Source organism: Dactylosporangium sp. NPDC049525 (assembly GCF_040676755.1).
Classification (GTDB): Bacteria; Actinomycetota; Actinomycetes; order Mycobacteriales; family Micromonosporaceae; genus Dactylosporangium.
On record NZ_JBFAPO010000061.1, the window covers coordinates 1 to 54,686 of the forward strand.

Sequence of the window (54,686 nt, forward strand, 5' to 3'; positions counted from 1 at the left end):
GCCTGCCCCCCCCGCCGCCCGTCCGATCGCCGGGCTAGCGCGCCGGGCCGGGCAAGCCTACGGTGCGGCTGCTGCGGGCCGCGCCGGCGCGCGAGCCGGGCTAGCGCACGAGCCGGGCAAGCGCTGGCGCTGGCGCTGGCGCTGTTCGACGATCCGGTCCTCTCGTTGTGGGGGATCGGATCGCTGCTTGCGCAGCTGGGTGCGCCGGTGCGTTGGTTACGTCCGGTTGGGTTCGCGTGCGTGGTTGGCATGCCCTGTCGAACAACCGGAAGGATCCTCGGGGCCAGGGCACCGAGAATCCTTCGGGTTGTAGGAAGACATCAGCCCGCGGAAACCCCAGCAACGCGCGGCGCGACCGGCCATCGCCCACGTCCGGGCCGAAGGCCGCGACAAGCGCGGAACGGCGGGACGGCTCAGTGGCGGTGGGACGTCAGCGGGCGAGTTGGTCTGCGAGGTCGTTCAGGTCGTGGATCGGCACGTCGCCGGACAGACCCCGCAGTGCCGCGACCCGCATCCCGGCGGCGTGGCCCGCGTTGATGCCGGGCTGGGAGTCCTCGACCACCAGGCAGTCCTTCGGGTCGACGCCGAGCAGCGCGGCGCCGGCCAGGTACGGCGCAGGGTCGGGCTTGCCGCGTGGCGTGTCCTCGACCGTGACGAGGTGGCGGATCGGCAGGCCGGCGGCGTGCAGGCGGACCGTGGCGAGGCGCCGGTCGGCGCTGGTGACGACGGCCCACGGCAGATCGATGGCGTCCAGAGTGTGCAGCAGCCGGGCGGCGCCGGGGAGGGCGGCGACGTCGTCGAGGTCGTCGTACTGCAGCTCGAGGTTGCGCTGGGCGGCCACAGCCACGGCAGCGTCGCTGAGGTCTGGGCGGACGGTGCGGATCGTCGTGGCGGCCGGGTTGCCGTGCAGGAGCGGGGCGAGGACCTCGACGGCGACGGTGTGCTCGGCGGCCCACCGGTGCCAGGCGCGCTCCACGGCGGCGTCGGAGTCGACGAGGGTGCCGTCCATGTCGAGCAGCACGGCCTTGACGGGGATCATGCCGGGTCCTCCTGGAACTGGGGTCGCCCGTAGCGGAGCTTCATGACCACGAGGGTGACCAGGGCCGCGCCGGTTGCCGCATTGGTGAGCACGATCGGCACGTCGCCTTGGGACGCGCCATACACGACCCAGAGGACGACGCCGGAGGCCAGGGCGAGCAGGTACACCCACGAGATGTCGCCGACGGATCTGGTCCGCCACGACCGGGCGAGTTGCGGCAGCCAGCATCCCGTGGTGAGAATCCCGGCCAGCACGCCGAGCACCGACATCGCGGCCTCCATTTTAAACTCGTCCGACGAGTATATTGTACAACGATGGACCATCGCGCGGAGACACTGCGGGTGCAGGGGGCGCTCGCGATGCTGCGGTGCGCGCACCGGTTCCCAGGGATCACGCGGGCCGAGGCGGCGGTGCGGCTCGGGCTGAGCAGCGGCTCGGCGGCGGGCATCATGGGGCGGCTGCGCGAGGCCCGGCTGCTCGCCGAGGCGCCGGCGCCGCAGACCGGTGGGCGCGGCCGGCCGACCGCTGCGCTGGTGCCCCACCCGGACGGACCGCTCGTCGCCGTGGTCGACATCAGCCACGCGACCTGGACGGTGACGACCGCGGCGATCGGTGGAGCGCTTGCCCCAGCGGCGGTCCACCGGCATCTCGGGTTGCCCGCCGATGCGGTGTTGCCGTCGGTACGTGACGCGCTCGCCGAACTGCACGGACCGCGGCTACGGGCGGTCGGGGTCGCGATCCCCGGCACCGTGCACGGCCACACGCTGGTCGAGGCAACGAACCTTGGCTGGCGCGGCGTGGACCTGCGCGGGCTGACGGACCTGCCGCTCGCGGTCGGCAACGACGCGTCCCTGGCCGGGGTGGCCGAGGCGCTGCGGGGCGCGGCCCGTGACGCGAGCGTGGCGCTGCACCTGACGGTCGAGGTCGGTGTCGGCGGGGTCCTCATCGTCGACGGCCGGCCGGTGCTCGGCGCGGCGGGTGCCGGCGGCGAGTTCGGGCACTTGCCGTTCGGCGACTCTGCCCGGCGCTGCCCGTGCGGCGCGTGGGGATGCTGGGACCTGGAGGTCGACGGCCGGGCGATGGCCCGGCACGCGGGGCGGCGCGCCCCGGCGGACCCGAGGGCGTACGCGGAACGCACCATCGCCGCGGCCCTGGCCGGTGACGCGGGCGCCGCCGCGGCGTGCCGGGCGACCGCGACGGCGCTCGGGCGGGGCATCGGCGCGCTGCTCAACGCCGTCGACCCGGCCGTGGTCACTCTCGGCGGTCTGGGCGCGGACCTGCTGTCGGTCGCCGGTGCGGCCCTGCACGCCGGGGTCCGCCGCGGCGCGATGGCGTGGCGCCGCGACGATCTGCCCCCGGTCCTGCCGGCGGCGCTCGGCTCCGCCGGCCCGGCGATCGGCGTCGCGGAGAGCGCGATGGCCCTCGTGCTGACCGAGCATGCCCTCACCATCTGAGCATGCCGCCGCCACCACCGCCGCAGCCCCCGCCCGCCACCGCCGCAGCCCCGCCCGCCGCAGCCCCGCCCGCTGCTGCCGCCGCACGCCGCACGCTGCCGCCGCCCGCCGCCGCAGCCGCCGTTGCCACGGCCACGGCCGCGGCCACGCAGCCACGACGCTCGGACCGGGCCGTAGCCTGAAGATCACGTCAACGGAACAGGGAGATGAGCGACCCTATGGGCACGTGGGACGTCGGGCCGTTCGGCAACGACGACGCCGCAGACTTCGCCTACGACCTCGACGAGGCGCCGATGCAGGCGCGCGTCGACATGATCGGCCGCGCGCTCGACCGCGTCATAGACGCAGCGGACGACTCCGGCCTGCCGGACGCCCCACGAGCCGTCGCCGCCGCAGCCCTGATCGCCGCGCAGTATCCCGGCGGCGAATCGGCCTCCACCCGCGGCCCGTCGACACCCATGCCGCAGTTCCCGGCCTATTTCCGGGAACTGGCGATCAACGCCCTGGACCGCGTGATCACCGCACCGGCGTGGCTCACCGAAGACTGGGACGCGAAGCCCGAAGGGCCCGCCTGGCGCCGGACCATCGCCGACCTGCGCAACGTCCTTGACCCGCCCCAGGAGGAAGCGCTCTTCGACATCTGACGGCCGGCTCCGACAGTCAGGGGTTGATCAGGGTCAGGGTGAGTGTGGACTGGTAGTTGCCCTTGGGGGACACGTCCGGCATGCGCAGTTCGAGGTCTGTGGTCAGGCGGACCGTGCCGAGCCCGCTGCCCGGCACGGCCATCGCGATGAGCCGCGGGACCGCGACGCCTTCGCTGCCCGGGTCGAGCAGGCGTGACGGGGCCTCGGCACCGAGGTTGACCGTGCCTTCGGCGTCGCCGGGATCGGTGTCGTACGCCGGGCGCCAGCCCAGGTTTGCGGCCGGCACCGTCGCCGCGCCGTTGGTGAAGTCGAACGCCTGCCCGGTCAGCGCCCACCCGGGCTGGGCGGGACGCGAGTCGGTCACCGCGACGCCGGTGAGGCGCCCGGTGAACACCCAGGCGTGCCGATGGCCGGTCGGATCCGTGCCCTGGACCGGGTGGCCGCCCGGCAGCGACGGGTCGATCTGCTGGAGCTGCACCCGGGTCCCGGCGGCCACGGTGAGCGTGAGGCCCCCGGCGTACGGCTGGCTGTCGTTCGCGGCGTCCAGCGGGACATAAGCGCCGTGATCGCAGGTGCAGGGCCGCACCTCGTATTCGCTCAGCGCGGACGTGGACTGCGCGCCGGACGGTGACGACGGGAGAAACACCGCCACGAACCGGTGCGGCCTGGCGGTGGCGGCCGCCGGCACGGTCAGCGTCGCGCTGCCGTCCAGCGCCAGGTGCGCCTCGCCGAGGTCGGTGGTGCCGTCGAAGAAGTGGACCGCGCCCGGCAAGGTGGGCAGATCGGTGGCCGTGAGTGTGACCGGCACCGTGTTGCCCGCGTCCGGCGCAACCACCGGGCCGGGTGGCGTGACCGCAAGCTTCATGGCCGGCCAGCCGGACACCGCCAGGACGGGCACGACCGCCGACCGCAGCTCCGGTAGTGACGTGCCGAGCAGGGAGAGCGTGGCCGTGTAGTAGTGGATGCCTTCGCCGGGGTTGGCGCGCCCGGTGTAGACGTTGGGCTCGACCAGTGTCCCGCCCTGCAGTCCCCGCGCACCGTCGAGGAAGTACACGCTCCCCTGCCGACCGATCAGGTTCGCGCGTGCGGTCAGGGTGACGTCGCTACCGGCGCCGACCACGTCCGGATCGGCGGTCAACGTGACCGCGGGCGGCGGTGCCACGGGCTCGTCGATGTGGATCTCGCCGCGCAGCGCGGACGGGCTGCCGTCGCAGTGCTGTTCGAAGCTTGCGTCCAGGCGCTGCAGATAGGCAAGGTTGGGTCCGAAGTAGCTGGCAGGCCCCAGCACGATGTCGCGGATGGTGAAGGTCCCGGTGACGGTGTTGCAGCCACGGTGCTCGCCGTCGATCTCCATGCCCGGCTGGTCCACTGTGCTGAGCGGGTACCGGGCCGCTCCGGTGAAGACGCCGCCGGGCCGCAGGGCAGGACCCGCCTGGGCCGCCGCGAGGGTGATCGACCAGAGAACGCCACCCTTGGTGATGGAGAGCTTGATCCACCGGCTGCTGTTGTCGGCTTCGACCCAGATGTCGTCGCCGGCCGCGGACGAGAACTGGTAGGACCTGCCCTGACCGATCCAGTCGCCCGGTTCGCTGGTCATCGTGACGGTCGTGCTGCCGGCGTCCTGCGCCTGAGCGGTGCCGCCGGGTGACAACGTGACGATCAGCGCCGCGGTCAGCACCGTCGCCGCCGTCCACCAGGATTGCGCCCGCAACGTCATCTCATCTCCTCGCCTGTGGCTCTCGCCGATCTTGGCACCGGGCGGTGGCCGCGACCGTCCCGAAAGGCGACGCGGGAGGCCACGCCCGGTGAACGGCAGCGGGAGGCCAGACGAACATCGGCGAGCGCCGCCGGGAGCGCTCGCGGGCGGTCAGGAGGGCATGCGTACGCCGCGCGGTCGGCGGACGCCCGCAGGGTGATGCCGTTGCCGGGGTCGACGGCCGGGTCCGCGCCGCGGGCCAGCAGCAGGTCCACGACCGCAGCCCGGCCCTGGGCAGCGCCGTGCCGGGGGCGTCTGCGGGCGTGATGTGCGCCCAGGTGCCGGCGACGACCTCGTCGCGGGTGAGCCGGCGGCGTGCGCCGTCGGTCGCGACGGTGTACAGCCCGCGGAATCGCCAACCCATCGGCGCACCCTGGCGACCCCGGGGTGAGGTCAGGGAGAAACCCTGACGCGGTCGCGAGCACTCGGGTGCTAACGTTACACATGTAAGAAAGTTCTTACACGTGAAGGAGCATCATGACAGCGAGTCCGCCCAACGGCGACGACCTGGTCGAGATGCTGGCAGCCCTCTCCAACCCGCTGCGACTGCGCATCGTCGCGAAGCTTGCCGGCGGCCGTGACTACGTGAGCCGACTCGCCCGGGAGATCGGCGTGAGCCGACCCCTGCTGCACATGCATCTCCAGCGTCTCGAGGCGGCCGGCCTGATCGTCGGCAGCCTGGAGCTCTCCGAGGACGGCAAGGCGATGAAGTACTACGAAGTCGCGGACTTCGACCTGCACCTGACCGCCACGACCCTGGCCGCGGCGGCCGAAACCCTCACCGACCCCGACAAGGGTCCTGCCCGAAAGGAGAGATCCTGATGTATCTGAGCGCGGAAGAGATCACCTGGCCGGAGATCACGGCCTTCCTCGGCCTCCTGCTGGCCGCACTGTTCCTGTTCGGATTCTCCATGGCGAGCTGGTTGGAGTACCGCAAGCTGAAGGTCGCCGGGCAGCAGCAGGAGGACCTGCGCCAGTTGGTCCACCGCTACGAGCAGCTGGCCGAGAACACGATGGACGCCCAGAAGCGTATCGCCACCGACGTCGCGGACATGCGGGCGCGGACCGCGGCGATCGAGACGATCCTGCGGACCGTCGAATGAGACGCGCGATCGCGGTCCTCGGGCTGTGGCTCGTCGCCGGCTTCCTGCTGCTGCCCCTGGCGGGCAAGCTCGGCGACGTCACCTCGACCGATACGGCGCTGGTGCTGCCGCGCAGCGCCGAGACGACCCGGGAGCTGCTGCGGGAGCGGGAGGCGTTCCCCGGCACGGGCACGCCGGTGGCGGTGGTCGTCTACGTCCGCGACGGCGGGATCACCGACGCCGACCGGTCCACTGTGGACGCCGACCGGGCCGCCTTCGCGGCGGTGGCGGTCGGCGACGTCGGACCGGTGACGGCGAGCAGGGACGGGCAGGCGCTGCTGCTGTCGTTCCCGGTCGCGGACAAGGCGGCCGTGAAGCAGGTGAAGGCGGCCGTCGCGGACTCGCCGGCCGGGCTGCGCACCGCGGTCACCGGTGAGGCCGGCGCCCTGGCGGACCTGGACGAGATCGGCGAGGGCGTGGACACCACGCTGTTCCTGGCCGCGGCCGGCATCGTGGCGGTGCTGCTGCTGCTCACGTACCGCAGCCCGGTGCTGTGGATCATCCCGCTGCTGTCGGCCGCGGCGGCCAGTCAGTTCACCTCCGCGATCGTCTACCTCATGGGTAAGCACCTGGACGTGACGGTGACCGCGGACCTCACGACAATGATGACGGTGCTGGTGTTCGGCGCGGGCACGGACTACGCGTTGCTGCTCATCGCCCGGTACCGGGAGGAGCTGCACCGCCACCGGGACCGCACGACGGCGATGGCGGTCGCGCTGCGCAGGTCCTTCCCGGCGATCCTCGCCTCGGCGGCGACCGTGACGATCGGCGTGCTGTGCCTGCTGGCCGCGCAGATGAACGACATGCGCAGCTTCGGTCCGATCGCCGCGACCGGCATCATCGTTTCCCTCGCGGTGATGACGACGCTGCTGCCGGCGATGCTGGTGCTGCTGGGCCGCTGGGTCTTCTGGCCGTTCGTGCCGCGCTTCGGCGCCGCCGTCGCGGTGCGCCGTGGGGGCTGGCACCGGGTCGCGGACCTTGTCGGCCGCCGCCCGCGGACATTGTGGACAGTCACCGCGGTCGTGCTGGTCCTGCTCGGCCTGGGCGTGTTCGGGCTGCGGCTGGGGCAGAACACGTCGCAGATGTACACCGGTGAGGTCGGCTCGGTCGTCGGCCAGCAGCTCGTCGAGCGGCACTACTCCGGCGGGGCCACGTCCCCGGCGGTGGTCGTCGCGGCGGCGTCCACTGTGGACGGTGTGGTGGCCGCGGCGAAGGGCGTCGCCGGGGTGGCAGACGCGACCGCGACGGCCCGCTCCGCGGACGGCCGCTGGGTGCGCATTGCCGCGACCCTCGCCGACCCGCCGGACTCCGGCGCGGCGATGGCGACGATCGACCGGCTGCGGGCCGCGGTGCACGCGGTGCCGGGCGCGGACGCCGTCGTCGGCGGGCAGACGGCGACGCTCGTGGACGTCGGGCGGGCCTCGGAGCGCGACAACGCGATCGTCATGCCGCTCATCCTGGCCGTGGTGTTCATTGTGCTGGTCCTGCTGCTGCGGGCGATCGTGGCGCCGCTGCTGCTGGCCGCGAGCGTGGCGGTGTCCTACGTGGCGGCGATGGGCCTGTCGGGCCTCATCTTCACCGCGATCGGGCACCCGCACATCATCCAGGGGATGCCGCTGTACGCCTGGCTGTTCCTGGTGACCCTCGGCGTGGACTACACCATCTTCCTGATGACCAGGGCGCGGGAAGAGGTGGCGACCCGCGGCAACCGCGACGGGATGCTCGCCGCCCTCACCACCACCGGCGGCGTCATCACCAGTGCGGGGCTGGTCCTGGCGGGGACGTTCGGGGTGCTGGTGGTGCTGCCGTTCGTCGCGGCGATCCAGATGGGCGTGATCGTCGCGGTCGGGGTGCTGCTGGACACGTTCGTGGTGCGCACGCTGCTGGTGCCGGCCCTGGCGATCGACGTGGGACCGCGGCTGTGGTGGCCGAGCCGTCCCGCCGCGCGGCCGGTCGCACCACCACCCGCGCGGGTGACGGCCGACCTGGCCGGCTGAGGGCCCTGGCCGGCGGCCCCGGCCCGCACCGAGAGGACCGCTATCCGGTACTACCGGGTAGCGGTACTCGGTGCTACCGTATAGCGGTACCCGGTGGTATGAGGTACCGGTGGCCGGAGAGGAGCCGCGATGGACGACCTGACGGAAATGCTGAAGGGCACGCTCGAAGGCTGCGTGCTCGAGATCATCGGCGGCGAGGAGACCTACGGGTATGCCATCACGCGCCGGCTGAACGAGCTCGGTTTCACCGACGTCATCGACGGGACGGTGTACACGATCCTGCTGCGGCTGGAGCGCAACGGGCTCGTCCAGGTGACGAAACGGCCGTCCGAGGTGGGGCCGCCGCGCAAGTTCTACGCGCTCAACGACGCCGGGCGTGAGGAACTCGCGACGTTCTGGGCGAAGTGGCAGTACGTCTCGTCACGCATTGACAGGCTCAAGGAGGGTGGGAGATGAGCTTCTGGGAGACCATCACGGGCAGCGACCTCACCAGGGAATGGAAGGCGTTCGAGGCCCGGGCGGAGGTGTTGCCGGCCGACTACCGGGCGGCATGGGAGCAGATCAAGGCCGGCCTCTTCCCCTATGCGGGCTTCACGGGCCGCAACCTGACGCCGATCGTCGACGCCGCCCTCGGGCTGCTCGAAGAGGCGTCGTCGGACGGGCAGGGCGTCGACGAGGTGCTCGGCGACGACATCCCGGGCTTCTGCACGGCGTTGGCCGGCGGAGAGGGGGCCCGGACCTATCGCGACCGGTGGCGCGAGCAGTTGAACCGGAACGTCGCAAGAAAACTGGGCCGGCTAGGAGGCTGACGTGGGCATCCAGGACATCATCGAGGGCAAGAAGCAGTGGCGGGCGCACGTGGCCCGGGTCAAGGCGCTCCCGCCGGACTACCAGATCGTCTACAAGGAGATGCAGAAGTACCTGTTCAAGGTCGGGCCGGTCGACCTGTTCGACGGGCGCCTGCTGTCCGGGATCGTCGACTTCTTCGAGGAAGGCGTCGCGGCCGGCAAGGGGGTTCTGGAGGTCGTCGGCACCGACGTCGCCGCCTTCTGCGACGACCTGGTCAAGGACTCGCCCACCTACGCGGACGCCGTTCAGGAGTCCATCAGCGGGAAACCCGGCACCGACGGGAAGTGACACCGGCCGTGTGGTAGGTTCGTACACATGTTCGAACAACTTCCGCGGGTGTAGGTCGTTGGTGCTTGGGAAGGGTGGTCCCGATGCCTCGCAAAGACCTCACCGACGTCCTCCGCATGCTGCTGCGACGCCCCGCCCGGGGCGACGGCTTCGCGGTGCGCCTCGACTGGCCCGGCTACGGGCCGGTGCTGGTGTGCCACGACCTGACCCAGTTCACACCCAGCCTGGAGCACGCTACCCGGCGGGTCGCCAGCACCGAGCGGTATTGGGCGAGGGGCCCGCTGCGGCCCCTCGCCGTCACCGTCGTGCCGATCGACTACGCCACCTACCGCGCACACCCGCGCGAGTGTGACTCGACGGCCTGCCCGACGACGGCCGCGCTGCTCGGCATGGGCCACGTGAAGCCGGGCATTATGCTCTCCGCTCATGACCGCGACGGTGGAGCTGGGGGAGATCACCTGCCCCTCGGGTGAGCTGGTGCTCATGGACGGCGGCTACCTGCGCCTGTGGTCCGGTGACCGGCCGCCGGAGCAGGAGGGCGAGGCGGACGTCCCGCCGGGCGTCGACTACGAGATCGTCGGCCCCGACGCCGACGCCGCCGCGCGGTCCTTCGACCGGCAGTGGGGCCGGACCGTCTATGACATCCCGCGGCGCTCCGCCGCCGAGTTCGTCGGCCTGTTCGACGAGCACTGCCGCGAGCACGGCCACGACGCCAGCCTGCGGCCGTTCGCCGGGCAGGTGCCGCACCGCGACCGGGCCCGCCGCGCGGCCGCCGCCGGTGACCCCGGCTTCATCGTCAGCGGCGTGCCGGTCGCGGTCGTCGGCGGCGTGCCGGCCGACCGGCCGCTGCGCGTCACCGCCGAGCCCGGCGACGACTACGGGTGGCGGCACATCCGCATCGAGGCCGGGCCCGGGCCGGTGGCGCACCGCCGCGAGCTCGCCAGCATCGGCGTCGACCACGCCCGGTTCGTGTTCGCCGACGCCGGCGCGCTCGACGAGTGGGTCCACGACCTGCCGATCGACGGCCTCGCCGACGTCGTGTTCTGGGGCCGCGACCAGGACGCGCTCGCGGACGAGCTCGGCGCGCCGCGGGCCGGGCAGGACGGCTTCGGCTGGCTCGACCTGCCGGTCGCCGACGCGTACCCGCGCGCCCTGGACCTGGAGCGCCGCCGCGACGACCCGGCGGGGCCGAAGTTCAACTTCGACTTCCGGCCCCACTCGCATCACTGGCAGGTGATGGCCGGCGTCCGCGCCGCCGAGCACGAGGCCGCCACCATCCCCGTCGGGGGCGCCGAGGTCATGTTCGCCATGACGTCTGTCGGCGACGGCTTCTTCCCCGTCCACGCGGAGCTCGACGCGGACGGCGCGCTCGTCGCGGTGCAGATCTCCATCGACGCGGAGTGAGCCCGGTCCGCTGACGCACCGGCCACCAAGACGGCCACCGGCCGCAGCTGTCCGCCTGATCAACCGCATCGATGCGCCGCCGCCGCGCCCACCGGGCGCGATACGCTCGCCGTCACGGCTCGTGATCATCTGATTTCCGTGCGTGCCGGTGGACCGAGTGAGGACGCCAGATGCGCACCCGTCGAACCGTGCTGCTCGACCTCGCCGCGAGCGCATTCGCCCTCACCCGCGCCCAGCCTGCCGGCGCCGCCACCGAGGAAGCCGAGGCGGCCGGGGCGGTAGCGGCGATCAGGGTCGTCCGGGCAACACCCGGCCCGCCGGAACGACCGGAGATCACCGTGCCGGCCGGCTACGAGCTGCTCGCCGGCGCGCAGTACCAGGTAACCAGCCGCGCCGAGTTCACCGCGTTCGTGCAAGGCCCCGCGAGCGGCGGCGTCACAGTGCACGTCCGCTGGCCCGGCCAGCCGATCCGGTCCGTGATCGCCGGTGACCGCCGGCTGCCGATGACCGACCTGGCCGGCGACGGGACCGCGGTCGCGGTCGACCTGCCGGTCGTAGGAGCCTCCGCGGCCGCGGACTCACCGACGATCCAGCTGTGGAGCGAACTGTCCGGCGTGGACAGCGGGATCCTCTGGCTCGTCGCCCACAACGACCCGGACCGCGCGGCCGGTGTCTGGCAGGGGCGGGCCTGGCCGGCCGGCGAGGTGCGCGCGGTGGTGTCCTACGTCGCGGCCTGCGACGCCATCCTGCGCGACTGCGGCGCCGCCGCCGAGGCACGCCGGCGCGGGCACTTCTTCGCCCTGGAAGGATTCGAGACGAACAACCCGCTGCATCAGGACAACCCGCCGCACTGGCACATGTCCTACTACCCGGGCGCGACGACCCGGGCCGTGCCGGCCACGGTGCCGCACTTCTGGGTCGACGCGCGGGGCCGCACGTTCTACAACGGCCAGGACGTCACCGGGCAGGGCCGGTCCAGGTACTCCGCGGACCGGCCCGCCCCGATCTTCGACGGCGCCGGCGGCCGCGTCCTCACCACCGTCATCCGCGCCGACGGCGGGCTCGACGTGATCCCGCCGTACGGCCCGGCGTACAGCATCACGTCGGTCACCGGTGACTACACCGGCCCGGTCGAGATCCTCCGCGGCGGTGTCCGCTGGCGCACCGTGGTCACCGAGGACCTCGTCCGGGACGGCATCCTGCGCATCGACGTCAGCGGCATCGACCAGGACCCGGCCCGGGAGCGGGTCGAGTACGAGTACGACGCGCTGACCGGGTCGGTGCTGCAGCGCCGCCCGTTCTGAGGACGACGGCGCGGCACCGACCCGGTCAGGGGTTCAGCAGTGCCAGATCAACGGGCGCCGGTTGCCGTCGGTCGCGGTGGCGCCGGTGATGGTGCGGCCGTCGTCGCTGATCGAGTACGCCACGGCACCCGGCCCGTTCGGGGGCAGCAGCACGCCGGGCGGCAGCGGCAGCTGCTCCACGGTGCGCTGCGGCGTGACCCTGGTCGGCTGGTTGTAGTCGCCGCCCGTGGTGATCGCCCAGCCGCCGGGGGTGCCGTCGGTGACGTCGTACGGGACGCCGACGAGCACGGTCACCTGGTCGAGGCCGAGGTCCCAGCGGATCGCGACGACCCGGTTCTCGCCGGTGACGGCCGCCATCCCGAACACGATCGCGCCGCGCAGCGCCGTCACCGTCGCGTACTCGTGGCCCGGGGGCGTCGGCAGCAGCGCCGGCGTCCCGTCGGGGGACCAGCGCGTCGGCGCGCCACGCACGTTGCCGACCACGTGGCCGTCGTCGGTCAGCCCGACCGCCTGCGAGCCACCGGTGTTCGGCTCGCCGTACCCGGCGGGCATGGCCAGCGCGCGCACGGTGCCGGGCCGGTCGGCCGGCCAGATGACCGGGACGGTGTCGTCGTTGGCCTCGCCCATCGCGGCGCCGACCACGTCGCCGCGGGCGTTCACCGCGGTCGGGAACGAGTAGTCGTAGCCGGCGAGCTTCGCCAGCATCGTCTTCGTGCCGTTGTGGTACGTCCACGCCAGGCCGTGGCTGGCCTGGTCGACCTCGTCGTAGCCGACGATGACCCCGGCGTTGTTGACCGCCACCACCTGCCCGGTCGCGCCCGGGTAGGGCACCGTCCGGCCGTTGTCGAAGCGGACCGCGGTGCCGCCGACGGTGCCGACGATCACCCGTCCCGCCGGGTCGACGGCGGGGATCCCGGCCGGGCCGGTCACCTCGAGCTGGTCGACGGTGCAGTCGGCGTAGGACGCGTCCGTCGGCGGCCCGGCCTGGACCCCGCGGCCGCCGCCGCCCGTCGGGGCGACGCCGAGCGCATAGGTGGTGCCGGCCGCGACGACCAGGGCGGCCGCCGCGGCGCCCGCCACGATCGTGCCGCGGCGAGCCTGCCGCCGGCCGGTCGCAATGGCCAGCCCGATGTCGGCGGTCGTCGGTGGCACGTCGACGGCCAGCATCAGGTCCCTGAGGTAGTCGTCCTCATCCATGTGAACGCATTCCAATCGTCTTCGGGTAATCCAGGAGCGCGGCCCGCAGCACGGCGAGCCCCCTGGAGGACTGGCTTTTGACGGTGCCGACGGAGCAGCCGAGGGTCTCGGCGACCTCGTCGACCGGCCGGTCGAGCAGGAACCGCAGCACCAGCACGGCGCGCTGCCGCGGCGGCAGCGTCCGCAGCGCCGCGACCAGGACACCCCGGTCGTCGACGGTGCCGTACGGCTCGTCGCCGCCGGCCAGGCCGTCCTCGGCGTGCGGCAGCAGCCGCACCAGGGACCAGAGCCGCCGCCGCTCGTCGATGTAGGTGCGCACGAGCATCCGGTGCACGTACGCGTCGACGTTGTCGGCGCGGCTCGCCTTCTTCCAGCTCCGGTACAACTTCGTGATGGTGACCTGCACGACGTCGTCGGCACGGTCCTTGTCACCGCCGCACAGCAGGTACGCGGCGCGATGGAGCGCTGTCAGCCGCGCCGACACGTACGTCGTGTAGTCGGCTTCGCTGTCACTGCGCATCCGGGCTCCTCCCTGTCGCCTTCCACCCATCCGACGGGGGCGGGACCGGCGCAGGTTGAGAAGGAGTTTTCAGCCCTCGCGCAGCGCGTCCTCGACGCCGGTCTCGTGCTGGCCGAGGTAGACCGGGTCACGGCCGGACGCCACGTCGTACACGACCTTGACGCAGGCGGGGTATTCGCGCCTGGCGTTGCTGCGCCACGGGCCCTTGAACCGGCTGACGCTGTCGTCGCCGACGCCCGCCGCCTCCAGGCCGATGTGGCGGCAGAGCATGACGGCGCGGGCGATGTGGTAGGACTGCGTCACCACGGTCACCTGGGTGACGCCGAAGACCCGCTTCGCGCGGGCGCATGAGTCGTAGGTGTCGAAGCCGGCGTAGTCGCGCACGATCTTGCGCTCCGGCACGCCGTGCGCCATGAGCCAGGCCCGCATCGCGGTCGGCTCGTCGTATTCGTGGTGCATGTTGTCGCCGGAGACCAGCAGCACCTTCACCTTGCCCGTTTCGAGGAGCCGGCGGGCCAGGTCGAGGCGGGCCTCCAGGAACGGCGAGGGCGTGCCGTCCGCGTACACCTGCGCGCCGAGAACCAGCGCGACCGGCGCCGCCGGCACGGTCTGCTCGGTGAAGAGGTGACCGTCGGCGCCGGAGCGCACCCAGATCACGCTGCCCTTGATCAGCAGGAGCACCGCGAGCACCCCGGCGGCGGCGAGCAGCGCCAGGCGGCGCACCAGCCGCAACCATCGGCGTCGCCGCGGCGGGGCGGGCGCTGCGGCGGGTTCGGCGTCGCCGTCGGCTCCGCCGGCGGTGGCCGCTGAGATGGGCGCCGCGACGGGCTCCTCGTCAGGCATTCCATCAGCCTGACAGGGGGCGTCAACCCCGGCTCACGAGTACGGCCCATAGGACGTCACGACGTCCCACATCGACAGGGTGACGGCGCCGGCGACCAGCACGGACGCCAGCCGCGACGCGACGGGTGAGGCGGCCGCCACCCGGGCCGCCAGCCAGCCCGCGACGATCAGCAGCGCCGGCATCGCGTGGAACATCAGCCGGTCCGCGATGATGCCGATGCCCCACGTGAACGCGACCGCCGCCGCGATCGTCAGGCCCGCCGCGACCAGCGTCGCCCGCTGCTCGGCGGTGAGCGTGCCCAGCCGGACCCGCAGCAGTACCGCGAGCGCCGCCAACGCCACGATGATCAGCAGGCTCACGGTGCCGGCGACGAACACCGCCCGCAGCGTCGTGACCGTCATGTCCCGCGACTGCGCCCACAGGTCGTTGCCGCCGGGCTTGACCGCTTTCGCCAGCCAGATGAACTCGTCGTACTGCGCCGTCTCCAGGTTGTAGTAGTCGCCGGTGACCAGCCTGCACACCGCGATCCACGCCAGCTGCGGTGCGGCGAACGCGGCCAGGAACGCCCCGGCGGGCAGCAGCCCGAGCCGCCCACGCGCCAGCAGGATCGGTACCACCGCCGCCACCGTGATCAGAAAACTGCCGTAGACCAGTGAAGCGGCGCCGAGCATGACCCCGAACGCCGCCAGCCTCGGCCACGCCGGCCGGTGCAGCAGCAGCCACCGCCCCGCGACCACGGTCAGCACCGGCACCAGGAACGCGAACGTCTGCTGGTGCGGCGTCCACGTGAACGCCTTCGTGACCTCGTTGACGGCGACGAGCCCGCACAGCGCGACGGTCGCCGCGCGTGGCGTGCCGAGACCCGCGAGCAGCCAGGCGAGCAGCGCGACCGCGGTGACCGTGACCGCCAGGTTGATGGCCACCAGCGGCAGGTACGCCCGGTCCGCCTGCCGATACACCCGGTCCAGGCGCAGCGCATGCGTCACCGGCCCGACGGTCGCGGTGGCGGCCGCCGACAGCAGCACGTAACCGGGCCGCGCCTGCCGGCTGCTGTGGTAGTTCAGCACCCGCCCCGGGTCGTGCGCGAGGCGCAGGAACTCGTTGGAGTCGCAGTTCACCGGGTATGCCATGACGCTGTTGACCCGGACCCGCACGGCGCAGAACGGGTGCTCGACCCACGGGCCGAGCAGCACCAGGTGCGCCCCGACCAGGGTGCCGGCGACGCTGCCGAGCAGCAGCCACCGGCGCCCGATCCGCCGCGGCGCTGAGCGGGGAACCCTTGTCGGCGGGTGGCGCCGCTCGAACAGGCACAGCCCGGCGAGCGGCACGGCGCCGAGCGCGGCGACGATCCACCACCGGCCGGCGTCGGTGAGCATGGGCCCCTGGTAGCAGCCGTGCTGGCCACGGGGGCAGCCGGCCAGCCCGGCGAGACCGGAGCCGATCCAGCCGGCCCAGCCGAGGCACCAACCGGCGAGCAGGATCGTCGATGTCCGCCGGTACCAGATGGTCCCGACCTGTTCGTCAGCCGCGTCCGGTGGGGGCGGCGGATCGGACGGCGCGATCGTGATGACCGGCCGGTCGCCGCTTGCCTGTTCGATCCCCCCGGACGCTTTCGCGTCACGATCGTTCAGCACCCGCGCACCCTACCGTCGTATACACCCTCCGCGATGCCCCGTTCACTCTCGCGATCGTCCACCAGTCGCCGCTGCCGATGGAAACGACGGGTGTCCGATGTGGACGAAGGCGTAGAACCGTTGTGGCAGAACCGTTCGGGGGCGGGGCGGCGGGTACGCTGTGCCGCATGGACGAGCCGAGGCCCGTGACGGCGGGCATGACGATCAGTGTCCGGACCCGGCGCGACGTCGTGGTCGTCGACCCGCAGCGGTTCGTGGCCGCGGCCCGGCAGGCGCTGCGCGACCTCGACCCCGACCTCACCGAGGCGGCGGCGGCCGTGGCCATCGCGGACGTGTATGACGCCGTGCACGCCCTGCTCGACCGCGACGGCCAGCTCGCCGCCGACGCGGCCGACCCGCGGGAGCCGCACGTCGGCCGCGGTGCGCCGCGCCCCGGCGCCCGCGTCACCGACCGGGCCGACGGCCTGTCGCCGGCCGGCCTCATCCAGCAGGTCGTGCTCGACGAGCCGATGCCGTTGCAGGACTACGGCTGTTTCCTGCCGGAGGACCCGTTCGCGGTGCGCCGCTAGCGGTGCGCCGTCAGTGGGTAAATCCGTTGTCGGTGCACGGCTTCGGTGCTGCACTGGGTGCCGGAGGTGGACGGTGCATCGTCATCAGCGGCCGGCGGGCGCCGGTCACGTCGGGGACCGCATGAAGCTGCACCGCAGGTCGGTGTGGTGCGACGGGCGCATGCTCACCGTCATCACTTTGCGGCCGGACACCGACTGCCGCTTCAGCACCAACTTCTACCACGAGACGTGGCACATCCTCGGCGACTGGCGCGGCGCGCGGCTGCTGGGCCGGCTGCTGTGGGGCCTGGCGTTCCAGCGCCGCCCCGGCACCCTGGTCCTCATCGACCTGCCGCACATCGACCCGAACCCGTTCGACGGGCGCCCCAGCGACCCGATCGTGCTCGTGCCGTCGGACCTCACCGCGCTGAGCGGCGGCACGGCCCGGGCGCTGCGGCGCCGGCTGCCGCTGCGGGCCGCGCCGGAGGGCACCGTGCGGTGGCAGACCCACGGCCTCGATCCGGTGATGGCGGGACGGGTTCCGTGGGACGAGCGGCCGCCGGGCCTGCCACGGCCGCTGCCGGCCATCCCGTCAGGGGCGCCGCGGCCACGCGTCGACCGGGTGGGCGGCCTGCTGATGTTCGCCGCCTCCGCGCCCGACCTGCGTGGTTACGCGCCGGGCGTGCACGAGCTGGGCCGGTATGCCTTCCGCGGCATGGACTACACCGAGCTGGAGTCCCCGGACGGCGAGGTGCAGGTCTTCAACGACTACCGGCACCGGGTGTCCGCCGCCTGGGCGGCCCGGCGGGAGCTGCGCGCCGAGGGCGTCACCGGGACCGGTCAGGCCTTCGACGAGCTGGTCTGGGACCGCGGGACGGACGTCCGCCGCCGGGCGTTGCGCCCGATCGCCCCGACCCCCGACCTGCCACCCGGCTGACCGGCACTCCGCACGGCCGGGTGGGCGGCCGCGCTGTGGCACGCCGCCGGCCGGGCTGCGGTCGGCGAGGTGCCAGACGCGGCGCCGGGTCGCGCAGGGTGCGGCGGGGGTGACCGCACCAGCTATGGTGATGCGGTGATCCTGGTCGCACACCGCGCGGGCAACGCGCTGGCGGACCTGCGGGCCGCCCTCGACGCCGGCGTCGACCTGGTCGAGGCCGATGTCCGGCTGTATCGCGGTGCCCTGGAGATGCGGCACGCCAAGGCGGTCGGCCGGCGGCTGCTCTGGGAGCCGTGGCGCGACTTCACCCGCCGCCGCGACGTGTCGGTGCCGCTGCTGGCCGACGTCCTCACCACGGCCGCCGGCGACTCGCGGCTGATGCTCGACCTCAAGGGACCGTTCCAGGGCGTCGCGCCACTGACCGCGGCGGCGCTGCGGGAGGCGGCGCCGGGCGTGCCGGTGACGGTGTGCTCCCGCGAGTGGGGCATGCTCGCCGCGTTCGAGGACCAGCCGCACATCCGCCGGGTCTACTCGGCCGGCAACCGCCGCCAGCTCGACCAGGTGCGGCAGCTGGTCCGCCGGCAGCGGGTGGACGGGCTGTCCATCCGCCTCAGCCTGCTCACCCCGGCCGTGGTCGCCGAGCTGCACGAGCACACCGGCCTGGTCATGGTGTGGTCGGTCGACACCGAGGCGGAGCTGGCGCAGGCCCGCGCGCTGGGTGTGTCCGGCATCATCAGCAAGAACCTCCCGCTGCTGCGCAGCGTGGCACCCGCGTAGCGGGATCCGGTACCGTGCCCTGACGGAGCGGATGTGGTCGACTCCGCGCCGTCCCAGACCCCGGTGGCGAACCTGTTCGAAGGTCCCGGGAGAAGACTGTGCACATCCGCAGGGGTCGGCTGCTCTATCTGTCCAGTTTCGACGTCACGAGCCTCGGCGTGGTCCGTCGGCGGGTCCTGCGGCACCTGCACCTGGCGGGGCTGTCCGGCTTCCGTGCGGACGGCTTCCTCCTTGCCGTCGCGGAGATCCTCGCCAACGCCGTCGAGCACGGCGGCGGCTCCGGCATGATCGAGCTCCGCCACGACGGCGACCGCCTGGACTGCGAGATCTGCGACGAGGGTCCGGGTCTGCGGCCCGGCGCTCACGGCACGCACCTCGCGGCCTCGACGGACGAGCGCGGCCGCGGCCTGCGGCTGGCGCACATGCTCTGCGACCAGGTGCTGCACCACCGGGTCGCGACCGGGACCCGCATCACACTGACGATCGCCATCACCCCGGCGGCGTGACGGAGACGAAGGCGCGGGCGTCCAGGACGTAGGCGAGACAGTCCTGAGCCGGGAGCCGGACCCATTCGCGCATCGGCCGGCCGGGGCGCGGGGAGCACGGCAGGCCGACGCCGGCGGCGATGAGCTCCCCGACCCGGGCGGCCGGCAGCTTCACGATCATGTCGTCGCCGGACGTGAACGCGTAGCACCGGCCGCCGGTCTTCAGGCCGGGGGACCGCAGCATCCGGCCCACCTCGTCGTCCGGGTGCAGACGGAGCACCGCGTCGAAGACCGGGTGCACGTCAGGTCAGCCTTCGCAGCTCGGCGAGGCGCTGCGAGCGGTGGCGGCGTTCCGAGTCGGTCGCGGCGCCGGCAAGCGACTCGGTCAGTGCCTGCACGGCCTCGGCGTAGCGGCCCTCCCGGGCGAGCAGGTCCGCGCGGACCGCGTGCCAGCGGGGGCTCGGCGGCAGGTCGGCGAGCAGCGCCAGGCCGGTCGCGGCGCCGCTCGCCTCCGCGGTGGCCACCGCCCGGGCCAGGCCGGCGGCCGGGCTCGGGGCGACGGACACGAGCAGGTCGTACAGCCGGACGATCTCCGGCCAGTCGGTGTCGTCATACGAAGCGGCACGGGCGTGCTCCGCGGCGATCGCGGCCTGCAGCTGGTACGCGTCGGCGCGCCGCTCGGAGGCCTCCAGGGACGCGTTGAGCAGCGCGATCCCGCGGTTGATCGCCGAAGAGTCCCAGCGGGTGCGGTCCTGGCAGTCGAGGGTGACGACCGCCCCCGAGGCGTCCAGGCGGGCGGGGCGGCGGGCCTCGGTGAGCAGCAGCAGCGCCAGCACAGCGGTGGGGGTGGGCTGGTCGGGCAGCAGGTCGTGCAGGAGCGAAGCGAGCCGGACCGCCTCGGCGCACGCGTCGACGTCGAACACCGCGGCACCGTCGACCGGGGCGTGGCCGGCGGTGTAGAGGCTGTGGATCACGCCGCAGACGGCGGGCAGCCGGTCGGGCAGTTCGTCGGCCGGCGGCACCCGGTACGGGATGTGCGCCGCGGCGATCTTCTGCCTGGCCCGGGTGAGGCGTTTCTCGGTGGCGGCCTCCGTGGTGAGCAGGACGCCGGCGATCTGCGCGGGGGACAGGCCGCACAGGGTGCGCAGGGCGAGGGCGACCTGGGTCGGCGGGGACAGCGTCGGGTGGCAGCAGGTGAAGATCAGGCGCAGCAGGTCGTCGTGGACGACGGCGTCGGTGGGCAGGTCGGACCGGGCCAGGTCGATCATCCGGGTGCCTTCCTCCTCCTTGCCGCGGCGGGCCCGTTCGCGGCGCAGGATGTCGATGGCCTTCCGGCGGGCCGTGACGGTGAGCCAGGCGCGCGGCTGCGGCGGTACCCCCGTCACCGGCCATGCGTCGAGGGCCGCGAGGACCGCCTCCTGGACGGCATCCTCGGCGATCTGCACGTCGCCGACGGTCCGGATCAGGGTCGCGAGGATCCGCGCGCCCTCCACCCGGACCGTCTGCGCGACCGTGTCGTGGGAACTGCTCACTTGACCGCGATCACCGGGCGCACCTCGACGGCGCCGCCCCACGCCGCCGGGATCTCCGCGGCGATCGTGACCGCCTCGTCCAGGTCGGCGGCCTCGATCAGGTAGTAGCCGGTCAGCGCCTCCTTGGTCTCGGCGTAGGGCCCGTCGGTCGTGACGATCTTCCCGCCGCGGGCGCCCTCGACGCGGACGACGGTGGCGGTGGCGGTCGGGTGCAGCACGGCGCTGGCCCGGAGGCTGCCGGCGTGATCGACCGCGAACCGCCGGTATTCGGCGAGCTCGGCGGCCTGCTCCGGGGCCCACCAGTCGACGTCGGCGGTGTAGGTCAGTGCGAGGTACTGCGGCATCGGAGGCGCTCCTTCCAGGGGACCAGGGTGGCCCCTCAACCATGGAACGAACGGCGGGGACCGGAAAAGGACATGTCAGCGCGGGCGGGTGAGGCCGAGGTCGTAGGCGAAGATGACGGCCTGGATCCGGTCGCGGGCGCCGACCTTCGCCAGGACCCGGCCGACGTGCGTCTTGACCGTCGACTCGGACAGCACCAGCCGCTCGGCGATCTCACCGTTGGTCCAGCCGTTGCCGATGGCGACGAGGATCTCGCGTTCCCGGTCGGTGAGGGTGGCCAGGCGCGGGTCGGTGACCGCGGCCGCGCCGCCGAGCTGGTGCGCGAACGTGTCGAGGAGCCGCCGGGTGAGGGCCGGTGCGATGACCGCGTCGCCGGCGGCGACCGCGCGGATACCGGCGAGAAGCTCCTCCGGGTGGGCATCCTTGAGCAGGAAGCCGCTGGCGCCGGCCCGCAGCGCCGCGTGCGCGTACTCGTCGAGGTCGAACGTGGTGAGCATGAGGATGCGGGACCGGCCGCCCGACTCGACGATCCGCCGGGTCGCCTCGATGCCGTCCATGCCGGGCATCCGCACGTCCATCAGGACCACGTCGGGGTGCAGGTCGGTGGTGCGGCGCACCGCCTCGGTGCCGTTGCCGGCCTCGCCGACCACCTCCGTGTCCGGGTTGCTCTCCAGCAGCATGCGGAAGCCGAGCCGTTGCAGCGGCTGGTCGTCCACGATGAGCACGGTGATCATGCCGGGTCGCTTTCGCTGAGGGACAGGTCGGCCTCGACGCTCCATCCTCCCCCTGGGGCGGGCCCGGCGGTGACGGTCCCGCCATACATGGCCGCGCGTTCCCGCATCCCGATCAGGCCGTGGCCGGGGACGCCGCGGCGGACGGCCAGGCCGTTGTCACGGACCGTGATCCGCAGCCGGTCGCCGTCGATGCGCAGCGCCAGGTGTACGTCGGTGCTCGGCCCGGCATGCTTGAGCGTGTTGGTGAGGGCCTCCTGCACGATCCGGTAGGCGGCCAGCTGGACCCCCGCGTCCAGCGCTTGGAGATCCCCGCTGCTCTGGTACTCCACCCGCGGCCCGGCGGCACGGACCCGCTGGCACAGCGGGTCGAGGTCGGCGATCCCGGGCTGCGGGCTCAGGTCCGGTTCGTCGGTCTGCTCGCGCAGCACGCCGAGCATGCGGCGCAGCTCCGCCAGGGACCGGCGGCCGGTGTCGCCGATGAGCTGGAGCGCCTCCTTGCTGCGTGCGGGCGCGGTGTCCGCGGCATACGCACCGCCGTCGGCGAGCGTGACGATGACCGACAGGCTGTGCCCGACGATGTCGTGCATCTCGCGGGCGACGCGGGTGCGTTCGGTGGCCGCGGCGAGCAGGCTGCGCTGGTCGCGTTCGATCTCCAGCTGCACGGCTCGGTCCCGCAGCGCGGCCAGCTGCGCGCGGCGCAGGCGCACCGCGAGGCCGAGAGCGACGGCGGCGGTGCCGAAGACGGCGAGACCGAACATGGCGTCCCAGACGCCGATCGTGCCCGACAGCCGCACCACGACCACCACGTACGCCGCGAGCAGGGCCGGCGCGGCCCGCGGCAGGTGCCGCAGCGATCCGTGCAGCACCAGGTTGTACAGCGCGACGAGCACGGCCACGTCGGCGCGGAACATGATCCCCGCCGCCCACTGCACGATGAAGACGGCGATCACGGCGTGGAACGCGACGAACGGTGCCCGGCGCCGCCAGTACAGCGGCAGCAGCAGCGCGGCCTGCAGCAGCAGCATCTCCGGCAGGGAGCGGTCGGTCCACGCGATCGGAGGGCCGTCGCCGTCCTGGTGCTCGCCGATGTCGGGGGCGCCGAACATCAGGAAGATCAGCAGCACCCCGCCGGCGTCCAGCACCCAGCGGTGCCGCGCGTCCCACTGCCGCAGGCGGTGGGTGAGGCGCAGCACCTGGGTGGCCCACGGGTGCCCGACGTCGGAAGTGCTCACTGGTTCATCCTCCTGGTCCGGCACCCGCGACAACCAGGGATCAGGCGTCGGCGCGCTTGAGCCGGTACGCGGCGCCGGCGAGGGCGAGGGCCGTCCAGCCGAGCAGGACCAGCAGCCCCGTGCCCGCCGACAGCGTCCCGCTCGCGTGGTGCAGGGCGAAGATCGACTCGCCGGCGTTGCTCGGCAGGTACGGGGTGATCTCCGTCCGCCACGCCTTCGGCAGCAGCGACATCAGCCCCGGCACCAGCAGGAACGTGCCGACCAGCGCGGAGATCCCGCCGGCGGAGGAGCGCAGCAGCGCGCCGAGCGCGACCCCGATGACACCCACCAGGCCGAGGTAGACCCCGACGCCGAACAGGCTCGCCACCACCCCGTCGGTGGAGAAGGTCATCGCCGCCGTGGTCCCGGACAGGATGCCGCTGCTGATGGCGAACGAGACGAACGCGCCGGTGACGCCGACGGCGAGGGCGACCGCGCCGTACACGCCGGCCTTCGCCCACAGCACCGGCAGCCGCTTCGGCACGGCCGCGAGGGTCGAGCGGATCATGCCGGTCGTGTACTCGCCGGACGTGGTGAGGACCCCGAGGACGCCGAGCGCGATCAGCGCGAACGGCACCCCGAACAGCGCGATGCTGTGCGTGGTCGCGTTGGCGAAGTCGTCGTCCATCGGACGGCCGGAGCCGATGCTGGACTTGAACTGCAGCGCGGCGATGGTGCCGAACGCGAGCAGGAGCAGCAGGCCGATGCCGAGGGTGATCCAGGACGAGCGCAGCGACCACAGCTTCGCCCATTCGGCGCGGGCGACCCGCGGCCCGGTGACCTTGAGTCCGGCGGGGAGCGGCGCGCGCACCGGCGCCGGCCGGGTTTCGGTGATCGTCATGCTGCCCTCGCAGAGGTGTGGTATTCGACGGCGTCCTTGGTCAGTTCCATGAAGGCCTCCTCGAGGGAGACCGCCTTGCCGGTGAGCTCGAACAGGGTGATCCCGTGCGCGGCGGCCCGGATCCCGACCTCGCGGGCCGGCAGCCCGGTCACCTGCAGCTGCTCCGACCCGGGCCGGCCGGTGATCCCGACACCCGGGCCGGCCAGGACCTGCCGGAGCCGGGCCGGGTCGGCGCTGCCGACGACGACGGTGTCCCCGCCGGCGTCGCGGACCAGGTCCTGCACCGTGGTGTCGGCGAGGACCCGGCCCCGGCCGACGACGATGAGGTGATCGGCGACGAGGGCCATCTCGCTCATCAGGTGCGAGGACAGGAAGACGGTGCGGCCCTCGGCGGCCAGACCGGTGAGCAGCTGCCGGATCCACAGCACGCCCTCGGGGTCCAGGCCGTTGACGGGCTCGTCGAGCATGATCGTCTGCGGGTCGCCGAGCAGCGCCGCCGCGATGCCGAGCCGCTGGCCCATGCCGAGGGAGAACGCGCCGGCCCGCTTGCGGGCCACCGACTGCAGGCCGGTCAGCTCGATGACCTCCGACACCCTGGCGCGGGGGATGCCGTGCGTGTGCGCCAGGACCATCAGGTGGTCGAACGCGGAGCGGCCCGGGTGGATCGAGCGGGCCTCCAGCAGCGCGCCGACCTCCCGCAGCGGCGCGGCGTGCCGGGCGTACCGGCGGCCGTTGACCGTCACCGAACCCGACGTCGGCGCGTCCAGCCCGACGATCATCCGCATCGTGGTGGACTTGCCCGCGCCGTTCGGCCCGAGGAAGCCCGTGACCGCGCCCGGGTGGACCGTGAAGTCCACACCGTCCACGGCCGTCTTGTCGCCGTACCGCTTCGTCAGCTGCCGTGCCTCGATCATCGTCGCCCCTCAGTGCCGCTGTCGGACCTTGCACCATGAACGCTAGGCATTCGGGCAGGGCGTTCCGTCGTACCGCGGTCCGATCTTCGGAGGCGGCGGGTGGTACCGCGGTACCAGAGCAGGACTGGCAGAAAGTTCTTACCTGACTCCCAGGAAGCGCGGTTAGGTTAGGGACATGCGCCCGAACGGGAGGCCCCCGGAGGCACCACGCGACCTGCAGGTCGACTTCGACGTCCAAGGCGACGTGCTCGCCAACGGAGACCCGCCCCGGCCGTCCCGGCAGTGGCCGAAGCTGCCGCAGGTCACCGCACCCCGGCGGGGCGTCCTGCTCGGCGTCGCGGTGGTGCTGGCGCTGGTGCTGACCGCGTTCATCGCCTTCCAGGCAGGCTCCGACGGCTCCGACGCCGCCAGCGCCCGGCCATCCGCGTCGCCGTCGCCGTCGAAGTCGGGACCGCCGACGATCGCGCAGATCTATGCGTCCGTGGCGCCGTCGGTCGTCACGATCCAGGCCCTCGACGGTGACAAGGTCGCCGCGACCGGCACCGGCGTCGTCGCCAGCGCCGAAGGGATCATCCTCACCGCCAACCATGTGGTCGCCGGCGCCGGCAGCATCCGGGTCGTGTTCGCCGACGGCACCCAGGCCGCGGCCAAGGTCGCCCAGGCCGACCCGGCGATGGACATCGCCGCGCTCGCCCCCGAGGCGCTGCCCGACGTGCTCGTGCCCGCCGTCATCGGCAACTCCGACCGCCTCGCCGTCGGCAACACCGTCGTCGCCGTCGGCAACCAGCTCGGGCTCACCAGCAGCGCCACCGCCGGCGTCATCTCCGGCCTGGACCGCACCGCGACGAACCCCGACGGCACCAAGCTCACCGGCCTCATCCAGTTCGACGCCGCGGTCAACCCCGGCAGCTCCGGCGGCCCGCTCGTCAACGCCAAGGGCGAGACGATCGCGATCGTCGTGGCACTGGCCAACCCGACATCCGCCGGCACGTTCGTCGGCGTCGGCTTCGCCGTCCCGATCGGCGCCGCCCTCGGCGCGGGCGGCGGCGACCAGGCACCACAGCAGTGAACACCCGCTCGCAGACGTAAGGACGATACGTGGACACATCATCCGAAAACGGCATCACCGGCGCCGTCGAGCAGGTCCTGTACGAGGTCAAGAAGACCATCGTCGGGCAGGACGCGCTGCTGGAGCGGCTCATGGTCGCGTTGCTGTCCCGCGGGCACATCCTCGTCGAGGGCGTCCCCGGCCTGGCCAAGACCCTCGCGGTGAAGGCCCTCGCGGCGGCGATCGGCGGGCAGTTCCACCGGGTCCAGTTCACCCCCGACCTGGTGCCGGCCGACATCGTCGGCACCCGGGTCTACCACCAGCTCAGCGGCGAGTTCCAGGTGTCGCTCGGCCCCGTCTTCACCAACCTGCTGCTCGCCGACGAGATCAACCGGGCCCCGGCGAAGGTGCAGAGCGCGCTGCTGGAGGTCATGCAGGAGCAGCAGGTGACCATCGGCCGGGAGACGCACCACATCCCGCGGCCGTTCCTGGTCATGGCCACGCAGAACCCGATCGAGTCCGAGGGCACCTATCCGCTGCCCGAGGCGCAGGTCGACCGGTTCATGATGAAGGTCGTCGTCGGCTACCCCAGCCCGACGGAGGAGTTCGTGATCGTCGAGCGGGCCATCTCCCCGCTGCCGATGCTGCAGGCGATCGTCGACCCCGAGCGGCTCATCCAGATGCAGGGCCAGGTCGAGCAGGTCTACGTCGACCCGTCCCTGATCGAGTACTCGGTCCGCCTCGCCAACGCGACCCGCCGGCCGGAGGAGGTCGGGCAGGGCGACCTGGCCCGGTACATCAGCTTCGGCGCCAGCCCCCGCGCCTCGATCAACCTCGTCCTCGCCGCGCGGGCCCTGGCCTTCATCCGCGGCCGGGACTACGTCATCCCGCGCGACCTCACCGAGCTCGCCCTGGACATCTTCCGGCACCGGCTGGTGCTGTCGTATGAGGCGCTGTCCGACGACGTCACCGCCGACACGATCCTCACCCGGGTCATGGCGGCGCTGCCCGTGCCGGTCCCGGTCAGCAGCGGAAGCCGCTGACCGTGGCGAGCGCACCCGACCGCCTGCTGCGGCGCCTGGAGTGGCAGGTGATCCGCCGGCTCGACGGGCAGCTGCAGGGCGCCTACCGCACCGTGTTCCGGGGCAGCGGCATCGACTTCGCCGACCTGCGGGAGTACACGCACGAGGACGACGTCCGCCACATCGACTGGAACGTGACGGCGCGGCTGGACGAGCCGTATGTGCGGCAGTACACCGAGGACCGGGAGCTCACCGCCTGGCTGGTGCTGGACCTGTCGGCGTCGATGCGGTTCGGCGGTGCGCCGCGCGGCAAGGACTCGCTGCTCACCGAGCTCGCCGTGTGCCTGGCCCGGCTCTTCACGCAGGGCGGCAACCGGATCGGCGCGATCCTCTACGACAACGGCCTGCAGCGGGTCGTGCCGGCCCGCACCGGCCGCACCCACGTGCTGCGGCTCGCCCACGAGATCGGCAAGGCGACCGAGGCCCTCGCGTCCCGGAAGGCCGCACCGGGCCCGGCCACCGACGTCGACGCGATGCTGCGGCTGGCCGCGTCCCAGGCCCGCCGGCGCAGCCTGGTCTTCGTGATCTCCGACTTCCTCAGCGGCGACGACGGTGACACGATCAGCTGGGAGGACTCGCTGCTGCGGCTCACCCACCGGCACGAGGTCGTCGCGATCCGGGTCGTCGACCCCATGGAGCTGGACCTGCCCGACCTGGGCCTGGTCCTGGTCGAGGACGCCGAGACCGGCGAGCAGGTCCTCGTCGACACCAGCGACCCGATCTTCCAGCAGCGGCTGCGCGAGCAGGTCGACGGGCGCGAGGCCGCGCTCGCGGCCGCGATGCGCCGGGCCAGGGTGACGCCGCACCGCGTCTCCACCGACCAGGACCCGCTCCTGGCACTGGTCGAGATGGTGCGTTGGTCGAAGAGGCGTCGCGCATGAGCTTCCAGCACCCGATGCTCCTGGTCGTCGGAGTCCTCGTAGCGGTAGCGGTGGCGGTGGGGTACTGGTGGCTGCAACGGCAGCGGTCCCGGGCCCTGGCGGCCGCGGGACTGGCCACGAACAAGGACGGGATTCGCCGGCACCTGCCGCCCGTCCTGTTTCTTGCCGCGCTGACGCTGCTGCTGCTGTCGATCGCCCGGCCGCAGGCGGACCTGCCGGTCGCCAGGGCCGCCGGCACCGTCATCCTCGCTTTCGACGTGTCCAACAGCATGGCCGCCGACGACGTCGCGCCGTCCCGGCTCGCCGCCGCGCAGCAGGCCGCGATCGAGTTCGCCGAGGCCCAGCCGGACAGCGTCAGCATCGGCGTGGTCGCCTTCGACCAGGGCGCGCTCACCACCCAGCAGCCCTCCGACGACCACACCGCGACCGTCGCCGCGATCAAACGGCTCCAGATCAACGGCGGCACCTCGATCGGCCAGGCCATCCTCGCCTCGCTCACGGTGATCGCCGGCAAGCCGGCGCAGCTGCCGGAGGAGGGGCAGCCCGCCGCGGACCTCGGGTACTGGGGCAACGCCACGATCGTGCTGCTGTCCGACGGTGAGGACACCGGCGGGCCCGACGCCGTGGCCGCCGCCCAGCTCGCCGCCACCGCCGGCGTGCACATCGAGACCGTCGGCGTCGGCACCGTCGAGGGCGCCACCGTGAAGATCGACGGTTTCCAGGTGGCGACGTCGCTGGACGAGGAGCTGCTGACCGAGGTCGCGCAGACCACGACCGGCTCCTACCACCGCGCCGAGAACATCGAGGCGCTGCACGACATCTACAGCGCGCTGGACCTGCGGCTGACCACCCAGGTGAAGCCGGTCGAGCTGACCGGGGCCGCCGCCGTGATCGCCGTGCTGCTGCTCACCATCGGGGGCATACTGATGACCACCTGGTTCGGACGGATCCTCTGATGTCGCTGCACTGGCCGTGGGCCCTCGTCGCGCTGCTGGCGTTCCCGTTGCTCCTCGCCGTGCGCTGGTGGACGCGCCGCCGCAAACGCCGCGCCGCCGTGCGGCTGCCGAGCGTCGCGCTGATCCGCGCGGCCCTGCCCGGCCGCACGTCGTGGAAGCGGCGGGTGCCGCTGTGGCTGTTCGCCGCCGGCCTGCTCGTCACCGGCGTCGCCGCGGCCCGGCCCGAGGCGTCGGTGGTCGTGCCCGACAGCGCCGCGACGATCATCCTGGCGATGGACGTGTCGGGCTCGATGTGCTCCACCGACGTGGCACCGAACCGGCTGACCGCCGCGCAGAAGGCGGCCCGCGAGTTCATCAAGGACCACGACGGCAACCAGAAGATCGGCCTGGTCGCGTTCTCCGGCATCGCCGGGCTGATCGTGCCGCCGACGACCGACAGCAAGCAGCTCCTGGACGCGATCGACGGCCTGCGGACCTCCCGCGGCACCGCGATCGGCCTGGCCATCCTCGCCTCGATCGACGCGATCGCCGAGATCAACCCCGACGTGCCGCCGACCGGCGTCGAGGTCCCCGACGACGGCACCGTCACCGGCGAATACGAGCCGGACACGATCGTCGTGCTCACCGACGGCCGCAACACCGACGGCGTCGACCCGCTGACGGCCGCGGCCGCCGCCGAGGCCCGGCGCCTGCGGGTCTACACGATCGGCTTCGGCACCGCCAACCCGTCGCCGATGGTCTGCTCCAGCGACCAGATCAGCGGCGGCACCCAGTTCCGCGGCGGTCCCGGCGGCCAGTTCGGCGGCCGCGGCCGGTTCCAGGACATGGACGAGTCGACGCTGACGAAGGTCGCCGACACGACCGGCGGCAAGTACTTCAAGGCAGAGGACGCCGAGTCCCTCGGTGACGTGCTGCGGGACCTGCCGAGCCAGGTGACGCTGCAACGCAAGAAGACCGAGCTGACATCATGGTTCGCCCTGGCCGGTGCGGCCCTGGTACTGCTCGCGGTCGGCCTCGCACAGTGGTGGAACCGCACGCGAATACCGGCGCCTGCCCGTCCCGCGGGTGGCTCGTAACGGCGGTACGCTGTCGGCCGCGTCGTCACGGCGCGTGCCGGTAGGGAGCTGCCATGACCCGTCGCCTCATCCAGCCGCGCCGCTGGTCGCCGCCGCGCCCCGCCCGCGACGGCGGCGGCACCGCGCCGTTCGTCGTCGGCCGCCTCCTCCCGACCGGCGGGCACGGTCCCGAGGACGTCATGTTCGACGGGCGCGGCAACGTGGTCACGGGGACCGGCGACGGGCGGGTGCTGCGCCTGGGCCCGGTCGGCGGGCGCACGGTCGCCGGTGACACCGGTGGGCGACCCCTGGGCGTGCAGCCGTGCGCCGACGGCAGCGTCCTGGTCTGCGACCACGACCGCGGGCTGCTGCGGCTGCAGCCGGACGGCACCGTCGAGGTCCTCGTCGACACCGTCGACGGCGAGCCGCTGACGTTCGCCAGCAACGTGGTGCAGGGCCCGGACGGCACCATCTGGTTCACCACGTCGACGAAGCGGTGGAGCCTCGAACATCACCTGGGTGACATGTTCGAGCACACCTGCACCGGCCGGCTGATCCGCCGCGACCCCGACGGCACCGTCACCACCCTGCTGGGTGAGCTGAAGTTCGCCAACGGGCTCGTCCTGGCACCCGACGGCAGCCACCTGCTGTTCGCGGAGACCGCCGGGTACCGGATCTCGCGGTTCTGGCTGACCGGCTCGAAGGCAGGCACCGTCGAGGCCCTCGTGGAGAACCTCGCCGGCTTCCCCGACAACATGAGCCTCGGCAGCGACGGCCTGCTGTGGGTCGCCATCGCCGCGCCGCGCAACGCCCTGCTCGACCGGCTCCTGCCGCTGCCGGGCGTGCTGCGGCTCCTGGTGTGGAACCTGCCCGCGGCGCTGCGGCCCAAGGCGACGCCGGTCGCCTGGGTCATGGCGTTCGACCTCGACGGCGGCCTGGTCCACGACCTGCGCACCAGCGACGGGTCCTACGGGTTCGTCACCTCGGTCGCCGAGCGCGACGGGACCGTCGTGGCCGGCAGCCTCACCCAGGACTCCATCGCGGTGCTCGACCTCAGCGCAGGATGAGCCGGATTCCGGCGTCGAACGCGTCCCGCGCGGTGAATCCCTGCGCGCCGCCCTCGGCGAGGGCCCGGGCGATGGTCGGGAACCGGGCGGCGAAGGCCGCGGCGGCGGCCGGGTCCATCCGGGTCGCGCCGGGGGAGTCCTGCTCCTCGATGACCCGGCCGTAGGTGAAGTGCAGCGCGGTGAACACGCGGGCGGTGGCGTCGGCGAGCGGCAACCCTGATTCGACGGCCGCCGCCAGCGCCGTCTCGGCGAGGTGGCCGAGGGTCTGGGTATGCGAGTTCACCTTCGAGCACGGCCTCACCTCCCTGCTCCAGCTCATGCGGGCAGCACTGGCCGAGCGCGGATGACCGGATCACCTCGTGCCGCGGGGGCGCACGAGGGCGTGACACGATCCGGCGGCGTGGCCTACGCTCCGGTCCGTGCGCGTGAAGATCCATGACGAGACGGCCGCGGGGCGCGTCGTCAGTGCCCTGGAACTGGACGTCTCCGGCCCGGTGCGGCTGCGTGAGCTGATCCGCCTGCGGGTGCGGGAGGAGGTCGCGCGCTACAACGCCCGGCCGGTCGAACGGTTCCAGGGCCTGGTCCGCCCGACCGCGGCCGAGGCGGACCTCAACGGCTATCGCATGGCCACCCCGGCCCGGATCGACTGGGAGCAGCAGGCCGACGCGGCGCTGACCGCGTTCGACCGCAACGGGTTCTTCGTGCTCGTCGGCGACCGGCAGGTCGAGGACCTCGACGAGGAGCTGACCCTCGACGAGGCGGCCCGTGTGGTGTTCATCCGCCTGGTGCAGCTGGTCGGCGGATGACCGCCGAGACCCTGGCCACGCACCGGGGCCGGGCCGCGCAGGTGCTCCCGGCCGAGCTCGACGCCGACGCCGTCGAGCGCTTCCACCGGCGGGTGCTGCCGGATCTCGACGACGAGCAGGTCCGGTCGGTCACCGTCGCGCTCGCCGAGTGGGCGTCGGACTACCGCGGCTGGGTGTGGGACGCGGCCCGCCTCTTCCCCGCCCTGGCCAACCGCCGCCCGGCGTGGACGGTGACCGATGTCGAGCTGCTGTTCGGCCTCGCCCATCGGGCGGCGGAGCAGTCGACCGTGACCGTGCTGCGCATCGCCACCGGCGCCGCTGAACGGCTGGACCTGGCCGGCCGCAGCACGCTCGTGGCGCAGTTCCGGCAGGCGCAGCAGCTGGTCGACACGTCCGCCCTGCGCGAGGCGGCCGAGCGGGCGCACCTGCTGCGGCGGCTGATGCTGCTCGCGGACAACGCGGACGACACGGCCGGCGCAGCGTCCGTCTGGGCCGGCCGGATCAGCGTCGAGGACGGCTGGAGCCGGGCGGCGGTCGCGCACCTGCGGTCCGCACCGCCCGGCGCCGACGCGATCGGCGCGCTGCTCGATCACGCGCTGACCCTTACTTCTGGCCCGCGGCCGACGAAGATCTGGCTGCGCCGGACGGGCGAGCTCCTCGATGGCCGTCCCGACCTCATTGCCCTGCTGCACGACCTGCTCGACCTCGCCCGCACCTGCGAACCCGCGCCGGTCGAGCAGTACTCCTGGCACCTGCGCATACGGGTCGGCGAGGCCAACGCAGGCATGGTGCGGGGGCTGCTGTGGGCCGCGCAGGTGTCCGGCGAGCCGTGGCTGGTCCCGCTGGTGCTGGCCCTGGAGCCGACGCTGCACGAGCCGAAGCCGCTCAACGCCTGCTACGCGGTGCTGGGGCGGCGCGCCGACACCGCCGCGATCGCCGCGCTGGTGCAGTTGCAGCGCGGCACCCGGCACCGCGGGAAGCTCAAGCAGATCACCGCCGCCCTCGACGAGGCCGCCACCGCCGCCGGGATCAGCCGCTCCGAGCTCACCGAGCTGACCATCCCCGACTGCGGCCTCGACCGGCAGCGGCAACGGCGCCTCGAAACCGCCGTCATCACGGTCGACGACCGGGCCCGGGTCCGCGTGGACTGGGAACAGGACGGCGCGACCACGACGAAGCCACCGGCATCCGTCGGCGTGGAGCTCGCGGCCGAGGTGCGCCGCGCCACCACCGACCTGAAGAAGACCCTCGCCGGCGAGCGGGAACGGCTGGAGGACCTGCTGGTCGAGGACCGCGAATGGCCCTTGCAGACGTGGCGGGAGCGGTACCTCGAGCACCCGGTCACCGGCAGCCTCGCCCACCGTCTGCTGTGGACGGTCAGCGACGGCGACCGCCGGTACACCGGCCTGCCGGACGCGGACGGTCGCTTCACCCTCGCCGGCGGCGGGACGGCCGAGCCGGGCGCCGGGGCGCGGATCCGGCTCTGGCACCCGGTGGACGCCGACCCGGAGGAGGTCCGTGCGTGGCGCGCGCACATCCTCGCCGAGGAGGTCGCGCAGCCGTTCAAGCAGGCGTTCCGGGAGGTGTACCTGCTGACCCCGGCGGAGGAGCAGACCCGCGTCTACTCCAACCGGTTCGCGGCGCACATCCTGCGGTACCAGCAGGCGTACGCGTTGATGAAGGAACGCCGGTGGGGGAGCAACTACCTGGGTGGCTGGGACGGCGGCTACGACGGCGAGGCGAAACGGGAGTTCCCGGCGGCTGGGCTGACGGCCGTGTTCCACCACGAGCAGGCCACCGACGACGGCGGACGCGCCGACGCCGTGCAGTTCTGCTCGACCGACCGGGTCCGGTTCGAACGGGGCCGCGGCCGGGCACGGCAGGACGTCGCGCTGGCGGAGGTGCCGGCGCGGGTCTTCGCCGAGGCGATGCGCGACGTCGACCTGTTCGTCGGGGTCACCTCCATCGCCACCGACCCGACGTGGGCCGACGGCGGCGCGGACGACGACGCGCGCTTCGGCTACTGGCGGTCGTTCGCGTTCGGCGAACTGACCGCCAACGGCCAGGTCCGCCGGCAGGTGCTGGAGCACCTGCTGCCCAAGCTGAAGATCCGCGACCGGGCCCGGCTCGACGGCCATTACCTCGTCGTGGACGGCCACCTGCACACCTACCGCATCCACATCGGCAGCGGCAACATCCTGATGTCCCCGAACGACCGTTACCTGTGCATCGTGCCGGCCGGTGCCGCCAAACCCGCGGGCGTGCGCTTCCTGCCGTTCGAGGGCGACGCCATGCTGTCGACGGTGCTGTCCAAGGCCATGCTGCTGGCCGACGACCACAAGATCAAGGACCCGTCGATCGTCGGCCAGCTCGGTCAGGCCGGGCGGGCGTAGACCTCGCGCGGGATGGTGTACGCGAGGTCGACCGCCGTCTCCACGGCCTCGTCCAGGTCCAGCAGGCCCTGGGCGACCAGGCCGGCGAGGTAGCCGGCGTCGATGCGGCGGGCCAGGTCGTGCCGGGCCGGGATGGAGGCGAACGCGCGGGTGTCGTCGACGAAGCCGGCGGTGTTGTAGAAGCCGGCCGTCTCCGTGACCGCGGCCCGGAACCGCCGCAGGCCATCCGGGCTGTCCAGGAACCACCACGGCGCGCCGAGGCGCACGGCGGGGTAGACGCCGGCGAGGGGCGCCAGCTCGCGGCTGTAGACGGTCTCGTCGACGGTGAACAGGATGAGGCGCAGCGCGGGATGCCGGCCGAACGCCTGCAGCAGCGGCCGCAGCGACCGGGTGAACTCGGCCGCGACCGGGATGTCGAAGCCGCGGTCCGCCCCGTACAGCCGGCGCGCCTCGTCGTGGTGGTCGCGCAGCACACCCGGGTGCAGCTGCATGACCAGGCCGTCCTCGCAGGACATGGCCGCCATCTGGAACAGCATGTGGCCCGCGAACGCGGCCGCCTCGGCCGCGGTGACCTGGCCGGCGAGGGCCGCGGCGTAGATGCGGCGGGCGTCGGCGTCGCCGAGCGGGGTGGTGCCGGCGGACTCGTGGCCGTGGTCGGTGGCGAGGGCGCCGGCGGCGATGAACGCCTGGCGGCGGGCCCGCAGCGCCGACAGGTAGCCGTCGTAGTCGTCGGTGGCGACGTCGGCGCGCTTCGCGAGGGCGGCCACGTCGGAGCTCCACGACGGCCGGGCGAGGTGCACCAGGGCGTCGGGGCGGAACGTGGGGATGACCCGCTCGCCCCAGCCCTCGCCGGCCAGCCGGGCGTGCGCGTCGAGGTCGTCCAGGGGTGAGTCGGTGGTGGCGAGGACCTCGATGCCGAAGCGCTCGAACAGGGCCCGCGGCCGGAACTCCGGCCGGCCGAGGCGCTCGGTCAGCTCGTCGTAGAGCTGGTCGGCGGTCGCGGCGGACGGCGCGGTGTCGACGCCGAAGACCTCGACGAGCTCGTGGGTGAGCCAGTATCGCGACGGGGTGCCGCGAAACAGCCGCCAGTTGGCGCAGAACGTCCGCCAGATCGCCCGCGGGTCGGTTTCCGCGCCGGCGCCGATGCCGAGGGCCTCGAGGGGCACGCCGGCGGCGTGGACCAGCCGGGTCACGTAGTGGTCCGGGGTGATCAGCAGGCCGGCGGGGTCGCCGAACGGGGCGTCGTCGGCGAGCAGGGCGGCGTCGACGTGACCGTGCATGCAGACCAGCGGCAGCGACCGGGTCGCGGCGTAGACGGTGCGCGCGAGCTCCCGGGTCGCGGGGTCGGGCGGCAGGGCCCGGTCGGGGTCGAGGTGGAGCTGCGGCACCGTGATGACTCCCTTGCGGTTGATCCCACAAACGTTCTCATTACTGTGTGCCGATGATCCCCCCTCGTCAAGAGTCGCATCGAGGAATGTCTTGACATCATCGTGCAAACGATTTCAGACTGCTTCCCATCACCCCGGAACCAGGGAGCGTGCGCGATGCCGGTGACGATCAAGGACGTCGCCCGGGTGGCCGGCGTGTCGCCGTCGACGGTGAGCCGCGCCCTGACCACCCCCGCGCTCGTCCAGGCCGAGACCAGGTCCAGGGTCGAGCGGGCGGCCGCCGAGCTGGGCTACCAGCCCAACCGGGCGGCCCGCGGCCTGATCACCGGCCGCACCGGCAACATCGGGCTGATCGTGCCCGACCTCACCAACCCGTTCTTCCCGGGCGTCGTCAAGGGCGTGCAGGGCCGCGCCCGCGAGTCCGACTTCTCGGTCTTCCTCGCCGACACCGACGAGGACCCGACCGCCGAGGCCGGCCTGGTCCGGGCGCTGAGCAAGCAGGTCGACGGCATCGTGCTCTGCTCGCCGCGCATGGCGGAGGAGGACCTCCGCTCGGTCATCGGCGAGACGCCGGTCGTCATGCTCAACCGCCGGGTCGGCCAGATCCCGGCGATCACCATCGACAACGCCGACGGCATCCGGCAGGCCGTCGCCCATCTCGCCGCGCTCGGCCACCGGCGCATCGCCTACGTCGCCGGCCCCCGGCTGTCGTGGTCCAACCGCGAGCGGGCCCGGGCGCTGCGCTCGGTGACCGCCGCCGCCGGGATCGACCTGGTCGAGGTCGGCAACGTCGCACCCCAGTTCGCGGGTGGCATCGCGGCCGCCGACCTGGTGCTCGCCGCCGGCGTCACCGCGGTCATCGCCTACAACGACCTCGTCGCGCTCGGCCTGCTCAACTGGTTCGCCACCCGCGGCGTCAAGGTCCCCGAGGCCATCAGCGTCATGGGCTTCGACGACATCGTGCTCTCCCAGATGGTCAGCCCCTCGCTGACCACCGTCGCCCAACCGCAGGAGCCGATCGGCCGGGCCGGCGTCGACATGCTGCTGCAGCTGCTGGAGGACCCGGACCGCGCGGCCGTCGCGCGGCGCGAGCTTCCCTCGCAGCTCATGGTCCGTCACTCGACGGGCCGCGCCCCTACGCACCCCTCCACCTGAGCGTGTCCAACGGGCCCCACCCCGGCCCGCAGAAGGGAATCCGCCATGTCCCTCAGCCTCACCCTCACCCGACGGCGCTTCACCGCGACCGCGTCATTGCTCGCCCTGTCCCTGGTCGCCGGCTGCGGCGCCCCGACGAAGTCGACCCCGGCCCCCGCATCCAGCGGTGACCTGCCGCTGAAGCCCGCGTCGGCGGTGACCCTGAACATCCTCGACGTCGCCGGGAACCTGCAGCTCACCCAGGGCATGATCGACGACTTCGTGGCCGCGCACGCCGACACCATCAGCAAGGTCACCTACTCCAAGGCGACCGCGCCGGAGCTCGCGCCGAAGGTCAAGGCGCAGCAGAACGCCGGACGGGTCGACATCGACCTCGTGCTCACCGGCGTCGACGGCCTCGCCGCCGGCGTCGATCAGGGGCTGTGGCAGCCGTTGCTCCCGGCGTACGCGTCGCGCCTGCCCGGCATGAACGCCTACCTGCCCGGGGCCGCCGCGATGCAGAAGCTGGCCGGCGACTTCGGGGTCACGGTCACCTACTACCCGTCGGGACCGCTCATCGAATACCTGCCGGACAAGGTGCCGAACCCGCCGAAGAGCGCCGAGGAGCTCCTGGCGTTCGCCAAGGCCAACCCCGGCACCGTGCAGTACGCCCGGCCGGCCAACTCCGGTCCCGGCCGCACGTTCCTCATGGGGCTGCCCTACCTGCTCGGCGACAAGGACCCGAAGGACCCGGTCAACGGCTGGGAGAAGACCTGGGCCTACCTCACCGAGCTGAACAAGTACGTGGAGCTGTACCCGTCCGCCACCAGCGAGACGATGAAGTCCCTCGCCAACGGCTCCGCGAAGATCATCGCGACGACGACCGGCTGGGACATCAACCCGCGCGTCCTCGGCCAGGTGCCGAAGGAGGCGAAGATCGGCTCGCTCAACGGCTTCCATTGGGTCACCGACGCCCACTACGCCGTCGTGCCCAAGGGCGTGTCCGCCGACAAGCAGGCCGCGATCCTGCTGCTGTTGCAGCACATGCTGACCCCGCAGCAGCAGGCGAAGGCATACGACAAGGGCTACTTCTACCCGGGTCCCGCGGTCAAGGACGTGCCGGTGTCGATGGCGCCCGCCGACAGCCAGAAGGCGATCACCGACTTCGGTCGCGCCGAGTACGACCAGCTCATCGCCGGCAACCCCCTGGAGGTCCCGCTCGACGCGAAGGCCCTCGTGGCCGCGTTCGACAAATGGGACCGTGAGGTGGGCGGGGCGAAGGTGAAGAAGTGACCGGCTTCAACCAGCTGCGCCTCGAGGGCGTCACCCGTCGCTTCGGCGGCCAGGACGCGCTCGTCGACCTCAACCTGACGATCGAGCGGGGCGAGTTCATCGCCCTGCTCGGCCCGTCCGGCTGCGGCAAGTCGACCGCGCTCAACTGCCTCGCCGGGCTGCTGCCGCTCACCGCCGGCAGCATCTGGCAGGACGACACCCGCCTCGACACGCTGCTGCCGGAGAAGCGCGGCTTCGGCATGGTCTTCCAGAACTACGCGCTGTTCCCGCACCTTTCGGTGACGAAGAACATCGCGTTCGGGCTGCAGATGCGCCGGCTGCCCGGCGCGGAGATCCGCCGTCGCACCGACGAGGCGATCGCGCTGGTCCACCTCGAGGAGCAGGCCCGCAAGCTGCCGGGCCAGCTGTCCGGCGGGCAGCAGCAGCGGGTCGCGATCGCCCGCGCCGTCGTCCTGGAGCCGTCGCTGGTCCTCATGGACGAGCCACTGTCCAATCTGGACGCCAAGCTGCGGCTGGAGATGCGCACCGAGATCCGGCGGCTGCACCAGGCGCTCGGCCTCACCACCGTGTACGTGACGCACGACCAGGAGGAGGCGCTGTCGATGGCGGACCGCCTGGTCGTGCTGCGGGCCGGACGGGTCCAGCAGATCGGCACCCCCGAGCAGCTGCACACGCAGCCGGCGAACCGGCACGTCGCGGACTTCATGGGCTTCCGCAACCTGCTGCCGATGAAGGTCGTGTCGGCGGCGGCGAAGGACGTCGTGGTGGAGGGCGGGGGGCTGACGCTGCACGGCACCGCCGTCGGCGCGCTCGCCCCCGGCGACGAGGTCGTCGCGGCGGTCCGGCCCGAGTCGCTGCGGCTGGCGGCCGACGGGTTCACCTCGACCGTCGAGGTCGTGGAGTACCAGGGCCGCGAGGTCGCCGTCGAGGTCGTCACCGAGGCGGGGCAGCGGCTGCACCTGCGTACCGTGGACCGCCCGACACCCGGGGACAAGGTCGCGCTCGCCGTGGACCCGGCATCGTTGCTGGTGTTCCCGGCCGGGGGCGCGGACTGATGGCGGCGGTGACCGGGACCCGGGTGGCGTTGCGGCACCGGCTCGCCGAACGCGGCATCGACCGGCAGCTGCTGCTGCTCGGACCGGCGCTGCTGTTCGTGGTGACGCTGTTCATCTACCCGTTCTTCTACGGCATCGGGCTGTCGTTCCAACCCGAACAGGGTGGCCCGTTCGGCGCCTACCGGTCGTTCTTCACCGACGCGTACGAGCGGGGCACGCTCACCACCACGCTCTGGCTGTCGCTGCCGGTGGCGCTGCTCAACGTCGGCGCGTCCGTGCCGATCGCCTACCGCATGCGGGGCCGGTTCCGCGGCAAGCGGCTGCTCACCACGGTCCTGGTCGTGCCGATCACGCTCGGCACCGTGCTCACCGCGCAGGGCCTGCTGAACTTCCTCGGCCCGACCGGCTGGTTCAACCGCACCCTGATGTCGGCCGGGATCGTCGACGAGCCGATCCGGCTCACCCACAACTACTGGGGCGTGTTCTTCTCCCTCGTCATCACCGGCTTCCCGTTCGCGTTCCTGCTGGTGCTGTCCTACCTGTCGGGGATCGACCCGACGCTGGAGAAGGCGGCGGCCACCCTCGGCGCCGGCTGGGCCCAGCGCTTCCGGCGCATCACCCTGCCGCTGCTCGCGCCCGGCCTCGCGACCACCTTCTGCCTGACGTTCGTGCTCGCGTTCAGCGTGTTTCCGTCCGCCGTCCTCGTCGGCGACCCGGCGGGGGAGACCAGGGTCATCTCGATCGCGGCCTGGCACGCCGGCTACGAACAGTACGACTACCCGAAGGCGTCCGCGATCGCGGTCGTCATGGGCCTCGTCGAACTGGTCGTCATCGCCGCCGTCCTGGGTTGGCGGTCGCTGCTGTACACCGGATCCACCGGAGGAAAAGGATGAGACTCGCCGCCCGTCCCGCCGCCTGGCTCGTCTGGGGCGTCGTCGCCTTCTTCTTCGTCAATCTCTTCGGCCTGGTCAGCTCCGTCGTGGTCAGCTCGTTCGGCAAGCAATGGTTCGACACGTGGCTGCCGTCCGGCTTCACCGGCCAGTGGTACGGCGAGGCGTGGCGGGACTTCGGGCTGCTGCCGGTGCTCACCACCACCCTGGAGGTGTCCGCGCTGGTCGTCGGGATCTCCGTCCTGGTCGGCGTGCCCGCGTCCTACGTCCTGGCCCGCCGGTCGTTCCCCGGCCGGCGGGTGCTGTACCTGCTGTTCCTGCTGCCGATCCTGATGCCGCCGATCACCTACGGCATCCCCCTGGCGACCGTGCTCTACAAGTACGGGTTCGCCGGGCACATGACCGGCGTCGTGCTGGCGAACCTGGTGCCGTCGGTGCCGTTCGTCATCCTCACCATGACCCCGTTCATCGAACAGATCGACCCGGCGATCGAACGCGCCGCCCGCATGTGCGGCGCCGGCACCCGCCAGGTGTTCGTGCGGATCCTCGCCCCGCTGCTCGTCCCCGGCATGCTCGCCGCGTCGATCCTCGTGCTGGTGCGCACCGTCGGCATGTTCGAACTGACGTTCCTCACCGCCGGCCCCGACTCGCAGACCCTCGTCGTCGCGCTCTACAACTCCATGTCCGCCGCCGGGATCCGCGCGCAGCAGTCCGTCGACGCCATGGCCGTCATCTACACCGGCACCATGCTGGTGCTGCTCGTCCTGGCGCTGCGCCTGGTGAACCCGACCCAGCTGGTAGCGCGGGTCAAGGAAGAAGAGATCACATGAGAATCAGCGAAGCCCGGGTGATCGTCACCTGCCCGGACCGCAACTTCGTCACGCTGAAGATCATCACCGACGAGGGGGTGACCGGCGTCGGCGACGCCACCCTCAACGGCCGCGAGCTCGCCGTCGCCAGCTACCTCACCGACCACGTCGTGCCGCAGCTGATCGGCCGGGACCCGACCCGCATCGAGGACACCTGGCAGTACCTGTACAAGGGTGCGTACTGGCGGCGCGGGCCCGTCACGATGAGCGCGATCGCCGCCGTGGACACCGCCCTGTGGGACATCCTCGGCAAGGTCGCCGGACTGCCGGTGTACAAGCTCATCGGCGGCCGCTCCCGCGAGGGCGTCACCGTCTACGGCCACGCCAACGGCTCCACAGTGGACGAAGCGCTGGTCGAGGTCGCCCGGTACGTCGACCTCGGCTACCGCGCGGTGCGGGTGCAGACCGGCGTGCCGGGCCTCGCCAGCACCTACGGCGTCTCCGGCGACAAGATGTACTACGAACCCGCCGACGCCGCGCTGCCCACGGAGAACGTCTGGTCCACCGCGAAATACCTGCATCATGTCCCGTCGGTGTTCAAACGGGTCCGGGACGAGTTCGGGCCGGACATCAGGCTGCTGCACGACGTGCACCACCGGCTCACCCCGATCGAGGCGGCCCGGCTCGGCAAGTCTTTGGAGCCGTACGACCTGACGTGGATCGAGGATCCCGTCCCCGCCGAGCTGCAGGAAGGGTTCCGGCTCATCCGGCAGCACACCACCACCCCGATCGCGGTCGGTGAGGTGTTCAACACCATCTGGGACTGCGAGCAGCTCATCCGCGAGCAGCTCATCGACTACATCCGCGCCACCGTCGTGCACGCCGGCGGCATCACCCACCTGCGCCGCATCTTCGACCTCGCGGCGCTGCACCACGTGCGGTCCGGCTCGCACGGCGCCACCGACCTGTCCCCGGTCTGCATGGCGGCCGCACTGCACGTCGACGTCGCCATTCCCAACTTCGGGCTGCAGGAGTACATGCGGCACACGCCGGCGACGGACGAGGTCTTCCCGCACGGCTACCACTTCGACGGCGGCTACCTGCACCCGTCCGAGACGCCCGGGCTCGGCGTCGACATCGACGAGGAACTCGCCGCGCAGTACCCGTACCGGCCGGCGTCACTGCCGGTGAACCGCCTGGAAGACGGGACGATGCACAGTTGGTGACCCGGCTCGGCCGCACCGCGCTGCCATCGCTGCACGGCGTCCGCACGCCGGCCTACGACCCTTCGGGCGTCACGGTCGGCGTCGTGCACCTGGGTGTCGGCGCCTTCCACCGGGCGCACCAGGCCGTCTACACCGACGCCGTGCTCGCCGCGGACCCCACCTGGGGGATCAGCGGCTTCACCCAGCGCTCCGCCGCCGTGCGTGACCAGCTCGCCCCGCAGGACGGGCTCTACACCGTGCTGGAACGCGGCGCCGGCGCCGCGCCGCCGCAGGTCATTGGCGCGCTGCGCGAGATCCACACCCCCGACGCGTGCGGCGGCCCGGCCGCCCGCATCGCCGACCCGCGGGTCCGTCTCGTCACGCTCACCGTCACCGAGAAGGGCTACCGGTTCGCCGGCGGCCACCTCGACCTCACCGACCCGTTCGTCCGCGCCGACCTCGCGACCTTCCCGCAGCCGCCCACCCGGTCCGCCGTCGGGCGGCTGGTCGCCGGCCTGGAGCTGCGCCGCCGCGCCGACGCCGGCCCGATCAGCGTGCTGTCGTGCGACAACCTGCCCGCCAACGGCGCCACCCTGCGCGGCCTGGTCGCCGACTTCTGCGCGGCCCTGCCGGCCGGGGACCGGCTCATGGACTGGATCGCCGCGTCGGTCGCGTTCCCGTCGTGCGTCGTGGACCGGATCGTGCCGTCGACCACCGCCGCCGACCTGGCCGCGGTCGCCGCCGCGCTCGGAGTCCGCGACGAGGGCGCCGTCGTCGCCGAACCTTTCACCCAGTGGGTCATCGAGGACACCTTCGCCGCCGGCCGCCCCGCGTGGGAGACCGCCGGGGCCGTGTTCACCGCCGACGTCGCCCCGTACGAGGCGGCGAAGCTGCGCCTGCTCAACGCCACCCACTCGCTGCTCGCCTACACCGGCGCGCTCGCCGGCCACGACACCATCGCCGCCGCGATGACCGACCCGGTGCTCGCCGACGCGGCCCGCCGCCTGATGACCGAGGACGCCGCGCCGACCCTCACCCTGCCGGACGGGTTCGACCTGCCCGGCTACCAGGAGTCGGTCCTGCGCCGGTTCGCCGACCCGGCCCTGGGCCACCGCACCGCCCAGGTCGCCGCCGACGGGTCGCTGAAGCTGCCGATCCGGCTGCTCGGGACCGCCCGCGACCGGCTCGCTGCCGGCGGGACTCCACAGTGGACGGCACTCGCGGTCGCCGCGTGGATGGTGTACGTCGCCACCCGCGGCCCCGTCGACGACCCCCTCGCCGAGACCCTGGCCGCCGCGGCGGACGCCTCTTCGGCGGCGTCGCTGGTCGACTCGCTCCTGCCGGTGCTCCCGTCACCGCCCGACCCCGTCTGGCGCGACCTGCTCGTCGCCCACGCCGGACGCCTGCTGCACGACAACTGAACACGGCACCTCACCGCCGCCTCGCCCGAGGCGGCGCGTACCGCCATACGTCCCGACAGGGAGTGAAGCAATGCCCAGGATCTTTGCGTGGTTCGCCGCGGCCGTCATGGTCGTGGCGGCCAACGTGGTCGCGGCGCCCAGCGCGTCCGCGGCCACCTACACCCCGCCCGCGGCCCGGCAACGGGTCGACCTCAACAGCGGCTGGCGCTTCAACAAGGGTGACGTCGCCGGCGCCGAAGCCACCGCGTTCAACGACAGCGCGTGGCAGCAGCTCAACGTCCCGCACACCTGGAACGCGGCTGATGGTGCGGACGGCGGCAACAACTACTACCGTGGCGTCGGCTGGTATCGCCGGCACTACACCGTCCCGGCCGCCTTCGCCGGCAAGATGCTGTTCCTGCAGTTCGCCGGCGCCAACCAGGTCGCCGACGTGTGGGTCAACGGCACCTACCTCGGCAAGCACTCCGGCGGCTACTCCCGCTTCCGCTTCGGCGCCACCTCGGCGTTCAAGGTGGGGCAGGACAACGTCATCGCGGTCAAGGTGACCAACGCCAACAACGCCGACATCGCCCCGCTGTCCGCGGACTACAGCTTCGACGGCGGCATCTACCGCAACGTCAGCCTCCAGGTCCTCGACCCCCTCGCGGTGCGGATGCTGGACTCCGCCGGCCCCGGCGTCTACCTGCGGCAGCGGTCGGTCACCGCGACGTCCGCGACCGTCGACGTGACGACGAAACTGTTCAACAACAACACCACCAGCCGCTCGGTCGTGGTCCGGACCGTCATCACCGACGCGACCGGCACCGTCGTGGCGGACCAGTCGCTGCCCGCCCGCACCGTGGCCGCCAACGCCGGCGTCGACGTGACCCAGACCGTCACCATCGCCAACCCGCACCGGTGGGACGGGCTCGCCGACCCATACCTGTACAACGCGAACGTCGAGATCCGCTCCGGCAGCCAGGTCACCGACGTGGTCACCGAACCCCTGGGCCTGCGCACCTTCAGCGTCGACGCGAACACCGGCTTCACCCTCAACGGCCACCCGTACGACCTGCACGGCGTCAACCTGCACCAGGACCGCGCCGGCGTCGGCTGGGCCGTCAACGACGCGCAGCACACCGCCGACTTCGACCTCATCCGCGAGATCGGCGCCACCACCGTCCGCATGGCGCACTACCAGCACGACCAGAAAGACTACAGCCTCGCCGACGAACGCGGCCTCGTCGTCTGGGCGGAGATCCCGCTCGTCAACGACACCACCAACTCCGCCGCCTTCACCGCCAACGCCCGCCAGCAACTGACGGAGCTCATCCGGCAGAACTACAACCACCCCTCCATCGTGTTCTGGGGCATCGGCAACGAACAGCGCGTCGACAACGCCGCCACGAACGCACTGCTCGACCAGCTCGCCGGCCTCGTCGACACCGAGGACCCGGACCGCGTCTCCGTCTACGCCAGCTGCTGCGTCAGCGACACCGGCGCCGTGAACAACCACGCCGAGGCCAGCGGCTACAACAAGTACTTCGGCTGGTACAACGGCACCTACAACGACCTCGGCGGCAACCTCGACAGCCTGCACGCCGCGAACCCGTCGCGCAGAATCGCCCTGTCCGAGTACGGCGCCGGCGCCAACACCACCCAGCACGCCCTCAACCCGTCCCCGCCCAGCCCCGGCGGTCAGAACCACCCCGAGGAGTACCAGGCGCTGCTGCACGAGGCTTCCTGGAAACAGCTCGACGCCCGCCAGTACATCTGGGGCACCTACGTGTGGAACATGTTCGACTTCGCCTCCGACGCCCGCAACGAGGGCGGCCAGCCCGGCATCAACGACAAGGGCCTCGTCACCCGGGACCGGCTGACCCGCAAGGACGCCTTCTACTTCTACAAGGCCAACTGGGCGTCCACCCCGACGCTCTACATCACCAGCCGGCGCTGGACCCAGCGCACGACGGCGGCGACCGAGCTCAAGGTCTACTCCAACGCCGCCACCGTCACCGCCACCCTCAACGGTGTCTCCCTCGGCTCCCGCAGCGCCACCGACCACATCTTCAAGTGGACCGGCGTGACCCTGCGCCCCGGCGCCAACACCGTCCAGGTCACCGCCACCATCAACGGCACCCCCGTCACCGACACCGTGACGTGGACCTTGAACTGACCCCACCCGCGCCCCGGCGGCCTTCCCGCCGCCGGGGCGCCGCGGGGATCGGCTGGCACAATCGGGCGATGCGGGGACCGGGCGACGACAGTGTGCCGTTCCGGTGGGACCTCGTCACGCCGGACCAGCTGGGTTCGATGCTGGACGGGGTCGCGCCGCCGGACCTGTGGTTCCTCGACGACCTCGTGGCGTGTGCCGGGAAGGTGCTCGCCCGCGGCGGCAACGGCGACCTCGTCTTCGTCGGCAGGTCCCTCGACTCGATGCACGACCTGCTCGGCGGCGCGCTTCAGGGCCGGGCGTGGCCGCGGCGGCTGCCGTTCTCCTTTGCCCGGCCGTCGATTCCGTGGGGGTCTCGGCGGTGGCGGCGCCGGCCGCTGACGCAGGCCGAGCAGCGGCAGGCCCGGCGCATCCTGGCCGGGGTCGGCGCCGCCCCGCGTGACCTGGCCCGCGGGGACCGGCCGGTGACGTTCGTGGACGTCGTCAGCGAGGGCTCGACGTTCACCGAGTTGTACGCGCTGCTGCGGGCCTGGATCGACGAGGAGCGGGAGCCGTGGCCGGTGATCCGCCGGAAGCTGCGGTTCGTCGGCGTGACCCCGCGGCGGAAGACCAGCCCCAACGCGTACCGCTGGCAGCAGGACGGCGCGGCGTGGACCGCCGACCTGCCGGCCCGGGCCGTCGTCAACGTCTCGCTGGATCACGGGGCCTGGTCCTACTTCGGCGACCACCAGACGAAGCTGACCCGCTCGTTCCGGCCCGAACGGTGGCTGGCCGGGGCGGACGGCGCGGACCGCGACGAACGCACCCGGGCCGCCCTCGCCGAGGCCGTCGCGCTGGTCGCCTACGGTCGCAGCCGGGAGGGCCGCCGCGCGCTGGCCCGCGCCACCGACGGCGAGCCCGCCCTCGCCGAGCCGTGGCTGCGCTCCCTCGTGACCGCGCTCAACGCCGGCAGCTGAGGCGGCCCAGCCCACGCCGCGTTCAACGCCGGCGGCCGAGGCCGGCTCGGTCCACACCGCGCTCAACGCCGGCGGCTGAGGCGGGCTCAGTCCATCAGGAACAACGCGGCCAGTGCCAGGACCGCGAACCCGATCGCGGCGAGGGTCAGCGCCAGCACCACCCGCCGCCGCGTCCACCAGGCGATGGTGAGCACCACGGTGGGCGCGATGAGCAGGTAGCAGAACGTGGACCAGTCCACGATGCGCTGCGCCCGCGCCTGATCCGGGGTCGGGTCGGCGTCCGACTCGGGTCCGACCCTGCCCACCGCGTAGAGCCAGAAGAGCGGGCTCGCCAGCCACAGCAGCATGAGGACGAGCAGCAGCGCGGACAGCGGTGCGCGGCGCCAGGTGAACGGCGCCGGAGCGGGTCGGACGGTCATGCGGGCCAAGGTAGCCGCAGCGGACAACTACGCCGCCCTGGCGTGCAACCTCATCGGCGGCTCGCGGCGTCGTACCCCACGGACATTGTCCCGCTACAGATTGGAGCGCGTCCATGCAGATGATCGGGCGGCCGTGGGGCGTCAGCGCGTACGGTGCGGCGAGCGTGAAGGCACTCCCTGATCTGGTCCGCGTCCGGTTCAAGATCGTCAACACGGAGCAGACGCCTTCGGCCGCGTTCGAGGCCGCGAGCACCGCGGTCAGCGAGGTCCGGACCGCCCTGCGCGGCCACGGTGTCGCGGACGCCGCCGTCCAGGCGTCCAGGCTGAACCTCTCGACGGCGACCAGCTACATCGACGGGGCCCACAGGTTCATCGGCTACCAGTGCGTGGCCGCGTTCGCCGTCGAGTCGGCCAACCTCGACGGGGTCCAGCAGCTGCTGGTCGACCTGGTCGCGGCCGGCGCCAACGAGATCGAAGGCATCGACTTCGACGTTACCGCCAAGCCCGCCCTGCGCGCCGAGGCCCGGCGCAAGGCCGTCGCGGCCGCCCGCGCCAAGGCCGAGCTCTACGCCGAGGCCGCGGCCGTCCGCCTCGGCGCGGTGCTGCACATCGAGGACGTCGACGCCGACCGGCCCGGCGCGGAACGGTACCGCAGCCACGCCTCCGCCGCCGCGGACGCGGCCGGCCAGGACTTCGTCCCCGGCCAGATCGTCGTCAACGCGGCCGTGATGCTCGGCTTCGCCATCAGCCGCGACTGACCCACGAGGCTGAGCCATCAGCCGCGACTGACCCACGACGCCGCCGGCGGGCGAGGACCCGCCGGCGGCCCGGTTCACTCCGGGGCGTCGGACAGCAGGGTCTCGATGCGTTCCATCAGGACGCTGGGCTCGAACGGCTTGACCAGGTAGTCGTCGGCGCCGGCGTCGAAGCCGGTGCTGACGTCCAGCCACTGGCCGTGCGAGGTGAGGATCAGCACCGGCATGAGCTCGGTGTCGGCGGTCTCGCGCAGGGCGCGGCACACCTCGATGCCGTTGATGCCGGGCATGCTGACGTCCAGGATCGCCAGATCGGGGTGTTCGCGCCGGGCGGTCTCCAGCGCGGTGCCGCCGTCGGCGCAGGCGATCACCTGATGGCCGGACGAGTCGAGCAGGAACGTCAGCAGTTCCCGGATCGCGAGGTCGTCCTCGGCCACGAGCACCGTCGACATGCGCACCAACCTCCTGGAAGCTCCGGATCTGAGTATATGGACAAAACGGCTCAACTATGGTGGATCTGGATGTTCCCCCCGGCGTCTGGAGGCCCCGACGATGACCGCAGCGGTGCAGCCGCAGTTTCTCCAGCAGCTGTCGCACGAGTTGCGGACCCCGCTCACCGGCATCCGTGGCTACAGCGACGTGCTCCGCGAGGAGGTCACCGGGCCGCTCACCGAGCGGCAACGGCACCTGCTCACCATGCTCAACTCCTGCGTGCACCGCCTCGACAGCCTCATCGACGACCTGCTCCTGCTCGCGTCCGTCGATGCCGTCGCCTTCGGGCTGGTGGTCGAGGACCTCGACCTGTCGCGCCTGTGCGATCGCGCGGTGCGGGCGCACACCGCACACGCGCGACCCGACGAACCGGCACTGCGCTGCGTGCACGGCGGCGGAAGCTGCGTCGTACAAGCGGATCCCCGGCAGCTGGAGCACCTGCTGGCAGCGTTGCTCAACCACGCCGCCGGCTGCTTCGCCGGGTGCGCCGAGCTGCGGGTCAGCACCGGTGGCGACGGCACCCGGGCCTGGGTCACCGTCGTCGGCGGCGAGCACGACGAGCCGGCCGGCATCGTCGGGCTCGGGCTCGCCGTGGTGCGCGCGATCGCCGAGCAGCACGGCGGGAGCGTGACGGACGACGGCAGCGAGCTGCGGGTCGTGCTGCCCCGCACCGCCCGGCCCGGTGAGCGGGTCGTGGTCCGGCCGATGCGGCGGGCCCGATGACGGCGGCGCACCACCGCTGGTACGGCTCGATGGCGCTCGCCGCCGCGATCCTCGTCCTCGGGGCGCTCGCCACGATCGGTGTCGCCGTCGTCATCAGCGGCAAGGAACGGCGCACGGCGCAGCAGGTGATCGACCGCCAGTCGGATCTCGCGGCCGCGGCCGTCGCCGGGGAGGTCCGCCGGTACGTCGACACCATCGACAACGTGGCGGCCGCCCTCGGATCCCACGACGGGCTGAGCCCGCAGGAGTTCGAACGGGCGACCTCGAAGGTGCCGGGGGAGGCCCTGGCGGGCGCCACCGCGCTCGTGTTCGTGGTCCCGGCCGGCCCCGCCGACGTCGCCGCGGTGCAGGACGCGTGGCGCGCCGACGGCGCCGACGGGCTCACGCTGCGGCCCGCAGCCGGGATCGAGGAGCACTACTTCGGCGTGTACGCGCGGCAGCTCGACGGCAACGCCCCGCTCGACGGCGGGACCGACCTCGGCGGCAACCCCGACCTCGCCGACGTCATGCGGCAGGCGCGCCGGGCCGGGCGGGCCGCCGTGTCCAACGCGGCGCTGCTCGCCCGGGACGCGTCCCGCCCCGCCGACGAGCAGCGCCGGACCCTCAGCCTCGCCACCCCGGTCACCGGGCCGGGCGGCGCGCTGCGCGGCTGGGTCGTGCTCGGCCTGCGCGGCGAGGGCTTCTTCGGCGGGGCGCTGGGCGAGGTGCTGCACCGGCGGGTCACCGCGACCCTGTCCGCGACCCAGACCGGCGGCGGCCTGCTCACGATCGCGACCGTGCACCGGCTCGCGACCCCCGGCGACGCCCTGCGCCGGCAGCAGGACATCGCGATCGCGCAGCGGCTGTGGCACCTGGAGGTCAACGCCGACCCGCGGGACCTGCCCGGCGCCTACACCGACCGCCCCCTGGTCGCCACCGCCGCCGGTGCGCTGCTGACCGTGCTGGTGACGCTGCTGGTGTACCTGCTGTCGACCCGCCGCTCGAAGGCGATGATCCTGGTGCACGACGCGACCCGCGAGCTGCGCGCCGCCGAACGCCAGGCCCGCAACCAGGCCGCGCTGCAACAGGCGATCCTGACCAGCCTCGGCGAGGGCGTCACGGTCGTCGGTGCCGACGGCCGGGTCCTGCTGCACAACCCCGCCGCCCGGCAGCTGCTCGGCACCGCCGACGACGCCGACCACCTGGAGGACTGGCCGGCGCACTACGGCGCGTACCTGCCGGACCGGGTGACCCCGTTCCCCGCCGCCGAGCTGCCGATGGTGAAGGCGTTGCGCGGGGTATCCGTGGACCGGGTCGAGATGGTCATCCGCAACCCGACCCACCCTGACGGCATCCTCGTCAGCGTCACCGCCCGGCCCCTGGACCGCTCCGCCGGCGGCCCGCGCGGCGCGGTCGCCGTCCTGCACGACATCACCGCGCTGCGCCGCTACGAGACGGAGCTCGCCCAGTTCGCCGCGGTCGTCGCGCACGACCTGAAGAGCCCGCTGACGGCGGTGCACGGGTTCGCCGCGGTGGCCGCCGACGCGCTGTCCGCCGGGCCCGTGGATCCGCCGAACGGTGCCGCGGGCGGTCTCGTGCGCCGCGGCGGTCTGTCGCGGTCCGACACCGCCCAGGCGGCGGTCGAACGGGTCCGGCAGGGCGCCACCCGGATGCGGTCGATCATCGACGACCTGCTGGCGTACACCACGGCCCGCGACGCGCCGCTCAACCTCACCGACGTCGACCTGCGCGCGATCGTCGAGTCCGTGGTCGCCGAGCGCACCGCGCCGACACCGCCGGTACACCTGGCGATGGCGTCCTCGGTCAACCATCCGCCGACCCCGGCGGTGCACATCGGCGACCTGCCGGAGATCAAGGCGGATCCGGGGCTGCTGCGGCTGGTCGTGGACAACCTGGTCGGCAACGCCATCAAGTACACCCCGGCCGGTCGCACGCCGCACGTGTCGGTCACCGCGCACGCCGACGCCGGCGGCGTGCACCTCGTCGTCGCCGACCGCGGCATCGGCATCCCCGACGGGGAGAAGGCCCGCGTGTTCGAGTCGTTCTACCGGGCCCGGCCGGTCGACTACGGCGGCACCGGGCTCGGCCTGGCGATCTGCCGGCGGATCGTGGAACGCCACGGCGGCTCGATCGCGGTCGAGGACAACCCCGGCGGCGGCACCAAATTCCGCGTGACGCTGCCACTGGCCGCCGACGCGGTCGAGCCCGACCCGATCGCGGCGCTGCGCACCTACGGCAGCTCGGCGGACGCGGGTTGGGAACGCCTCATGCGCCCCAGCGACACCGTCACGCCGGCGCGGTCGGCAGCGCGGTGAAGTGGTCCTTCATCGACGGGTAGTAGTCGTCGAAGACCGGCATTGCGGTGCCGTCACGGGAGGCGACGAGCGCGTCGAGGTAGAACTCCCAGCCGGGGCCGAACTCCCCGACGCCGTCGGTGCCGGGCAGGTGGTGCACCAGCCGCAGCTGCGTGCCACCGTCCACGGTGGACAGCAGCAGCTCAAGATGCGCCATGTCGCTGTGCAACGCCAGGCGCGTCGGCGGCTCGCACGCCTCGATGCGCGCCTCGGACCAGGGTGCGCCTTCCTCCTGCACCATCTGGAACTGGATCGTGCCGCCGGGCCGGCCGTCGCCCTTCCACGGGCCGAACCAGCGGGCGGTCCGGTCGGACTCGGTCACGCTCGCCCACACGTCCTCGATGGGTGCGCGGAAGGTGCGGGTGACCACGAGGTCGCCGCCGGTGGGGGTGGGCGTCCAGTAGCCGGTTGGTCGAAGGCTCATGCGATGTTCTCCTCGGCAGTAGGAACGGCGGCGTGGCGCCGGTCGCGGCGGGTGCGGTGGACCTCGGTCTCCAGGGCGTCCATGCGCTGCTCCCAGATCGACGGCGCGGCGAACTGCGCCAGCCAGCCGGTCAGCTCGCCGAGGCGGGTGGCGTCCAGGTCGTAGTGGCGGTGCCGGCCCTGCAGGGTGTCGCGGACCAGGCCGCACTCGCGCAGGACGCGCAGGTGACGGCTCACGGCGGGGCGGCTGATCCCGAACCGGTCGCCGATCTGGGCGGCGATGTGGCCCGCGGAGCGCGGCCCGCCGCGCAGCAGCACGAGGATCTCCCGGCGGGCCGGGTCCGCGATCGCCTCCGCCACGTCGTCCACGACCGGAAGCGTAACCCATGGGTTACACGTTTGCGAGCGTAACGATGTCTGAAGTCTTGCTTAGGGGCCTTGACATCGAAGTATCCGAATCAGAGGATCTGTCAGGTAAGTTACCTATCTATTTAGGAGGAGGCGCCTCGTGAAGATTCCCGGCAGGCTGGTCGGCATCGGTGCCGCGGTCGTGCTCGTCGGCGGGGTGACGGTCGCCGTCACCACCTACGGTGCGGAGGCGGCCGCGGAGACCCTGCTCTCGCAGGGTAAACCGGCCACCTCGTCGTCGAACGAGCTGTCCTCGCTCGGCCCCGGCAACGCCGTGGACGGCAACACCGGCACCCGCTGGGCCAGCGCGGAGGGCGTCGACCCGCAGTGGATCCGGGTCGACCTCGGGGCCACGAAGACCGTCACGCACGTGAACCTCAACTGGGAGGCCGCGTACGGCAAGTCGTACCAGATCCAGACGTCGGCCGACGGCAGCGCCTGGACCAACATCTTCAGCACCACCACCGGCAACGGGGCCACCGACGACCTCACGGGGCTCAACGGCACCGGCCGCTACGTCCGTGTGCTGGGCACCGCCCGTGGCACGACCTACGGCTACTCGCTGTGGGAGTTCAAGGTGTACGGCACCGACGGCACCACGCCGTCCCCGAGCGTGTCCGCCTCCGCGTCGAAGAGCCCGTCCGCGAGCCCGTCGCCGTCGAGGACCCCGAGCAGCAGCCCCAGCACCAGTCCGAGCGCCGGGAAGGACCTCACCGACCCGCGCAAGAAGGACATCGCGATGCAGCTGGTGTCCAGCGCGGAGAACTCGTCGCTGGACTGGAAGGCGCAGTACAAGTACATCGAGGACATCGGCGACGGCCGCGGGTACACCGCCGGGATCATCGGCTTCTGCTCCGGCACCGGCGACATGCTCGAGCTCGTCGAGCTCTACGCCCAGCGGGTCCCGGGCAACGTGCTGGCGAAGTACCTGCCGGCGCTGCGCAACGTCGACGGCACCGACTCCCACGCCGGGCTCGACCCGAATTTCACCAAGGACTGGAAGACCGCGGCCGCCGACCCGGCGTTCCAGACCGCCCAGAACGACGAGCGTGACCGGGTCTACTTCAACCCGTCCGTGCAGCAGGCGAAGGCCGACGGGCTGCGGGCGCTCGGCCAGTTCGCCTACTACGACGCGATCGTCATGCACGGCCCCGGCAACAGCGCCGTCAGCTTCGGCGGCATCCGCCGGGCCGCGATGGCGAAGGCCCGCACCCCCGCACAGGGCGGCGACGAGTTCACCTACCTCAACGCCTTCCTCGACGCGCGGGTCGCGGCGATGAAGACCGAAGAGGCGCACAGTGACACCAGCCGCGTCGACACGGAGCAGCGGGTGTTCCTGAACAACCGCAACTTCGACCTCAACCCGCCGCTGAGCTGGAAGGTGTACGGGGACCCGTTCAACATCCCCGCCTAATAAGTTTAGTGCTGGGCGTCGCCGAGGATCGTGGAGATCGCATCGGCGGCGCCCGGCCGCGCGAACAGGTAGCCCTGCCCGAACTCGCAGCCCAGGTCCTGCAGCGTCGACCACTGCTCCTGCGTCTCGATGCCCTCCGCGACGGTCTGCAGCTGCAGCGCTCGGCCGAGCTGCACGACGGCCTCGGCGAGCGTCGCGTCGCCGTGCTCGGTGTCGATGCCGTCCACGAACGACCGGTCGATCTTCAGGATGTCGACCGGGAACCGCTTCAGGTAGGACAGCGACGAGTAACCCGTGCCGAAGTCGTCGATGGCGAGGCGTACCCCCAGCTCCTTGAGCCGCCCGAGCGTCTCGATCGTCGAGTCGGTGTCCTGCATCAGCAGTGACTCGGTGATCTCGAGGACCACCTGGTGCGGGTTGATGCCGGTCTCCGCGAGGATCTGCCCGACCTCCTCGACCAGGCCCTCGTGCTGGAACTGCCGCGCCGACAGGTTCACGTTCATGCGGATCTTCTCGGTGTCGGGGAAGTCCGCGCACCACTGCGCCAGCTGCTGGCACGCCTGCCGCAGCACCCACCGGCCCAGCGGCACGATCAGCCCGGTCGACTCCGCCAGCGGGATGAACGCGTTGGGTCCGACCATCCCGCGCACCGGGTGCTCCCAGCGCACGAGGGCCTCGACGCCGATCAGCCGGCTGGTCGGCAGGTCCACGATCGGCTGGTAGTGGACCACGAACTCGTCGTTGGCCAGGGCCTGCTCCAGCTCGGCGCGGTCGTCGGCCTCGCGCAGGATGTCGGCGTACATCGCCGGGTCGAACAGCGCGAACCGGTCCCGGCCGGCCGCCTTCGCCGCGTACATCGCGAGGTCCGCGTTGCGCAGCAGCTCACCCGGGTCGGGACCGTCGTCGCCGTCGCCGGCCTTCGCGGTCGCCACGCCGATGCTCGCCGAGCAGACGACCTCGCGGTTGCCGAGGCGCAGCGGGCGGCGGATCGCGGCCAGGAGCCGGTCGCCGAGGTCCATCGCCTCGACCTCGGTCACGTCCTCGACGAGGATCGCGAACTCGTCGCCGCCCAGGCGGGCCAGGGTGTCCGCGGCCCGCAGCTGCTGGTGCAGCCGCAGCGCCGTGGTCGCGATGAGCTGGTCGCCGGCGGTGTGGCCCAGGCTGTCATTGACGAGCTTGAAGTCGTCGAGATCCACCAGCAGCAGCGTGATCCGCCCGCCGCCGCGGCGGTTGCGGGCGATCGCGTGCTCGAGCCGGTCCCGGAACAGCGCCCGGTTCGGCATGCCGGTCAGCGAGTCCGCGAACGCCTGCCGGGTCAGCTCCTCCTCGAGCTCCTTGCGTTCGGTGATGTCCCTGATGCTGATGACCGCCGCCTGCAGGGACGGGTCGTCGAGGCGGTTCGTGCCGATCACGTCGGTGTAGATCCAGGCGCCGTCGGCGCGGCGGACCCGCGACTCGACCCGGGCGGAGGTGCCGGGAGCGCCGTTGATGACGCTCAACCACCACTCCGCCGCCGTGGGCAGGAAGTCCGGGTGGGTGATGTCGGTGAGCAGGTCGCTGGTGACGAACGCCTGTTCGTACCCGAGGACAGTGCGCATCGACGGGCTGCAGTACGTGACGCCGCCGCCGGGCTGCACGGCGATGACCGCGTCGG

General features: G+C 72.6%; 57 protein-coding genes (1 of these 57 running past the window's edge). 36 read left to right on the forward strand and 21 right to left on the reverse strand.

Translation table 11 applies throughout. The annotated features are described in order from the left end of the window. Positions 1-430: 430 nt before the first annotated feature. On the reverse strand, positions 431-1,039 hold the full coding sequence (locus AB0K00_RS47470) for an HAD-IA family hydrolase (protein ID WP_363536303.1): 609 nt from the start codon (positions 1,037-1,039) through the stop codon (positions 431-433). Next, positions 1,036-1,320, reverse strand: a complete 285-nt coding sequence (locus tag AB0K00_RS47475; protein ID WP_363536306.1) for a SemiSWEET transporter — start codon at positions 1,318-1,320, stop codon at positions 1,036-1,038. Before AB0K00_RS47475 ends, AB0K00_RS47470 begins: the two co-directional genes overlap by 4 nt. Before the next feature lie 33 nt (positions 1,321-1,353). Here AB0K00_RS47475 and AB0K00_RS47480 point away from each other — a divergent pair, with 33 nt between their 5' ends. Together AB0K00_RS47480 and AB0K00_RS47485 are read left to right on the forward strand one after the other, a co-directional pair. Beyond that, positions 1,354-2,493, forward strand: coding sequence for an ROK family protein (locus AB0K00_RS47480; protein WP_363536309.1), 1,140 nt, complete (start codon positions 1,354-1,356; stop codon positions 2,491-2,493). A gap of 206 nt (positions 2,494-2,699) precedes the next feature. Further along, complete coding sequence (locus AB0K00_RS47485) at positions 2,700-3,137, forward strand: DUF4259 domain-containing protein (protein WP_363536312.1); 438 nt, start codon at positions 2,700-2,702, stop codon at positions 3,135-3,137. A 16-nt stretch (positions 3,138-3,153) separates the two neighbouring features. On the opposite strand, the gene AB0K00_RS47490 is transcribed toward AB0K00_RS47485, so the two are convergent. Next, on the reverse strand, positions 3,154-4,854 hold the full coding sequence (locus AB0K00_RS47490; RefSeq protein ID WP_363536315.1) for a hypothetical protein: 1,701 nt from the start codon (positions 4,852-4,854) through the stop codon (positions 3,154-3,156). A 516-nt stretch (positions 4,855-5,370) separates the two neighbouring features. On the opposite strand from AB0K00_RS47490, the gene AB0K00_RS47495 reads away from it, so the two are divergent. From AB0K00_RS47495 to AB0K00_RS47535, 9 genes are all read left to right on the forward strand, one after another. Next, positions 5,371-5,715, forward strand: a complete 345-nt coding sequence (locus AB0K00_RS47495) for a winged helix-turn-helix domain-containing protein (protein ID WP_363536318.1) — start codon at positions 5,371-5,373, stop codon at positions 5,713-5,715. Further along, positions 5,715-5,996: a hypothetical protein gene (locus AB0K00_RS47500; protein WP_363536321.1), complete on the forward strand. Its 282-nt coding sequence runs from the start codon at positions 5,715-5,717 to the stop codon at positions 5,994-5,996. Before AB0K00_RS47495 ends, AB0K00_RS47500 begins: the two co-directional genes overlap by 1 nt. Beyond that, positions 5,993-8,032, forward strand: coding sequence for an MMPL family transporter (locus tag AB0K00_RS47505; protein WP_363536324.1), 2,040 nt, complete (start codon positions 5,993-5,995; stop codon positions 8,030-8,032). The genes AB0K00_RS47500 and AB0K00_RS47505 overlap by 4 nt, the downstream gene beginning before the upstream one ends. A gap of 129 nt (positions 8,033-8,161) precedes the next feature. Continuing rightward, positions 8,162-8,488, forward strand: coding sequence for a PadR family transcriptional regulator (locus tag AB0K00_RS47510; protein WP_363536327.1), 327 nt, complete (start codon positions 8,162-8,164; stop codon positions 8,486-8,488). Then, entirely contained in the window at positions 8,485-8,841 is a 357-nt protein-coding gene (locus AB0K00_RS47515; RefSeq protein WP_363536329.1) for a DUF1048 domain-containing protein, read from the forward strand. The genes AB0K00_RS47510 and AB0K00_RS47515 overlap by 4 nt, the downstream gene beginning before the upstream one ends. 1 nt (position 8,842) lies before the next feature. Further along, entirely contained in the window at positions 8,843-9,169 is a 327-nt protein-coding gene (locus AB0K00_RS47520; RefSeq protein ID WP_363536332.1) for a DUF1048 domain-containing protein, read from the forward strand. A gap of 83 nt (positions 9,170-9,252) precedes the next feature. Further along, on the forward strand, positions 9,253-9,642 hold the full coding sequence (locus tag AB0K00_RS47525) for a hypothetical protein (RefSeq protein ID WP_363536335.1): 390 nt from the start codon (positions 9,253-9,255) through the stop codon (positions 9,640-9,642). Next, on the forward strand, positions 9,596-10,573 hold the full coding sequence (locus AB0K00_RS47530) for a hypothetical protein (protein WP_363536338.1): 978 nt from the start codon (positions 9,596-9,598) through the stop codon (positions 10,571-10,573). Before AB0K00_RS47525 ends, AB0K00_RS47530 begins: the two co-directional genes overlap by 47 nt. 170 nt (positions 10,574-10,743) lie before the next feature. Beyond that, complete coding sequence (locus tag AB0K00_RS47535; protein WP_363536341.1) at positions 10,744-11,877, forward strand: hypothetical protein; 1,134 nt, start codon at positions 10,744-10,746, stop codon at positions 11,875-11,877. Positions 11,878-11,910: 33 nt separating this feature from the next. On the opposite strand, the gene AB0K00_RS47540 is transcribed toward AB0K00_RS47535, so the two are convergent. The 4 genes from AB0K00_RS47540 to AB0K00_RS47555 form a co-directional block, all read right to left on the reverse strand. Continuing rightward, on the reverse strand, positions 11,911-13,074 hold the full coding sequence (locus AB0K00_RS47540; RefSeq protein WP_363536344.1) for a hypothetical protein: 1,164 nt from the start codon (positions 13,072-13,074) through the stop codon (positions 11,911-11,913). Next, complete coding sequence (locus AB0K00_RS47545) at positions 13,067-13,594, reverse strand: SigE family RNA polymerase sigma factor (protein ID WP_363536347.1); 528 nt, start codon at positions 13,592-13,594, stop codon at positions 13,067-13,069. Before AB0K00_RS47545 ends, AB0K00_RS47540 begins: the two co-directional genes overlap by 8 nt. 69 nt (positions 13,595-13,663) lie before the next feature. Further along, positions 13,664-14,437, reverse strand: coding sequence for an ElyC/SanA/YdcF family protein (locus tag AB0K00_RS47550; RefSeq protein ID WP_363536350.1), 774 nt, complete (start codon positions 14,435-14,437; stop codon positions 13,664-13,666). Positions 14,438-14,470: 33 nt separating this feature from the next. Continuing rightward, the gene (locus tag AB0K00_RS47555) at positions 14,471-16,072 is read right to left on the reverse strand and encodes a hypothetical protein (RefSeq protein ID WP_363536353.1); all 1,602 of its coding nucleotides are present in this window, start codon (positions 16,070-16,072) and stop codon (positions 14,471-14,473) included. Between the two features lie 167 nt (positions 16,073-16,239). Here AB0K00_RS47555 and AB0K00_RS47560 point away from each other — a divergent pair, with 167 nt between their 5' ends. From AB0K00_RS47560 to AB0K00_RS47575, 4 genes are all read left to right on the forward strand, one after another. Further along, positions 16,240-16,641 (forward strand): hypothetical protein, encoded by a 402-nt coding sequence (locus AB0K00_RS47560; RefSeq protein WP_363536356.1) that lies wholly within the window; start codon positions 16,240-16,242, stop codon positions 16,639-16,641. Between the two features lie 73 nt (positions 16,642-16,714). Beyond that, positions 16,715-17,557, forward strand: a complete 843-nt coding sequence (locus tag AB0K00_RS47565; RefSeq protein WP_363536359.1) for a hypothetical protein — start codon at positions 16,715-16,717, stop codon at positions 17,555-17,557. A 135-nt stretch (positions 17,558-17,692) separates the two neighbouring features. Continuing rightward, the gene (locus tag AB0K00_RS47570) at positions 17,693-18,334 is read left to right on the forward strand and encodes a glycerophosphodiester phosphodiesterase (RefSeq protein ID WP_363536362.1); all 642 of its coding nucleotides are present in this window, start codon (positions 17,693-17,695) and stop codon (positions 18,332-18,334) included. Between the two features lie 98 nt (positions 18,335-18,432). Beyond that, positions 18,433-18,840 (forward strand): ATP-binding protein, encoded by a 408-nt coding sequence (locus AB0K00_RS47575; protein ID WP_363536365.1) that lies wholly within the window; start codon positions 18,433-18,435, stop codon positions 18,838-18,840. On the opposite strand, the gene AB0K00_RS47580 is transcribed toward AB0K00_RS47575, so the two are convergent. The 7 genes from AB0K00_RS47580 to AB0K00_RS47610 form a co-directional block, all read right to left on the reverse strand. Beyond that, the gene (locus AB0K00_RS47580; RefSeq protein WP_363536367.1) at positions 18,824-19,120 is read right to left on the reverse strand and encodes a hypothetical protein; all 297 of its coding nucleotides are present in this window, start codon (positions 19,118-19,120) and stop codon (positions 18,824-18,826) included. The two genes, AB0K00_RS47575 and AB0K00_RS47580, sit on opposite strands and share 17 nt — an antisense overlap. Before the next feature lies 1 nt (position 19,121). Further along, positions 19,122-20,351, reverse strand: a complete 1,230-nt coding sequence (locus AB0K00_RS47585; RefSeq protein WP_363536369.1) for a sigma-70 family RNA polymerase sigma factor — start codon at positions 20,349-20,351, stop codon at positions 19,122-19,124. Further along, a complete protein-coding gene (locus AB0K00_RS47590) occupies positions 20,348-20,695 on the reverse strand; it encodes a YciI family protein (protein ID WP_363536372.1) in 348 nt (115 codons plus the stop codon). The genes AB0K00_RS47585 and AB0K00_RS47590 overlap by 4 nt, the downstream gene beginning before the upstream one ends. 75 nt (positions 20,696-20,770) lie before the next feature. After that, the gene (locus AB0K00_RS47595; RefSeq protein WP_363536375.1) at positions 20,771-21,427 is read right to left on the reverse strand and encodes a response regulator transcription factor; all 657 of its coding nucleotides are present in this window, start codon (positions 21,425-21,427) and stop codon (positions 20,771-20,773) included. Continuing rightward, positions 21,424-22,659 carry a sensor histidine kinase gene (locus tag AB0K00_RS47600; RefSeq protein WP_363536378.1) on the reverse strand — a complete coding sequence of 412 codons (1,236 nt, stop codon included), beginning with the start codon at positions 22,657-22,659 and terminating at the stop codon, positions 21,424-21,426. Before AB0K00_RS47600 ends, AB0K00_RS47595 begins: the two co-directional genes overlap by 4 nt. Before the next feature lie 40 nt (positions 22,660-22,699). After that, positions 22,700-23,539, reverse strand: a complete 840-nt coding sequence (locus AB0K00_RS47605; RefSeq protein WP_363536381.1) for an ABC transporter permease — start codon at positions 23,537-23,539, stop codon at positions 22,700-22,702. Continuing rightward, a complete protein-coding gene (locus AB0K00_RS47610; RefSeq protein WP_363536384.1) occupies positions 23,536-24,453 on the reverse strand; it encodes an ATP-binding cassette domain-containing protein in 918 nt (305 codons plus the stop codon). The genes AB0K00_RS47605 and AB0K00_RS47610 overlap by 4 nt, the downstream gene beginning before the upstream one ends. 175 nt (positions 24,454-24,628) lie before the next feature. Here AB0K00_RS47610 and AB0K00_RS47615 point away from each other — a divergent pair, with 175 nt between their 5' ends. The 6 genes from AB0K00_RS47615 to AB0K00_RS47640 are packed head-to-tail and all read left to right on the forward strand — an operon-like array spanning position 24,629 to position 30,542. Next, the gene (locus tag AB0K00_RS47615) at positions 24,629-25,522 is read left to right on the forward strand and encodes a trypsin-like peptidase domain-containing protein (protein WP_363536387.1); all 894 of its coding nucleotides are present in this window, start codon (positions 24,629-24,631) and stop codon (positions 25,520-25,522) included. A gap of 29 nt (positions 25,523-25,551) precedes the next feature. Next, a complete protein-coding gene (locus tag AB0K00_RS47620) occupies positions 25,552-26,544 on the forward strand; it encodes a MoxR family ATPase (RefSeq protein ID WP_363536390.1) in 993 nt (330 codons plus the stop codon). A 2-nt stretch (positions 26,545-26,546) separates the two neighbouring features. Further along, positions 26,547-27,464, forward strand: a complete 918-nt coding sequence (locus tag AB0K00_RS47625) for a DUF58 domain-containing protein (protein ID WP_363536393.1) — start codon at positions 26,547-26,549, stop codon at positions 27,462-27,464. Beyond that, complete coding sequence (locus AB0K00_RS47630; protein WP_363536396.1) at positions 27,461-28,420, forward strand: VWA domain-containing protein; 960 nt, start codon at positions 27,461-27,463, stop codon at positions 28,418-28,420. Before AB0K00_RS47625 ends, AB0K00_RS47630 begins: the two co-directional genes overlap by 4 nt. Continuing rightward, on the forward strand, positions 28,420-29,496 hold the full coding sequence (locus AB0K00_RS47635; protein WP_363536399.1) for a VWA domain-containing protein: 1,077 nt from the start codon (positions 28,420-28,422) through the stop codon (positions 29,494-29,496). The genes AB0K00_RS47630 and AB0K00_RS47635 overlap by 1 nt, the downstream gene beginning before the upstream one ends. A 53-nt stretch (positions 29,497-29,549) precedes the next feature. Then, positions 29,550-30,542 (forward strand): SMP-30/gluconolactonase/LRE family protein, encoded by a 993-nt coding sequence (locus AB0K00_RS47640; protein WP_363536402.1) that lies wholly within the window; start codon positions 29,550-29,552, stop codon positions 30,540-30,542. Here the strand turns inward: AB0K00_RS47640 and AB0K00_RS47645 are convergent. After that, a complete protein-coding gene (locus AB0K00_RS47645; protein ID WP_363536405.1) occupies positions 30,529-30,825 on the reverse strand; it encodes a TetR/AcrR family transcriptional regulator C-terminal domain-containing protein in 297 nt (98 codons plus the stop codon). The genes AB0K00_RS47640 and AB0K00_RS47645 overlap by 14 nt on opposite strands. Positions 30,826-30,961: 136 nt before the next feature. Between AB0K00_RS47645 and AB0K00_RS47650 the strand changes: the two genes are divergently transcribed. Together AB0K00_RS47650 and AB0K00_RS47655 are read left to right on the forward strand one after the other, a co-directional pair. Then, positions 30,962-31,348, forward strand: coding sequence for a hypothetical protein (locus tag AB0K00_RS47650; RefSeq protein WP_363536408.1), 387 nt, complete (start codon positions 30,962-30,964; stop codon positions 31,346-31,348). Next, entirely contained in the window at positions 31,345-33,741 is a 2,397-nt protein-coding gene (locus AB0K00_RS47655; RefSeq protein ID WP_363536411.1) for a DUF4132 domain-containing protein, read from the forward strand. Before AB0K00_RS47650 ends, AB0K00_RS47655 begins: the two co-directional genes overlap by 4 nt. Here AB0K00_RS47655 and uxaC read toward each other — a convergent pair. Further along, positions 33,723-35,129, reverse strand: coding sequence for a glucuronate isomerase (gene uxaC, locus AB0K00_RS47660; RefSeq protein ID WP_363536414.1), 1,407 nt, complete (start codon positions 35,127-35,129; stop codon positions 33,723-33,725). The two genes, AB0K00_RS47655 and uxaC, sit on opposite strands and share 19 nt — an antisense overlap. 156 nt (positions 35,130-35,285) lie before the next feature. Here uxaC and AB0K00_RS47665 point away from each other — a divergent pair, with 156 nt between their 5' ends. The 9 genes from AB0K00_RS47665 to AB0K00_RS47705 all read left to right on the forward strand — a co-directional run bounded on the left by AB0K00_RS47665 (position 35,286) and on the right by AB0K00_RS47705 (position 46,044). Beyond that, complete coding sequence (locus AB0K00_RS47665) at positions 35,286-36,284, forward strand: LacI family DNA-binding transcriptional regulator (protein ID WP_363536417.1); 999 nt, start codon at positions 35,286-35,288, stop codon at positions 36,282-36,284. Positions 36,285-36,329: 45 nt separating this feature from the next. Continuing rightward, positions 36,330-37,556: an extracellular solute-binding protein gene (locus AB0K00_RS47670; protein WP_363536420.1), complete on the forward strand. Its 1,227-nt coding sequence runs from the start codon at positions 36,330-36,332 to the stop codon at positions 37,554-37,556. Continuing rightward, complete coding sequence (locus AB0K00_RS47675) at positions 37,553-38,611, forward strand: ABC transporter ATP-binding protein (RefSeq protein WP_363536423.1); 1,059 nt, start codon at positions 37,553-37,555, stop codon at positions 38,609-38,611. Before AB0K00_RS47670 ends, AB0K00_RS47675 begins: the two co-directional genes overlap by 4 nt. Further along, positions 38,611-39,504: an ABC transporter permease subunit gene (locus tag AB0K00_RS47680; protein ID WP_363536426.1), complete on the forward strand. Its 894-nt coding sequence runs from the start codon at positions 38,611-38,613 to the stop codon at positions 39,502-39,504. The genes AB0K00_RS47675 and AB0K00_RS47680 overlap by 1 nt, the downstream gene beginning before the upstream one ends. Continuing rightward, on the forward strand, positions 39,501-40,331 hold the full coding sequence (locus AB0K00_RS47685) for an ABC transporter permease subunit (RefSeq protein WP_363536429.1): 831 nt from the start codon (positions 39,501-39,503) through the stop codon (positions 40,329-40,331). Before AB0K00_RS47680 ends, AB0K00_RS47685 begins: the two co-directional genes overlap by 4 nt. Then, complete coding sequence (manD, locus tag AB0K00_RS47690; protein ID WP_363536432.1) at positions 40,328-41,536, forward strand: D-mannonate dehydratase ManD; 1,209 nt, start codon at positions 40,328-40,330, stop codon at positions 41,534-41,536. The genes AB0K00_RS47685 and manD overlap by 4 nt, the downstream gene beginning before the upstream one ends. Continuing rightward, the gene (locus AB0K00_RS47695) at positions 41,533-42,936 is read left to right on the forward strand and encodes a mannitol dehydrogenase family protein (RefSeq protein ID WP_363536502.1); all 1,404 of its coding nucleotides are present in this window, start codon (positions 41,533-41,535) and stop codon (positions 42,934-42,936) included. The genes manD and AB0K00_RS47695 overlap by 4 nt, the downstream gene beginning before the upstream one ends. Positions 42,937-43,006: 70 nt before the next feature. Next, positions 43,007-45,091: a glycoside hydrolase family 2 TIM barrel-domain containing protein gene (locus AB0K00_RS47700; protein WP_363536435.1), complete on the forward strand. Its 2,085-nt coding sequence runs from the start codon at positions 43,007-43,009 to the stop codon at positions 45,089-45,091. A 68-nt stretch (positions 45,092-45,159) separates the two neighbouring features. Beyond that, complete coding sequence (locus AB0K00_RS47705; RefSeq protein ID WP_363536438.1) at positions 45,160-46,044, forward strand: hypothetical protein; 885 nt, start codon at positions 45,160-45,162, stop codon at positions 46,042-46,044. 86 nt (positions 46,045-46,130) lie between these two features. On the opposite strand, the gene AB0K00_RS47710 is transcribed toward AB0K00_RS47705, so the two are convergent. Continuing rightward, entirely contained in the window at positions 46,131-46,463 is a 333-nt protein-coding gene (locus AB0K00_RS47710) for a hypothetical protein (RefSeq protein WP_363536441.1), read from the reverse strand. Between the two features lie 113 nt (positions 46,464-46,576). Between AB0K00_RS47710 and AB0K00_RS47715 the strand changes: the two genes are divergently transcribed. Beyond that, positions 46,577-47,221 carry an SIMPL domain-containing protein gene (locus AB0K00_RS47715; protein ID WP_363536443.1) on the forward strand — a complete coding sequence of 215 codons (645 nt, stop codon included), beginning with the start codon at positions 46,577-46,579 and terminating at the stop codon, positions 47,219-47,221. A gap of 74 nt (positions 47,222-47,295) precedes the next feature. Here the strand turns inward: AB0K00_RS47715 and AB0K00_RS47720 are convergent, their stop codons facing one another. After that, positions 47,296-47,670 carry a response regulator gene (locus tag AB0K00_RS47720; protein ID WP_363536446.1) on the reverse strand — a complete coding sequence of 125 codons (375 nt, stop codon included), beginning with the start codon at positions 47,668-47,670 and terminating at the stop codon, positions 47,296-47,298. Between the two features lie 100 nt (positions 47,671-47,770). On the opposite strand from AB0K00_RS47720, the gene AB0K00_RS47725 reads away from it, so the two are divergent. Further along, on the forward strand, positions 47,771-48,433 hold the full coding sequence (locus tag AB0K00_RS47725) for a HAMP domain-containing sensor histidine kinase (RefSeq protein WP_363536448.1): 663 nt from the start codon (positions 47,771-47,773) through the stop codon (positions 48,431-48,433). Beyond that, a complete protein-coding gene (locus tag AB0K00_RS47730) occupies positions 48,430-50,748 on the forward strand; it encodes an ATP-binding protein (RefSeq protein WP_363536451.1) in 2,319 nt (772 codons plus the stop codon). Before AB0K00_RS47725 ends, AB0K00_RS47730 begins: the two co-directional genes overlap by 4 nt. Here the strand turns inward: AB0K00_RS47730 and AB0K00_RS47735 are convergent. Both AB0K00_RS47735 and AB0K00_RS47740 read right to left on the reverse strand, forming a co-directional pair. Next, entirely contained in the window at positions 50,720-51,211 is a 492-nt protein-coding gene (locus AB0K00_RS47735) for an SRPBCC family protein (protein ID WP_363536454.1), read from the reverse strand. The genes AB0K00_RS47730 and AB0K00_RS47735 overlap by 29 nt on opposite strands. Further along, entirely contained in the window at positions 51,208-51,579 is a 372-nt protein-coding gene (locus AB0K00_RS47740; RefSeq protein ID WP_363536457.1) for a metalloregulator ArsR/SmtB family transcription factor, read from the reverse strand. Before AB0K00_RS47740 ends, AB0K00_RS47735 begins: the two co-directional genes overlap by 4 nt. A 139-nt stretch (positions 51,580-51,718) precedes the next feature. Between AB0K00_RS47740 and AB0K00_RS47745 the strand changes: the two genes are divergently transcribed. After that, the gene (locus AB0K00_RS47745; protein WP_363536460.1) at positions 51,719-53,032 is read left to right on the forward strand and encodes a chitosanase; all 1,314 of its coding nucleotides are present in this window, start codon (positions 51,719-51,721) and stop codon (positions 53,030-53,032) included. A gap of 5 nt (positions 53,033-53,037) precedes the next feature. Here AB0K00_RS47745 and AB0K00_RS47750 read toward each other — a convergent pair whose 3' ends face one another. Then, on the reverse strand, positions 53,038-54,686 hold the 3' portion of the coding sequence (locus AB0K00_RS47750) for an EAL domain-containing protein (protein ID WP_363536463.1). Its footprint extends 571 nt past the window's final position; 1,649 of the gene's 2,220 nt are visible here — the last part of the coding sequence; the start codon falls outside the window, past its right edge; its stop codon occupies positions 53,038-53,040.

What these genes read in the sequence shown, in the direction of transcription:
- AB0K00_RS47535 (WP_363536341.1), top strand. Translation starts at nt 10,744, where the DNA reads ATGCGCACCCGTCGAACCGTGCTGCTCGACCTCGCCGCGAGCGCATTC.
- AB0K00_RS47475 (WP_363536306.1), bottom strand. Translation starts at nt 1,320, where the DNA reads ATGGAGGCCGCGATGTCGGTGCTCGGCGTGCTGGCCGGGATTCTCACC.
- AB0K00_RS47495 (WP_363536318.1), top strand. Translation starts at nt 5,371, where the DNA reads ATGACAGCGAGTCCGCCCAACGGCGACGACCTGGTCGAGATGCTGGCA.
- AB0K00_RS47665 (WP_363536417.1), top strand. Translation starts at nt 35,286, where the DNA reads ATGCCGGTGACGATCAAGGACGTCGCCCGGGTGGCCGGCGTGTCGCCG.
- AB0K00_RS47735 (WP_363536454.1), bottom strand. Translation starts at nt 51,211, where the DNA reads ATGAGCCTTCGACCAACCGGCTACTGGACGCCCACCCCCACCGGCGGC.
- manD (WP_363536432.1), top strand. Translation starts at nt 40,328, where the DNA reads ATGAGAATCAGCGAAGCCCGGGTGATCGTCACCTGCCCGGACCGCAAC.
- AB0K00_RS47730 (WP_363536451.1), top strand. Translation starts at nt 48,430, where the DNA reads ATGACGGCGGCGCACCACCGCTGGTACGGCTCGATGGCGCTCGCCGCC.
- AB0K00_RS47550 (WP_363536350.1), bottom strand. Translation starts at nt 14,437, where the DNA reads ATGCCTGACGAGGAGCCCGTCGCGGCGCCCATCTCAGCGGCCACCGCC.
- AB0K00_RS47630 (WP_363536396.1), top strand. Translation starts at nt 27,461, where the DNA reads ATGAGCTTCCAGCACCCGATGCTCCTGGTCGTCGGAGTCCTCGTAGCG.
- AB0K00_RS47725 (WP_363536448.1), top strand. Translation starts at nt 47,771, where the DNA reads ATGACCGCAGCGGTGCAGCCGCAGTTTCTCCAGCAGCTGTCGCACGAG.
- AB0K00_RS47610 (WP_363536384.1), bottom strand. Translation starts at nt 24,453, where the DNA reads ATGATCGAGGCACGGCAGCTGACGAAGCGGTACGGCGACAAGACGGCC.
- AB0K00_RS47480 (WP_363536309.1), top strand. Translation starts at nt 1,354, where the DNA reads ATGGACCATCGCGCGGAGACACTGCGGGTGCAGGGGGCGCTCGCGATG.
- AB0K00_RS47510 (WP_363536327.1), top strand. Translation starts at nt 8,162, where the DNA reads ATGGACGACCTGACGGAAATGCTGAAGGGCACGCTCGAAGGCTGCGTG.
- AB0K00_RS47530 (WP_363536338.1), top strand. Translation starts at nt 9,596, where the DNA reads ATGACCGCGACGGTGGAGCTGGGGGAGATCACCTGCCCCTCGGGTGAG.
- AB0K00_RS47470 (WP_363536303.1), bottom strand. Translation starts at nt 1,039, where the DNA reads ATGATCCCCGTCAAGGCCGTGCTGCTCGACATGGACGGCACCCTCGTC.
- AB0K00_RS47605 (WP_363536381.1), bottom strand. Translation starts at nt 23,539, where the DNA reads ATGACGATCACCGAAACCCGGCCGGCGCCGGTGCGCGCGCCGCTCCCC.
- AB0K00_RS47635 (WP_363536399.1), top strand. Translation starts at nt 28,420, where the DNA reads ATGTCGCTGCACTGGCCGTGGGCCCTCGTCGCGCTGCTGGCGTTCCCG.
- AB0K00_RS47590 (WP_363536372.1), bottom strand. Translation starts at nt 20,695, where the DNA reads ATGCCGCAGTACCTCGCACTGACCTACACCGCCGACGTCGACTGGTGG.
- AB0K00_RS47715 (WP_363536443.1), top strand. Translation starts at nt 46,577, where the DNA reads ATGCAGATGATCGGGCGGCCGTGGGGCGTCAGCGCGTACGGTGCGGCG.
- AB0K00_RS47595 (WP_363536375.1), bottom strand. Translation starts at nt 21,427, where the DNA reads ATGATCACCGTGCTCATCGTGGACGACCAGCCGCTGCAACGGCTCGGC.
- AB0K00_RS47560 (WP_363536356.1), top strand. Translation starts at nt 16,240, where the DNA reads ATGGACGAGCCGAGGCCCGTGACGGCGGGCATGACGATCAGTGTCCGG.
- AB0K00_RS47615 (WP_363536387.1), top strand. Translation starts at nt 24,629, where the DNA reads ATGCGCCCGAACGGGAGGCCCCCGGAGGCACCACGCGACCTGCAGGTC.
- AB0K00_RS47490 (WP_363536315.1), bottom strand. Translation starts at nt 4,854, where the DNA reads ATGACGTTGCGGGCGCAATCCTGGTGGACGGCGGCGACGGTGCTGACC.
- AB0K00_RS47515 (WP_363536329.1), top strand. Translation starts at nt 8,485, where the DNA reads ATGAGCTTCTGGGAGACCATCACGGGCAGCGACCTCACCAGGGAATGG.
- AB0K00_RS47685 (WP_363536429.1), top strand. Translation starts at nt 39,501, where the DNA reads ATGAGACTCGCCGCCCGTCCCGCCGCCTGGCTCGTCTGGGGCGTCGTC.
- AB0K00_RS47540 (WP_363536344.1), bottom strand. Translation starts at nt 13,074, where the DNA reads ATGGATGAGGACGACTACCTCAGGGACCTGATGCTGGCCGTCGACGTG.
- AB0K00_RS47655 (WP_363536411.1), top strand. Translation starts at nt 31,345, where the DNA reads ATGACCGCCGAGACCCTGGCCACGCACCGGGGCCGGGCCGCGCAGGTG.
- AB0K00_RS47700 (WP_363536435.1), top strand. Translation starts at nt 43,007, where the DNA reads ATGCCCAGGATCTTTGCGTGGTTCGCCGCGGCCGTCATGGTCGTGGCG.
- AB0K00_RS47505 (WP_363536324.1), top strand. Translation starts at nt 5,993, where the DNA reads ATGAGACGCGCGATCGCGGTCCTCGGGCTGTGGCTCGTCGCCGGCTTC.
- AB0K00_RS47640 (WP_363536402.1), top strand. Translation starts at nt 29,550, where the DNA reads ATGACCCGTCGCCTCATCCAGCCGCGCCGCTGGTCGCCGCCGCGCCCC.
- AB0K00_RS47720 (WP_363536446.1), bottom strand. Translation starts at nt 47,670, where the DNA reads ATGTCGACGGTGCTCGTGGCCGAGGACGACCTCGCGATCCGGGAACTG.
- AB0K00_RS47525 (WP_363536335.1), top strand. Translation starts at nt 9,253, where the DNA reads ATGCCTCGCAAAGACCTCACCGACGTCCTCCGCATGCTGCTGCGACGC.
- AB0K00_RS47670 (WP_363536420.1), top strand. Translation starts at nt 36,330, where the DNA reads ATGTCCCTCAGCCTCACCCTCACCCGACGGCGCTTCACCGCGACCGCG.
- AB0K00_RS47710 (WP_363536441.1), bottom strand. Translation starts at nt 46,463, where the DNA reads ATGACCGTCCGACCCGCTCCGGCGCCGTTCACCTGGCGCCGCGCACCG.
- AB0K00_RS47680 (WP_363536426.1), top strand. Translation starts at nt 38,611, where the DNA reads ATGGCGGCGGTGACCGGGACCCGGGTGGCGTTGCGGCACCGGCTCGCC.
- AB0K00_RS47485 (WP_363536312.1), top strand. Translation starts at nt 2,700, where the DNA reads ATGAGCGACCCTATGGGCACGTGGGACGTCGGGCCGTTCGGCAACGAC.
- AB0K00_RS47545 (WP_363536347.1), bottom strand. Translation starts at nt 13,594, where the DNA reads ATGCGCAGTGACAGCGAAGCCGACTACACGACGTACGTGTCGGCGCGG.
- AB0K00_RS47705 (WP_363536438.1), top strand. Translation starts at nt 45,160, where the DNA reads ATGCGGGGACCGGGCGACGACAGTGTGCCGTTCCGGTGGGACCTCGTC.
- AB0K00_RS47500 (WP_363536321.1), top strand. Translation starts at nt 5,715, where the DNA reads ATGTATCTGAGCGCGGAAGAGATCACCTGGCCGGAGATCACGGCCTTC.